This window comes from Micromonospora sp. NPDC018662 (assembly GCF_044391475.1).
Taxonomy (GTDB): Bacteria; Actinomycetota; Actinomycetes; order Mycobacteriales; family Micromonosporaceae; genus Micromonospora.
Window position 1 is genome coordinate 288,121 of record NZ_JBISAC010000006.1, and the last position, 55,833, is coordinate 343,953.

Here is a 55,833-nt window from a genome sequence, read left to right on the forward strand (position 1 = left end):
CGACCCCCTCGGCCAGGTCGGCGCGGATCCGCTCCACCTGCGCCGAGTGGGAGGCGTAGTCGATCGGGATCCGGCGCAGCCGTACCCGGTCGGCCTCCAACTCGGCGGCGAACGCGTCGACCGCGTCCGGCTCGCCGGAGACCACGACGTTCGCGGGGCCGTTGACCGCGCCCACTGCCAGCCGGTCGCCGTAGCGGGCGACCCGGGCGCGGACCGTGTCGACGGGCAGCGGCACGGCGGCCATCACCCCGGCACCGGCCAGCTTGCGCAACGCGCGGGCGCGCAACGCCACCAACCGGGCGGCGTCCGGCAGGGAGAGCACGCCGGCCACGCAGGCGGCGGCGATCTCGCCCTGCGAGTGGCCGACCACGGCGGCGGGCTGCACGCCGTACGAGCGCCACAGCTCGGCCAGCGACACCATCACCGCGAACAGCAGCGGCTGCACCACGTCGGCCCGTTCGACGTCGGGCGTGCCGGGCGCCTGGCGCAGCAGGTCCCGCAGCGGGTGGCCCAGCCAGGGCCGCAGCGCGGCGTCGCAGGCGGCCATCCGCTCGGCGAACACGGGTGACTCGTCGAGCAGGTCCAGCGCCATGCCGGCCCACTGGGAGCCCTGGCCGGGGAAGACGAACACCACCTTGCCGGCGGCGGTGACGTCGCCGCGTACCAGGTCGGTGGCGGGCTCGCCGGCGGCGAGCGCGTCCAGGCCGGCGGCGATCTCCGCCGGGCCGCCGACCAGCACGGCCCGGTGGTCGAAGGCGGCCCGGGTGGTGGCCAGCGACCAGGCCACGTCGAGCGGTCGCTGCCCGGGCCGGTCGGCGAGGTGGTCCCGCAGCCGGCGGGCCTGCCCGGCCAGTCCTTCCGGGGTACGCGCGGAGAGCAGCCACGGCAGCGCCGCCGGCCCGGCCGGCGGCTCGGCGTCGACGGGCGGCTCGGCCGGCACGGCCTCCACCACCACGTGGGCGTTGGTGCCGCTGATGCCGAACGAGGAGACGCCGGCGCGGGCCGGCCGGTCGGTACGCGGCCACGGCCGGGCCTCGGTGAGCAGGTCGACCGCGCCGGCCGTCCAGTCGACACGGCTGGTGCGGTGCTCGGCGTGCAGGGTGCGGGGCAGCCGGCCGTGCCGCATGGCGAGGATGACCTTGAGCATCCCGGCGACGCCGGCCGCGGCCTGGGTGTGGCCGAGGTTGGACTTCACGGAGCCGAGCAGCAGCGGCGGGACGCCGTCGGGCCGGCGGCCGTAGGTGGCGAGGATCGCCTCGGCCTCGATCGGGTCGCCGAGCGGCGTGCCGGTGCCGTGCGCCTCGACCGCGTCCACCTCGGCCGGGTCGAGCCCGGCGGCGGCCAGCGCGGCCCGGATCACGCGTTCCTGGGACGGCCCGTTGGGCGCGGTCAGCCCGTTGGACGCGCCGTCGGAGTTGACCGCCGAGCCACGGACCACGGCCAGCACCGGGTGACCGCGCCGGCGGGCGTCGGAGAGCCGTTCCACCACCAGCACACCGACGCCCTCGGACATGCCGAACCCGTCGGCGTCCTCGGCGAACGCCTTGCACCGACCGTCCGGGGCGAGGCCGCGCTGGCGGCTGAACCCGGTCAGCCCGGCCGGGCTGGACAGCACCGACACGCCGCCGGCGAGCGCCAGGTCGCAGTCGCCCTGCCGCAGCGCCTGGCCGGCCAGGTGCAGCGCCACCAGGGACGCGGAGCAGGCGGTGTCCACGGTGACCGCCGGCCCTTCCAGCCCGAGCGCGTACGCGACCCGCCCGGAGAGCACGCTGGCGGCGGTGCCGGTGAGCAGGTGCCCCTCGTCGGCGACGGTCTCGCCGTCGTCGGCGGTGGCGCCGGGGGCGATCCGGTCGGCGTAGTCCTGGCCGTGGGTGCCGGCGAACACGCCGGTACGGCTGCCGCGCAGCGTGTCCGGGTCGATGCCGGCCCGTTCCAGGGCCTCCCACGACGTCTCCAGCAGCAGCCGGTGCTGCGGGTCCATGGCGAGCGCCTCGCGCGGGCTGATGCCGAAGAACGCGGCGTCGAAGTCGGCGAGGCCGGTGAGGAAGCCGCCGGCGCGGGTGTAGGTGCGGCCGGGGGTGCCGGGCTCCGGGTCGTACAGGTCGGCCAGCGGCCAGCCCCGGTCGGTGGGCAGGTCGCCGATCACCTCGCCGCCGGCGTCGAGCAGCCGCCACAGCTCCTCCGGCGAGCCGATGCCGCCGGGGAACCGGCAGGCCATCGCGACCACCGCGACCGGCTCGTCCAGCGCCACGGTGGCGGCGTCGGCGACCTCGGTGGCGGCGGTGCCGAGCAGCCGCGCGTGCAGGTGCGCGGCGAGCAGCTCCGGGGTGGGGTGGTTGAAGACGGCGTGCGGGGCGAGCCGGACGCCGGTGGCGGCGGAGAGCCGGTTGCTCAGCTCGACCGCCATCAGCGAGTCGAAGCCGAGTTCCTTGAACGGCCGGCGCGGTTCGATCTGCTCCGGCCCGGCGTGGCCGACGACCGTGGCGCAGCGGGCGCGGACCAGGTCGAGCAGGAGCGCGGCCCGTTCCGGCTCGCCGAGGCCGGCCAGGCGGTCGGCGAGACCGGTGCCGGCGCCGGCGCCGGGGTCGGCGGCGACGGCCCGGCGCGGGGCCGGCGGCAGCAGCGCCCGCAGCAGCGCCGGCACCTCACCGGCGGCGCGGACGGCGGCCAGGTCCAGCCCGATCGGCACCAGCGTCGCCGGCTCGGCGCGCAGCGCGTCGTCGAACAGCGCCAGCCCGGCGGCGGCGTCCAACGGCCGGGTGCCGGCGCGGGCGAGGCGGGCCAGGTCGGCGGCGGCGAGCCGGCCGGCCATCCCGTCGGTCTCGGCCCACAGGCCCCAGGCGAGCGCCGTGCCGGGCAGCCCGACGGCCCGGCGGTGCGCGGCGAGCGCGTCGAGGAACGCGTTGCCGGCGGCGTAGTTGCCCTGGCCGGGGCTGCCGAACGTGGCCGAGGCGGAGGAGAACAGCACGAACGCGGCCAGGTCGAGGCCGGCGGTCAGCTCGTGCAGGTGCCAGGCCCCGTGCACCTTGGCCCGCAGCGCGCCGGCCCAGCGGTCCGCGTCGAGGTCGGTGAGCAGCGCGTCGTCGGTGGCGCCGGCGGCGTGCACGACGGCCACCAGCCGGTCGGCGAGCGGGGTCAGCACGGCGGCGAGCGCGTCCCGGTCGGCCACGTCGGCGGCGACCACCCAGACGGTGACGCCGGTCGCCGCCAGCTCGTCGGTCCACGGGGCGGGCCGGCCGGTGCGGCTGAGCAGCACCAGCTCCCGCACGCCGTACTCCTGCGCGAGGTGGACCGCGACGTGCCGGCCGATGCCGCCGGTGCCGCCGGTGAGCAGCACCGCGCCGCCGGCCAGCGCGGGTCGCGCGGCGGTGTTGGGCGCGGCGGCCGGGCAGAGCCGGGGCAGCAGCGCGCGGCCGTCGCGGACCGCGACCTCGGGTTCGTCGTCGGCGGCGGCCAGCGCGGCGCGGACCGTGGCGTCGTCGACGGCGTCCAGGTGCAGCAGCAGGAACCGGTCGGGGTGCTCGGCACGGGCCACCCGCAGCAGGCCGGCGGCCGGGGCGTGCGCCGGGTCGCCGTCGCGGACGGCCACCGCGAGCCGGGTGTCGGTGGCGCGCGGGTCGTCGAGCCAGCGGTGGAGCACGCCGAGCAGGTCCAGGCCGATCGCGTCGGCGCGCTGCGCGACGGTGGCGGCCGGGTCGCCGTCGGGCAGGCGCAGCACCAGCACCGGCGGCAGCGGTCCGGCCGGGGGCACCGCGTCGGCGAGCGTCCAGGTGGGCACCGGACCGGTCGGGGCGGGCCGCCAGTCCACCGTGTACAGGCCGGCCGGGCCGCTCTCCGGCGCCGGGGCGGCGGCGGACGGCAGCGTCACGGCCCGCAGCGCGATCCGGTCGACGTCGAGCACCGGCCGGCCGGCGTCGTCGACGGCGTTCAGCGTCACCGCGTCCGCGCCGGCCGGGGCGAGGCTGACCCGCAACGCGTACGCGCCGGTGGCGTGCCGGCGCACGCCGGTCCACCCGGTGGGCACGATCCGCTCCCCCGGGCCGGCCGGCGGGGCGAACCCGGCCAGCGGGAGCAGGCGCAGCGCGGCGTCGAGCACGTCCGGGTGCACGCCGTACCGCTCGGCGTCCGGGTCGGCGGCGTCGTCGGGCAGGCGTACGTCGAGGTGCAGCCGGTCCCCGGCGGTCCAGGCGGCCCGCAGCAGCGGATGCGTTGCCTCGACCGGGCGGGCGCCGGCCGGCGGCCAGGCCGGGGCCGGTACGCCGGGCGCGGCGAGCGGGTCGGCCGGGGCGAGCACCGCGTCGGCGACCGCCCGCCACGGCTCGTGCTCGCCGGCGCGGACGTGGCAGCGGGCGGCGCGACGGCCGACGGCGTCCGGGCCGGCGACGTCGATCTGGAGGTCGACCGCGAGACCGGCGGGCAGCGGCGCCGGTTCCGGCATCCGCAGGTCGACCAGGACCGGCGTGTCGAGACGCTCGCCGAGGTGGCCGAGCGCGTCGAGCAGCGCGGTGGCGGGCAGCAGCGGCGTGGTGCCGTCCGGGGTGGCCGGGCGGGACGCGGTGAACCGTCCGGTGGCGAGCACCTGGCCGCTGCCGGCGACCGGCAGCACGGCGGCGAGCAACGGGTGCCCGGCGTCGCCGGCCGGTGCGCCGGGTGTGGCGGGCAGCCAGTAGTGCCGGTGCCGGAACGCGTAGGTGGGCAGCGCGACGGGCGCGTGCGGGCCGGGCCCGGCCAGCGCGGCCCGGTCCACCGGCACGCCGCGCACGTGCAGTCGGGCGGCGGCGGTGAGCAGCGCCGCCGGTTCGGGCGTGCCGGCGCGCAGCGTGGGCACGAACGCGAGGTCGTCGCCGGCGTCGGCGAGGCACTCGGCGGCGAGCGCGGTGAGCACGCCGCCGGGACCGACCTCCAGGAACGTGGTGGCGCCCTCGGCGTGCAGGGCCCGGACGCCGTCGGCGAAGCGCACCGTGTCGCGGACGTGCGCCACCCAGTGCTCGGGCGAGGTGAGCCGGGCCGCGTCGACAGGTGCGCCGGTCAGCGTGGACACCACCGGCAGTTGCGGCGCGCGGTAGGTCAGCCCGGCGGCGACCTCCCGGAACGCGTCGAGCATCGGCGTCATCCGGGGCGAGTGGAACGCGTGCGACACGCGGAGCCGGCTGGTGCGGCGGCCGGCGGCGCGCAGCGTCGCGGCGACCGCCTCGACCGCGTCGGCGTCACCGGAGAGGACCACGGCGGTCGGCCCGTTCACGGCGGCCAGCCCGACCCGATCGGTCAGGTGCGGCAGCACCTCGGCCTCGTCCGCCTCCACCGCGACCATCGCGCCGCCGGCCGGCAACGCCTGCATGAGCCGGCCCCGCGCGGCGACCAGCGCGGCGGCGTCGGCGAGCGTGAGCACGCCGGCCACGTGCGCGGCGGCGATCTCGCCGATCGAGTGGCCGAGCAGCAGGTCCGGGCGGACGCCCCAGGATTCGAGCAGCCGGTGCAGCGCCACCTCGACGGCGAACAGCGCCGGCTGGGTGTAGCGGGTCTCGTCGAGCAGCGCGGCCCGGGCGTCGCCGTCCGGGGCGAGGACCACGTCGGCGACCGGGTGCCCGGTGAGGTGCCGGTCCAGTTCGGCGGCGGCGGCGGCGAACGCCTCCGCGTAGACCGGGTACGTCGCGTGCAGCTCCCGGCCCATGCCGGCGCGTTGCCCGCCCTGCCCGCCGAAGAGCACGGCGAGCCGGCCGTCGGAGACGCGGCCGGTGAGCACGCCCGCCGGGTCGGTGTCGCCCCGGCTCAGCGCCGTCAGCCCGGCGTGGGCGTCGGCCGGGTCGCCGACCAGCAGCGCCGCCCGGTGGTCCAGCGCCGCCCGCGTGGTGGCCAGCGCGTACGCCACGTCGGTCGGGTCGGCGTCGAGCCGGTCGAGCCGGCTCAGCAGCCGGGCCGCCTGGTCCCGCAGGCCCTCCCGGCTCGCCGCGGACAGCAGCCACGGCACGACGCCGGCCGGGGCCTCGCGGGTGACCGGCGGTGGGGTCGGCGCGGCGGGGGCCGCCTCGACGACGACGTGGGCGTTGGTGCCGCTGATGCCGAACGAGGAGATCCCGGCGCGGCGGGGCCGGTCCACGTCGGGCCACGGGCGGGCGTCGGTGAGCAGCTCGACCGCGCCGGTCGACCAGTCGACCTCGCCGGTCGGCGCGTCCACGTGCAGCGTGCGCGGCAGCGTGCCGTGGCGCAGCGCGAGCACCATCTTCATCACGCCGGCCGCGCCGGCCGCCGCCTGGGTGTGCCCGAGGTTCGACTTGAGCGAGCCGAGCAGCAGCGGACGGTCCGCCGGCCGCCCCTGCCCGTACGTGGCGAGCAGCGCCTGCGCCTCGATCGGGTCGCCGAGCCGGGTGCCGGTGCCGTGCGCCTCGACCGCGTCCACGTCGCCCGGCGCGAGGCCGGCGGTGGCCAGCGCGCGCCGAATGACCCGTTCCTGGGCCGGCCCGTTGGGGGCGGTGAGCCCGTTGGACGCCCCGTCGGAGTTGACCGCGCTGGCGCGCAGCAGCGCCAGCACCGGGTGGCCGTTTCGGCGGGCGTCACTGAGCCGTTCCAGCAGCAGCACGGCCACGCCCTCGGACCAGCCGGTGCCGTCGGCGGCCTCGGCGAACGCCTTGCACCGGCCGTCCGGCGCGAGTCCGCGCTGGCGGCTGAACTCGACGAACGCCTGCGGGGTGCCCATCACCGCGACGCCGCCGGCCACCGCGAGCGTGCAGTCCCCGGCGCGCAGCGCCTGCGCGGCCAGGTGCAACGCGACGAGCGACGACGAGCAGGCGGTGTCCACGGTCACCGCCGGCCCCTCCAGGCCCAGCGCGTACGCGACCCGCCCGGAGACCACGCTGCCGGCGGTGCCGACGCCGAGGTAGCCCTCGGTGCCGGGCGGCGCCTGACCGACGTTGGCCGCGTAGTCGTGGTGCATCACGCCGGTGAACACGCCGGTGGCGCTGCCGCGCAGCCCGGTCGGGTCGATCCCGGCCCGCTCGAACAGCTCCCAGGACGTCTCCAGCAGGAGCCGCTGCTGCGGGTCCATGGCGAGCGCCTCGCGCGGGCTGATCGCGAACAGGGTGGCGTCGAAGTCCCCGGCGCCGGCCAGGAACCCGCCCACCCGCACGTACGAGGTGCCGGCCCGGTCGGGATCGTCGGCGAACAGGTGCGCCAGGTCCCAGCCCCGGTCGGTGGGGAAGCCGGTGAGCCCCTCGCCGCCGGATTCGAGCAGCTCCCACAGCTCGTCCGGGCCGGTGACGCCGCCCGGTAGCCGGCACGCCATGGCGACGATCGCCACCGGATCGTCGGCGGCGACCCCCGGGCCGGGGCGGGCGGCGGCGTCGCTCGGACCGGCGCCGCGCAGCAGCGTGGCCAGGTGCCGGGTGAGGGCGGCGGGCGTCGGATGGTCGAACGCGGCGGTGGCGGAGAGCCGGACGCCGGTGGCCCGGTTCAGCCGGTCGCGCAGCGCGACCGCGCGGACCGAGGTGAACCCGAGTTCGGTGAACGCCCGGCCGGGCCGGACCGCGCCCGGGCCGGGCAGCCCGGCCACCTCGGCGGTGGCGGCGCGGACCAGGTCGGCCAGGAGACGGTCGCCGTCGGCGGTGGTGAGCGCCGCGATTCGGCGGCGCAACGCGTCCGCGTCGTCGTCGGGCCGGGCCGGGCCGCGCCAGGCCGGGTGCTCGGCCACCCGCTCGGCCGGGCCGGCCACCAGCACCAGGTCGTCGCCGTCGTGCGCGGCGTCGAACGCGGCGGTCTCCGCCCCCGCCGCTCCGGTGACGCCGATCAGCCGGGCCGGCAGCCCGGCCGCGTGCCGCCGGGCGACCAGCGCGTGCAGCGCGGCGACCGCGCCCGCCGCCGGTTCCCGTCCGGCGGCGCCGAGCAGCAGGTCGGCGGGGACCAGCACGGTGTACGCGGTGGCGCCGGCGTGCCGGGTGTCCCGATCCAGCCGGCCGGCGAGGTCGAGCAGCCGGGCGGCGCGGTCCGGGTCGGCCAGGTCGGTGTCGGACACCCGCAGCACGGCCGCCCCGACCGGCTCCCCGTCCCGGGTCGAGACGTCGGTGGCGGGGCCGTCGATCGGCAGCAGCCGCAGCGACCGGGCGCCGTACGCGCCGGTCAGGTGTCGGGCCAGCGCCGCGCGCCCGGGGGTGTCCGTGCCGGCGAGCACCGCCGGCGCGGTCGGGTCGAGCACCGTGGCGGCGTGTTCCCGGGCCGGCGCGGCGGCCGGCGCGGGCACCGCGTACCGGGCGGTTCCGGCACGCAACGCGACCTGGGCGGCGCCGGCGTCCACCACGGACGGCAGCAGCGCGGCCGAGCCGGGGTCGGCGTCGGTGTCGACGAGCACGATCCGGCCCGGCCGGGCGGCCTGCCGGCAGCGGGCCCGGGCCCAGGCGACGGTGGCGGCCGGGACCAGGTCGGGGTCGTCGGCCGTGTCGGCGGTGGACGCGTCCACCGCGCCGGTGGTCAGCACCACCACCCGGGCGTTGGCGTACCGGGCGTCGTCGAGCCAGCCGGGCAGCGCCGCCGGGTCGACGCCGGCCAGCGCCAGCACGTCCGCGCCGGTCTCGGTGGAGTGGGCGCCGGTGTGGACGTCCTCGCCCTCGGCGGTCAGCGCGTCGGCGACCGCCCCGGCGTGCGGCCCGACGACCGCCCAGCGCCGGCCGGGCGCACGGTCGACCGGTTCCAGCGGACGCCAGGTGAGCCGGGTCAGCGACTCGTGGTGCGCGCCGTTGACCGCGCGCAGCCGGGCCGGCAGCTCCCCCAGCAGCCGCCGGGTGACCTTCCCGGAGGCGGTACGCGGCACCGCGTCGATCTCGTACAGCTCCTGCGGCACCTTGTGGTAGGCGAGTCGCTCCCGGCAGGCGGCGTACGCGGCGGCCGGCACGAAGCCCTCCGGCGCGGGCACCACGTACGCGACCGGCACCTCGCCGAGCACCTCGTGCGGGCGGCCGGTGACCGCGACGTCGGCCACGCCGGGCACCGCGCGCAGCACGTCCTCCACCTCGACCGGGTGCACCTTCTCGCCGCCGCGGATGATGAGTTCCCGGTGCCGGCCGGTGACGAAGAGGTTCCCGTCGGCGTCCCGGCGGGCCAGGTCGCCGGTGCGGTACCAGCCGTCGCGCAACGCCGCCGCGGTGGCCTCGGGCAGTCCGTGGTAGCCGAGCATGACGCTCGGGCCGCGTACCCACACCTCGCCCTCGTCGCCGGTCGGCACGTCCCGGCCGGTGTCCGGGCTGACCAGGCGCACCTGCACGCCGTCCACGGCCCGGCCGCAGGAGCCCTCGACCCGGGGCTCGTCCGGGCGGGTCACCGCGATGGAGCCGCACGTCTCGGTGCTGCCGTACGCGTCGAGCAGCGGCGCGTCGAAGACGTCCTCGAACGCGCGGCGCAGCTCCCCGGTGGTGATCGCGCCACCGACCAGGCAGGCCCGCAGCGCGGGCGCGCGGAACCCGTCGGCGCGGGCGGCATCGACCAGGTGGTGGTACATGGCGGGGACGCCGGCCAGCACTGTCGCCTCGTCCTCGGTGACCGCGCGCAGCACGTCGGCGGCGGCGAACCCGTCGACCAGGCGGGCGCTCGCGCCGACCGCTGTCACGCTCAGCACGCAGCCGATGTGGGAGAGGCTGTGGAACAGCGGCAGCGGCCAGACCACCCGGTCGGCGGAGGTCAGGCCGGGCACCGGCACGTAGCAGGCGGCCACCGACCAGAGGCAGGTGCGCTGGGTGGAGAGCACGCCCTTGGGCCGGCCGGTGGTGCCGGAGGTGTAGAGCATCCAGGCGACCTCGTCCAGGCCGAGGTCGTCGCGGGCGTCGGCGGCCGGCGCGACGTCGACGAGCGCCGGCCAGGCCGTCACCGGGTCCGGGTACGGTCCGTCGCCGGTCACCCAGATCCGCAGGTCGGGCCGGTCCGCGCGCAGCCGCGACACCTGGTCGAGGTGCTGCGGGTCGGTGACCACCAGCACCGCGCCGGAGTCGTCGAGCAGGTGGGCCAGCTCGGCGTCCGCGCTGCGCGGGTTCAGCGGTACGCCGACCGCCGCGGCCCGGGTCACGGCCAGCCAGGTCTCCACCGTCTCCACCCGGTTGCCCAGGCAGAACGCGACCCGCTCGCCCCGGCCGACGCCCGCGTCGACCAGGTGCCCGGCCAGCCGGCGGGTGACCGCCTCCAGCGCGGCCCAGGACACCGCCCGGTCCGCGTCGCGGAACGCCACCTGGTTCGGCAGCCGGCTCGCGTGGGCCCGGAGCAGTGCGGGCAACGGCTGGACCAGGTCACTCCGAAGCATGTCAGCACATCCGTCCTTCGCCGTAACGGCCCAAGTCTGGCCAGCGGCCCGGCGGCGACCTACCCCTGTCGCCCCCTAACCGGACCCCGGTTCCCGACCGCGCGCGGGCCGTCCGGCGGGCCCGCGCGGTGATGATGGGCACGCCCCGAGGACGCCGCGTACCCACCGCCGACAGTCGAGGTGCCATGGAACGCTCCTGGTTGTTCGCCGACCTCGCCGTGCCCGGCGGGGGATGCGGCGAGGCGCGGGCGGCCGAACTGGTCGGCACGGTGCTGGCGGGGTTGGTGTCCGAGCTGCGCGCCGCCGACCCGGGCGGCTGCTGGTTCTTCGACCGGCTCGGCTCCCCCGGCCCGCCCCGGCTGCGGCTGGGTCTGCACGCCGGGCCCGCCGCGCTCGACCTGGCGCGCGACCGGCTCGGCCCGACGGCCCGGCCGGCGCCCCCGGCGTACGCGGTCCGCGACCCAGCTCGCGGCGGACCGCTCGCGCACGCCGGCAGCGAGGTGGCGCTGGGCCTGCTCGGCGGTGACCCGCCGTGGCTGGCCGGGTTGGAACTGCCGCTCGCGGTGGCGCACCTGCGGCACCTGTGCGGGCTGCTGCCGGCCGGTGACCGGGCGGCCTTCCTGTTCCTGCACTGGCAGGACCGCAGCCGCGCGCTGACCGGGGCACAGCGCCGGGAGCTCGCCGCGCAGGCGCAGGCCGGCGCCGACAAGATCGTGCTGGCCGCCGCCGACCTGCCGCTCGCCGACGATCCGGTGTCGGTGGCCTGGCGCCGCTATCTGGACCGGGTCACCGAGGTGGTCGCCGAGGACCACCCGGCCGCGCCGCGCGGATTCCTGGTCGCCGAGCACGCCCAGCTCAGCCACCGCCGCTGGGGCATCGACCCGGCCGTCGACTCGCTGGCCGCGCTGGCGTTGCGGCTGGCCGGGCACGCCGTCGCCGCACCAGGTGGGAGAGCCGGATGACTGTGGAACGGGTCGACGTGGAACTGGGCGATCGGGCGTACCCGGTGCTGGTGGGCCCCGGCGTGCGGCACCGGCTGGCCGCGGAGGTGGCGCGGATCGGCGCCCGCCGGGTCGTGGTGGTCTCGGCCCGGCCGCCGGAGTGGACGCCCGACCCGGGCGTGCCGCACCGGGTGGTGCCGGCCCGCGACGGCGAGCACGACAAGACGCTGGCCACCGTGGAGGCGCTGTGCCGGGCGTTCGCCGGGTTCGGGTTGACCCGCGCCGACGCGGTGGTCTCCTGCGGCGGCGGCACCACCACCGACGTGGTCGGCCTGGCCGCCGGCCTCTACCACCGCGGGATCGCGGTGCTCCACCTGCCGACGTCGCTGCTGGCCCAGGTGGACGCCAGCGTGGGCGGCAAGACCGCGGTGAACCTGCCGGAGGGCAAGAACCTGGTCGGCGTCTACTGGCAGCCGCGCGCGGTGCTCTGCGACACCGACTACCTGGACACGCTGCCGGAGGTGGAGCGGCGCAACGGCTACGGCGAGATCGCCCGCGCGCACTTCATCGGCGCGGGTGACCTGCGCGACCGGACGGTCACCGAGCAGATCACCGCGTGCGTGGCGCTCAAGGCCCGGGTGGTGGCCGCCGACGAACGCGACGCCGGGCTGCGGCACATCCTCAACTACGGTCATACGCTCGGTCACGCGTTGGAACGGGCCACCGACTTCCGGCTGCGCCACGGCGAGGCGGTCGGCGTGGGCACGGTGTTCGTCGGGCGGCTGGCCGGTCGGCTCGGTCGCATCGACGCCGACCGGGTGGCCGAGCACCACGAGGTGGTGGCCGGCTACGGCCTGGACACCGCGCTGCCGCCCGGGGTGACGCACGACGAGCTGATCGCGTTCATGCGCCGCGACAAGAAGTCCACCGCCGGCCTGACCTTCGTACTGGACGGGGCGAGCGGCCCGGAGCTGGTCGCGGACGTGCCGGAGACCGAGGTCCGCGCCGCCTTGGCCGACATGTAGACGGCAGGGAACTCAGGGGCGATCCGCGACGTAGGTACCGCGCTGCGGGATGGTGACGACCAGGCCCCGTGCCCTCAGTAGGCGCACGGCCTGCCGGACCGTTCCCCGAGCCACGCCGTACTCCTGCTGAAGGTGCGACTCGGACGGGATCGGCCGGCGCGGCTGCAGCTCCCCGTCCTCGATGCGCTTCGCCACAAGATCCGCCACTTGGACGTAGAGAGGCGTCAGCGACATCGGGTCGATCATGCGCCAAACGATATGGCCTTTGGTACGCATGAGGAGACCGAACGTAGGAGAGCGGGTGCAGGCTGCCAGCTATGACGACTACGTACTGTCAGCAGCCCTGACGCTCGCCCACCGGCACCGACCCATCTGGTCCTGGCGGCGATGGCGCCGCGTGTGTCGCTGCGGCGCGGACCTCCCGTGTCGCCGCCAGCACCGCCTCCCGATCAATCGAGGGCACTGGCCGTCATGACCGGACTCAGTCCCGGAGACGTGCTGCTGCTCGGAGTCGCCTGCTCGCCGCAGTTCGGCGGAGATCGAGCGCTACGGGTCCGCCTCATCTCCGCCGACGACGTCGACCCGTACAACGGCTGGATGTGGTTGACGGGATACGTCCTCGACAGGCGAGGCGACGCCACCGCCAAGCGGGAGCTGTACGTGAAGCGGGAGGGCGTACGGGTCGAGGCCCCTTCCGCTCCCCCAGCTTCACGCCTCGTCGCTCGGCAAGCTCCCGCCCAACGCCCAACCAGGAGGGCACCCGCAGCCGCCCGCTAGACCGCGGAGGTTCAACCAGAAGCTTCACGTGAGTGCCAGCGACAGACCTTCAGGACGGAACCTGGGCAAGCCTGAGCACATATTCGAAGCCGCGTTTCTTCGCGGGCGAATCCACCATTGGCAGGATTAGCGCTGGTATGCCGGCGGAAACCGATCCACCGTCGCCGGCGGGATGATCACCGACCATCACCGTCTGGCCCGGTGCGGCATGGAGGGCTTCGAGGGCGGCACCCCAGATCCGAGGGTCCGGTTTGACGAAACCGACCTCGTAGGACAGTACGAACGCATCGACATAGCCGTCGAGTCCGTGCCGCGCGAAGCATGTGCGGATGTCCCAGCCGGCGTTGCTGACGACGCCGATGCGAACACCGCCATCACGCAATGCGGACAGGGTGGCGACGGTGTCGGCGTACGGCTCGATCGCTTCGGCGTGCGTCTCGTGCAAGACCGATGCCAGCGCCCGGTCCACCCCAGGAATCTGTTCCAACACGGCGAGGATCGCCCGATCCCAGACTCGCGGATCCAGATCTCGGGCGATGTGGGCCGGATCCGTGGCCGTCGCCCGCAACAGTTCCGCGAAGTCGCCAGCAATACGGTGCGCCTCGCCGGCAGCCAATGTCCGGTCGATCGATGCCGCCGCGTTGCCCACCCAGCGCTCCGAGTCCCTGGCGAACAGAGTCCAGGCGAAGTCGAACAGTACTGTCGTCACGGGCTCGGCGGTCATCGCATCACCCTAGATCAACACGACGAGTTCTGTGGGCCGCGACGCAGTGAGCTATTCCGAGCAAACGCCTCGGTGACGGTTCTGATCATGTGGTTCGTCCCGTATTCGATAGCGGCCCGGAGCTGGTCGCCGACGTGCCGGAGGCCGAGGTCCGCACCTCCCTCGCTGAGATGTAGGCGGCGCCCCCGAGCCGCGGCACCTGGCCCTCATCCGATGCGTCACGGTGCGTGACGGGTCGTCGGAATCATGCGAGTGAACGCGATATACCAGCGGGTCATAATTATGACCTGCTGGTATATCGCTCGCGCTGGCAATGTGCTGCCGGCGCCGACACCCCCGGGCGCACCCGGCCGAACTCAGAGCACCGCCGGGCAGTGGGTGAGCAGTTCCTCGGGCTTGTGCGCGACCAGGTCCGGGCCGGCGGCCAGCAACGCGGTCACGTCGCCGCCGTGCCAGGTGGTGGCCACCGTGGTCACCCCGGCGTCCCGGCCGCTGGTCAGGTCCGTGATCGCGTCACCGACCATCATGGCCACGCCCGGCGGCATGTCGAGCAGTTCCAGCGCGCGCAGCACGATGTCCGGCGCCGGCTTGGGGCGGGGCACCTCGTCCGAGCCGATCACGTGGTCGAAGAGCGCGAGCACGCCGAGCAGGTCCAGCAGGGACCGGGCGCGGGGGCCGCTCTTGCCGGTGGCGACCGCCATCCGTACGCCGCGCTCGTGCAGCGCCTCCAGCGTCTCCCGGACGCCGGGGAACAGCGGCACCCGGTGCGCCAGCCGGTAGCTCTCCCGGACGAACGGCGCCTCCATCTCCAGCGGCAACCCCATCAGCCGCATGATGTCCGGGAAGTACCGTCCCATGTGCTGGTTGTACTCCTCGAACGGCGCCGGGCCACCGCCCACCACCTCGGCGTACGCGATGCTGAACGCCTCGCGCATCACCGCCGAGCTGTCCACCACGACCCCGTCGAGGTCGAACACGACAGCGCGGATCGGGCCCGGACGCGGGGCGAGGACGGCGGCGCCGGCGGTCGACGGCGGCTGGCTCATGGCTGCTCCCGAAGGGTGAGGTCGCCCGGTGGTTCTCACCGGTCGCGCGCTCCCGCCAGCGCGGGCATCGGCGGGGTGGGCCGGGCGCAGCGGTAGACACGTTCGATGGCGTCGATGGTGCGGCGGGCGTCGGCGGCGGCCACGCCCCGGCTGGCCGGGTCGGCGAGCAGGCCGGGCAGCGCGTCGAGCTGCCGGTCGTACTCGGCGCCGATGGTCTCGGCGGGCAGCGGCAGGACCACGGTCTCGCCGTCGCGGGTACGGGTCAGTTCCGGCGCGCCGAGCCGGTTCGGGCTGAACCCGAACGTGCAGCGCAGCGTCGCCGAGCCGTGGGTGCCGTGCACGGAGACGGTGGTGCGGTCCGTCGCCTCGTGCGACGCCCAGCAGGCGTGCAGCGCGGCGGACGCGCCGTCGGCGGTGAGCAGGAAGGCGCGGGCGGTGTCCTCGACGTCGCCCCGTCCGCCGGGCCCGGCGGTGCCGCGCCAGGCGGCCTGCGCGGCGCCGTCGTTGACGAAGTCGTCCGAGACGCTGCCCACCACGTGCGCGATCGGCGCCGGTCCGAGCAGGGGCAGCACCGTGTCGAGCAGGTGCCAGCCCAGGTCGACCAGCGCGCCGCCGCCGGAGAGGTCCCGCCGGGTGAACCAGCCGCCGGCGTCGGGCACGCCCCGGGCGCGTACCCAGGCGACGTCGACGTGCCGGACCGGCCCGAGGTCCACCACGGCCCGGAGCAGGGCCCGCACGTCGGCGCGGTAGCGGGCGGCGCTGCCGGCCAGCAGCACCGCGCCGCCGGCACGCTCGGCGTCGGCCAGGTCGTCCGCCTCGGCGGAGGTGAGGCAGACCGGCTTCTCCAGGAACACCGGTACGCCCCGGCGCAGCAGCCGGGCCGCGACGGCGGCGTGCAGGTGGTTGGGGACCGCCACCACCACCAGGTCGGCGGCGTCGGTGGGCAGGTCGGCCACGTCGGCGTACGCCTCGGGCACGCCGTGCGCGGCGCGGGCCCGGTCCCGGGCGGCGGCGTCCGGGTCGATCACGGCGGTCACCGTGAACCGCTGGTGCGCGGCGAGGCGGGGCAGCCAGATCTGCCGCCCGGCCCAGCCGAGACCGGCCACCGCGACCCGGACGGTACGCCCCGGCGCGGCGGCCGGCTGCGACCCGGTCATCCGGCCAGCACGTCGGCGAGCACGGCGGCGATCTGGTGCATCTGCTCCTCGGTGCCGAGCAGCGTGCGGTGGTGCAGCCAGACGCAGTCGGCGTGGATCTGCTCGACGTTCGGGCACCGCTCGGCGATCTGCTCGACGGTCTCGTCCGGCGCGCCGGCCAGCCAGAAGCCGTCGCAGCGGTAGATGGCGCGGAACGCCACGAACGCCGGGATGCCCCGGGCGATCAGCTCGTCGACCACGGCCCGGCGGCGCTCCAGCGTGATCCCGGGAATCCGGAACATGGCCATGTAGTGCGGGTTGCGGTCACCGCGCGGGTCGCGTCCCTGCGGCACCACGCCGGGGATCTCGGCGAGCAGGCTCGCCAGCAGCGGCCAGCGCTGCTCGCGCACCGCGATCTGACCGTCCAGCCGGGACAGTTGGGCGCGCAGCACGGCGGCGCTGAACTCGTTCATCCGGTAGTTCGAGCCGGTGGTGCGGTGCAGGTAGTCCCGGTCGGTGCGGGGTCGGCCGCAGCTGTGCACCAGGAACGCCTTCTCGTAGCTCTCCTCGTCGGGGAAGAGCACCGCGCCGCCCTCCCCGGCGGTCATCAGCTTGCCGTTCTGGAAGCTGAACGCGGCGACCGAGCCGAGTTCACCGACCCGCTTGCCCTGCCACTGCGCGCCGTGCGCGTGCGCGGCGTCCTGGAGCAGCGCGACGCCGGCGTCCGCGGTGATCTTGTCGAGCGCGTCCATGTCGGCGAACTGCCCGGCCATGTGCACGGGCATCACCACCCGGGTCCGGTCGGTGATCGCGGCGGCCACCGCCTCCGGGTCGACGCAGTAGGTGTCGAGGTCCACGTCGACCGGCACGGCCACCGCACCGAGGCGCTGCGCGGCCAGCGACGACGAGATGAACGTGAACGCCGGGACGATCACCTCGGTGCCCGGTCCGACGCCCAGCACCTCCAGCGCCACCTCCAGCGCGTGCGTGCCGTTGGTGACGGCCAGCGCGTGCGACGACCCGTGGTACGCGGCGAACTCGGCCTCGAACGTGTCGACCTCGTTGCCTCCGACGCGCCACCACTGGCCCTGCTCCAGGGCCCGGATGAGGCCGGTCCGTTCCTCGTCGCCGAACTGCGGCCACTCGGGGAACTCCGGTGCCGACAGATCACTCATGATGTCCCACTCCCTGATCCAGATAGGAACGGCCCGGCTGGACGCTAACCGAGGCGGCACGACGCTGACCTCCCCTAACGGCCCCTAGCCGCCCCTAACCGCCCCCTGCCGACGGGGGTCCGCGCCGGAGCCGGGGCCGATACTCCGATGACCTGTCGTCGTCCGTCCCCGGTGAGGTGCAACGTGCCCGAGGTGCTCCTGCTCAACGGCCCGAACCTGGGCATCCTCGGCAGACGGGAACCGGAGATCTACGGCACCGACACGCTGGCGGACATCGAGCGGGCGGTCGGCGAGGAGGTCGCCGGGCGGGGGTGGCGGGTCGTCGCGAGGCAGCACGACTGCGAGGGCGAGATGATCCGTACCATCCAGGACAGTTATGAGACGGTGGGCGCGATCGTGAACCCGGGCGCGTTGATGATCGCGGGTTGGAGCCTGCGCGACGCGCTGGCCAACTATCCCCACCCGTGGCTGGAGGTCCACCTGTCAAACGTGTGGGCCCGGGAGAGCTTCCGGCACGATTCGGTGCTCGCCCCGCTGGCCGCGGGGGTGATCGTGGGCCTCGGCGCGCTCGGCTACCGGCTGGCGGCCCGCGCGCTCGTCGCGACCGTGTCCTGACCGTCCGTCCCGCCGCACCCACCCCGGTCGTCCGCCGCGACGACCCGACCCTCGAGGAACCCCGTGACCGTCGCGATCATCGTTCTCACCATCCTGCTGGCCATCATCCTCGTTCCGTTGGCCGTGCAGAAGCTCACCGGCAACGCGCAGATGCGCCAGCGGATGTCGCACCTCGGCGTCTCCGCCGGGCTGACCCGCGTCATCGGCCTGCTGGAGCTGGCCGGCGTCGCCGGGCTGCTGCTGGGCCTGAAGTTCTGGCAGCTCGGCGTGGTCGCCGCGGTGGCGGTCACCGTACTGCTGATCGCCGCCGTGGCCTACCACCTGCGCGCCAAGGACGACGGCAAGGTGATCATGGTGCCGCTGTTCTTCGCGTTCGCCTCGGCCGCGCTGGCGTTCCTCCACCTGCTGGCGCACTGAGGCCGGCGTGACGGGCGGGCCGGGCGCCGCGCTGCTGGGCGTCGACGTCGGGGGCACGAAGGTCGCGCTGCGCGCCGAGGCGGCCGGCCGGCCCGCGTACGAACGGATCGTCACCTGGCCGGCCGGCGCGGACCCGGCCGCCGACGTGGCCGTGCTGGCCGCCGAGGTGGCCGCGCTGCGCGCCGGCTTCGGACCGGTCGACGCGGTCGGCGTCGCCATGCCGGCGACCGTCGACCGGGCCGGCGCGGTCGTGGCCTGGCCCGGCCGACCGAGCTGGGTCGGCCTGGACCTGGCCGGCGCGCTGCGTCGCCTGTTCCCCGACACCCCGACCGGGTACGCCGACGACGGCGACCTGGCGGCGCTGGCCGAGGCCCGCCACGCGGGCCGCGACGACGTGCTCTATCTCGGCGTCGGCACCGGCGTCGGCGGCGGGCTCGTACTCGGGGGGCGCAACGCCCCGGCCGGTGCGTCCGCCGAGGTCGGACACATGGTGGTCGACCTCGGTGGGGACCGGTGCGACTGCGGACGGGCCGGTTGCCTCCAGGCGGTCGCGTCCGGGCCGGCCACGTTGCGCCGCGCGGCCCGGCTGCGCGGCGGGCCGGTCGACCACCACCGGCTGCGCGACGGGCTGGACGACGGCCGGCCGTGGGCGGTGGAGGCGATCGCACCGAGCTGCGCCGCGCTGGCCGCCGCGGTGGTGAGCCTCGGCGAACTGCTCGCCGCCGACCTGGCGATCGTCGGCGGCGGGTTCGCCGCCGGCCTGCCCGCTTTCGTGCCGCTGGTCGGGCGCCTCGCCACCGGCCGTCCGGGACGGCCCGCGCCGCGCGTCGTCGCCGCCGCGCTCGGCGGGCTCTCCTCGCTGCACGGCGCGCTCCACCTCGCCCGCGACCTCGCGGGCGCCCCGGTCCCGGTCGGGGCCGGGCACTCGACCAGGGAGAACAGCCAATGATCAGGATCGGGGTCGTCGCCGGCAGCACCCGCCCGGGCCGCAAGGCCGACGCGGTGGCGCGCTGGGTGTGTGACATCGCCGCCGCACGGACGGACGTCACCGCGGAACTCGTCGACCTGGCGGACCATCCGCTGCCGCACTTCGCCGAGCCGCTGCCCCCGTCGATGGCGCCGTCGAGCCGGCCGGCGATCCGCCGGTGGGGCGCGGTCGTCGGCGCGCTGGATGCGTTCGTCTTCGTCACCCCGGAGTACAACCACTCGATCCCCGGCGTGCTCAAGGACGCCATCGACGTGCTCTTCCAGGAATGGCACCACAAGCCGGCCGGGCTGGTCGGCTACGGGGTGCACGGCGGCACCCGGGCCGCCGAGCACCTGCGGCTGGTGCTCGGGCAGGTGTCGGTGCCGGTGGTGCGTTCCCAGGTCGCGCTCTCGCTGCACACCGACTTCGTGGCGTTCCGCGACTTCCGCCCCGGCCCGCACCAGCGGGAGTCGGTCGGCACCATGCTCGACGAGGTGGTGGCGTGGGCGGGCGCGCTGCGGACGCTGCGCCGCCCGCAGCCGGTGCGATGACCGCGATCGGCGGCGGCACCCGCCTCTACGCGCTGCTCGGCGACCCGATCGCCCAGGTACGCGCGCCCGGCCTGCTCAACCCGGTGCTGGCCCGGCGCGGCGCGGACGCGGTGCTGGTGCCGGTGCACGTGCCCGCCGCCGCGCTGCCGGACGTGGTGGCCGGGCTGCGCCAGGTCACCAACCTGCACGGCATGCTGGTGACCGTGCCGCACAAGGCGGCCCTGCTGCACCTCGCCGACCGGGTCACCGACCGGGCCGTCCGGGCCGGCAGCGTCAACGCGCTGCGCCGCGAGCCGGACGGCACCTGGTCGGCGGACACGTTCGACGGCGACGGGTTCGTCCGCGGCCTGGTCGCGGCCGGGCACGACCCGCGCGGCCGGCGGGTCTGCGTGGTGGGCGCCGGCGGCGCGGGCAGCGCCATCGCGGTGGCGCTGCTGGACGCCGGGGTGGCCGCCCTGCACCTGGCCGACACCGACCCGGCCCGACTGGCCACGCTCGGCGGGCGGCTGTCGGCCGCGTACCCGGGCCGGGTCCACGCGGCGTCCCGGCCGCGACTGGCCGACGCCGACCTCGCGGTCAACGCGACGCCGGTGGGGCTGCGCCCGACCGACCCGCCGCCGTTCCCGGTGTCGGAGCTGCCGGCGCGGGCGGTGGTCGCGGACATCATCATGTCCCCGGCGGAGACGACGCTGCTGCGCGCCGCCCGCGACCGGGGGTTGGCCGCGCACCCCGGTGAGCCCATGCTGGCCCACCAGATCGACGGCTACCTGGACTTCTTCGGCCTCTGACCTAGAGCGGCGCGAGGCGCGCCCGGAGCAGGCAGAACTCGTTGCCCTCCGGGTCGGCGAGGACGTGCCACTGCTCCTGCCCGGTCTGGCCGATGTCGGCCCGGCGCGCCCCGAGCATGAGCAGGCGTTCCAGCTCGGCGTCCTGATCGCGGTCGGTGGCGTTGACGTCGAGGTGCAGCCGGGGCTTCGCCCGCTCCGGCTCGGCCGTGGGGCTGAGGATGATCGTCGGCTGCGGACCGCCGAACCCTTCGCGCGGCCCGATCTCGATGCTGCCGTCGCCCTCGCGGCCGAGCACCACGAAGTCGAGGACCTCACACCAGAAACGCGCCAACGCCTCGGGATCGCGGCAGTCGAGCACGAGTTCACTGATCCGACATGCCATGCGCGCCACTCTTCCGGACGGTCGCCCGGGACGCCACCGGGTTATCCGGCGGCCGCCGCGATGAGGTGTTTCGTGATGCGGATCAGCACCTGGTCCGATGGCCCGGGGACGAAGGCGACCGTGTCGGCGAGCGCGGCGATCAGGGGCAGCCCGCGACCGCCGACGGTGAGCGGGTCGGGAAGCCCGGCGGTGAGTACGCCACCGTCGGGGGTGCTGCCGCGATTGCCGACCTCCAGCAGGCAGACCTCGTCGTCGATGCGGATGGAGATGTCGACGGCGTCGTGGGCGGCACCGTGCACCACCGCGTTGGCCGTCGCCTCGGTGATCAGCAGGGCGAGATGGCCGCGGGCGTCCTCGGTGGCGTCGGTGAGGCCCAGCAGGGTCACCAGCACCTGGCGGGCACGGGTCACGGAGGACGGCTCACGCGGGAGCGACAGCGTCACGCGGATTCGCATCGTCCGGCTCCTTCCCCGACCGGCCGTGACCCCGAACTGCTGGCGTCACGCGGGCGGGATGCTCCGGCGGAGATCGACACTACCTCAGCTCGCCGGGGTGGGAGCGCTCCGGGTGCCGGCTGGGCGTACGCCGCCCGGAGGCGGATCACCGGCCGGCGGAATAGGGTGAACGGGACCATCGGCGTACGGAGGGTTTCGTGGGGTTGCTGTTGTCGGTCCGGTCCGGCCGGGGTTGCACCGTGCTCGAGGTGCGCGGCGAGCTGGACATGGCGACGTCCCCGCGGCTGCACGAGGCGCTGCAACGGCTCATCGACGCCGGCGACCGCCAGGTGGTGGTGGACCTGGCCGGGGTGGGGTTCATGGACTCCAGCGGGCTGGGCGCGCTGGTGGTGATGTTCAAGGCGTTGCGGGAGGCCGGTGGCCGGTTGGTCCTCGCCGCGGTGCGGCCCCCCGTGCGGAGCGTCCTGGCGGTCACGTCGGTCGATCGGGCGATCCGGGTGCACGACGACGTGGCGGAGGCCGAGGCCGCGCTGCCGACCACTGACGACCCGACCGGCCGGTAGCTCAGGCGGGCAACCCGCTGCTGGCGCGGGCCTGGTCGGCGCCGGCGCTGGTCTGCCGGCCCTCGTCGTGCCCGCCGTGCCAGTCGATGATGAACAGCGTGGCGTCGTCGGCCAGCGCCCCTCCGCTGACCTCGAGCACGGCGTCGGCCAACGCACGGACGGCCTCGCGCGGGTGCAGGCCGGCGATCGACCGCAGGATCGTCGGCAGGTCCAGGCCGGCCGCGTTGCGCTCCCGCATGCCGTCGGTGACCACCACCACGCGGTCGCCCGGTTCCAACCGGACCTCACCGGCGCGGTAGTCGGCCTCGGGGAACATGCCCAGGGGGAAGTTGGCCGGCGACGACAGGGTCCGGGTGTCCCCGTCGCGAACCAGCATCGGCGGCACGTGCCCGGCGTTGAGCAGCGCGCACACCCCGGTACGCAGGTCCAGCCGGCCGAGGACCGCGGTGAGGTAACTGCCGCGCACGGTGGCATGGTCGGCCACCTCGATGTTCGCGGCGACCGCCTGCTCCACCAGGCCGGCCCCCCGGCGGCGGCTGTTGCGCAGGCTGCCCACGCCCAGGGTGGCCGTCAGCGCGCTGGTCACCCCGTGGCCCATCGCGTCGGTGACGCTGAAGTGCAGCACGTCACGGGCCACGCTGTAGTCGAAGGTGTCCCCGCCGATGCTCGCGGCGGGCTCCAGCCAGCCGGACAGGGTGAACCCGCTGGCCTCGCAGGTGAACGAGCCGGGCAGCAGACGACGTTGGATCTCCCCGGACAGCGTGAACGGGGTCGTGCGTTGTCCCCACTCGAACAGGTCGGTGTACCGCCGGTTGGCGATCACCACGAACGCCAGCACGTGCGCGGTGCGGGCGATCTCCGCCAACGCACGCGGGGCCGGCTCGTCCGGCAGGACCATCTCGAGCAGACCGATCGCCTCACCGCGATCGGTCACCGGCGCCAACACCGACCACCCGTCGGACCGCGCGACGACCTGCACCGTCTGCGTGCGTAACGCCTGCTCGGCGGGGCCGCCGTCGAACGGCGTCACGATGGCGACCTCCTGGCCGTCCCGGCGTCCCTCACCGCCGCCGGCCAGCGGCACGTGAGCCAGCCGGACCAGCGCCCGGCCGCTGAGGTCCGCGATCAGGAACGTGACGCTCCGTGCCCCCAGGGCCGCGCCGAGTTCCCGGGTGACCGCCTCGACCGCCTCGACCGGTGAGGCGTTCTCCGCCGCCTCCAGCATGTGCGCCACGATCGGCTCTCGACTGCTGTCCACGAATCCGAGCCTACGAGACCCGGGCGGCCGAGGCCGAGCACGGTGTTGCCTAGCGGCGGCCGGAACGCACCATGACGAACCACACCAGGGCGCCGACGAGCGCGGCGGACGTGAGGAGACAGCACAGCGTGGCGATGTGCCACGGCTTGATCGCACCCATGCCCCCGGACCGTACCGGCACCGTCGGCGCTGTGCTGTCCCCTAACCGTCACGCGGCACGGCGCGTCGACGGCCGTGCCTCCGGTCTCAGCCCTCGTGGCGGACGCCGCGATCGGGCGCTCCCATGTCGCCCGTCCCCGGCGTGCCGTCGGCGAGCCCGTAGCGCAGGTAGACGGTGCCCTTCCGGTTGGCGACCGGCGGTTCGAGGAGCGTGACGTTGGTGGGCACCGCGCCGCCGTCGAACACCTTCTTGCCGACGCCCAACACGATCGGGTGCACCCAGAGGTCCACCCGGTCGAACAGCTTCTCGCGCAGCAGCGTCTGCACCAGGTTCAGGCTGCCGACCACCTTCACGTGCTCGTGCCGGTCCCGCAGCTCGCGCACCGCCGTCGCCAGGTCCGGGCCGAGCACCGTGGACCCCTGCCACGACAGGTCGGGCCGGCCGCGCGAGGCCACATACTTGGGGACGCGGTTGAACAGCGTGGCGATCTCGTTGTCCGCGCCACCCTCCTGGTGCGGCCAGTAGGCGGCGAAGATGTCGTACGTCCGCCGGCCGAGCAGCAACGCGTCAGTGCCCTGGTACGCGGCCATGACCTGCGCGCCGGTGGTCTCGTCCAGCAGCGGCGCCTGCCAGCCACCGAACGGGAACCCCACCGGGTCCTCCTCGGGACCGCCCGGCGACTGCCCGACGAGGTCGAGGGTGGTGAACAGCTCGATGTGGATCAGTCCCATTGCCGCGCTCCGGTCATCTGGTCGTCTCGGTCGGGAGGTAGACCGGTGCCCACGACCGAACTCATCGCCGTTCCTCCGGCCGGCGGACTACCGCCGTTCGGGCAGCCGGGCGACGAACGAACGCCACGTCGCCGGGCCGAAGAGAAGCGCCGGGCCCGACGGGTCCTTCGAGTCGCGCACCCCGACCACGCCGGCAAGGTTGTCGGCCACCTCGACGCAGTTGCCGCCGCTCGCACCGCTACGGGTCGACTTCCGCCACCGGGCGTCATTGAGGTCCATGCTGGTTCGCCGTCCTTTCCGCTACTGCCTGCCGGCCGAGACGAGGTGCGCGACGTTTGACGAGGAAAGGCGCACTCCTCCGTGAACGGTCGGCTACCGCCGTTCGGGCAGCCGGGCGACGAACGAACGCCACGTCGCCGGGCTGAAGAGGAGCGCCGGACCCGACGGGTCCTTCGAGTCGCGCACCCCGACCACGCCGGAAATGCTGTCGGCCACCTCGACGCAGTTGCCGCCGCTGGTGCCGCTCCGAGTGGACTTCCGCCACTTCGCGCCAGTCAGGTCCATTGAGTCGCCACTTCCTTGATCAAGTTCATGGACTGCCGTCGCGGCAGCGCTTCGGTGCGGACGCCTTCCCACCGCTCGAACAGGGTATCGAGGTCGGCCGGCCGATCGACAACGTCGCCGCCGAGTTGGCTCTCAAGATGACCCAACCAACTGCCGTCGGGCAGGTGGGCCAGGGATAGCGGGCCGGACAGTCCGGCGTGCAGGCCGACGTCGGCCGGAACTACGTGCACGTTGATGGTGGGTCGTTCCGCGCAGTCCAAGAGATGCCGCAGTTGCTCACCCATCATCTTCTCAGCCCCCGCCCCCGCACGCCGGATCGCGCTCTCGTCGGTGACCACGACGACCCGTGGTGGTGCCTCCCGGGCCAGGATCTCCTGTCGTTCCATCCGGGCGGCCACCCGACGCTCCACCTCGCCGTCGGTGAGACAGGGATCGAGTCGCAGTACGGCGCGGGCGTAAGCCTCGGTCTGGAACAGGCCGGGGATCAGGGTGGGCTCGAAGTAGCGGAGTTGGGTGGCGCCGCGCTCCGCATCGAGCCACGGCCGGAACCACGACGGCGTGCCCAACTCGGCCACCAGCCGCTCGAAGAGCCCGCCGTTGCGCAGGGCGCGGTCGGCGCCCCGGATGAAGTCGACGGTCAACGCCCGGGTTCGGCCTTCGACGGCGCTGACGTGCGATGCGCTGAAGCCGGCGTGCTTGCCGAACGCCTCCTGCGTCATGCCCGCCGCACCACGGGCGCGCCGGATCTCGGTAACGATGAAGCCCGCGAGAGGCCCCGGCACCTCAGCCATTCACCGCGCTCCAAACCAGAGATCGACTGCGCACGGCTGCGCATGAACCGCGCCGATCGCCCAGTCCACGACGGACCGGGCAAGGCCCTTCCGACCGTAGCGCCTCCACCGCAGAGTGTCACCATCCGGATCGGGCACGGACGCCCGGCCCGGTCCCCGACCAGCGACCTGAGGAGTCCGGCATGCCCGAGGAGAAGTCGAGGCGGAATCGTGGACCGACGGCCCGGCCGATCGGGCCGCCCGTGTCGCCGTACCGCTGCCCGGGCCGGTCCCCGACGGGCAGCGCGCGACCGGCGCCGCTGTCCGCCCATCGGGCCTGCGGTCCCGCCTGGGTGTGCGACCAGTGCGGGCGGGACTGGTCCTGCCCGACGTTGCGGTCCGCGCCGACCGACGCCGCGCGGCGGGCGACACTGATCCCCGAGTTCTCCCGGATCACCCGCCACGCGATCCGCGACCTGCGGGGGCGGGTCGGCGGCCCGGACCCGGTCGCGATCGTGCGTCGCTTCCTGTGGTTCCTGCCGCTGACCGACGAGGAGGCCCGCGCCGTGGCGCTGAGGTTGCGGTGAGCGACGCCGGGCAGCCGCACCACCCCGTACGCCCGAGGTGGGTCTGCCGCGCCGACGGGCAGCCCTGGCCGTGCCCGCAGGCCCGGGCCGCGCTGCTGCGCGACTACGACGGTGACCTGGTCGGGTTGGCCGTCCACCTGGCGACGATGCTGCACGACGCGGTCCGCGACCTGTACGCGCTCGACCCCGACGACGCGCCCGAGCCGGCCGCGTTGTGGGACCGCTTCCTGGCGTGGCTGGACCGCTCCCGCCGCCGCGCCGCCCGGTAGGTCGGCAGGGCGGCGGGGCTACTCGGGACCGAGCTGCCGCGTCAGCCGGTCGAGGCCGTCCCGGATCAGCTTTCCGTAGTCGTCGTCGCCGAGCGCGCCGATCCCCGCCTCCGCGAGCCGCAGATGCTCCCGGGCCCGGTCGAGGTCGCCGAGCCTGTGGTGGCAGTCGGCCAGGTTGAGATGCAGCGACGGGTACAGGCCGGCCACCGACAGCGGCACCCCGGCCGCCGCCACCCGCGCGTCGGTGAGCTGGTCGGCTGCCGTCAGCGCCCGCTGGTCCCACAGCAGTTCCTGGCGGGTGTCGTCCTGCACGTCGGCCATCGCGTGGGCGAGGACGCAGACGTGCAGGGGGTCGCCCCGCTCCTCGCCGATCTCATGCCAGACCTGCGCGAACAGGTCGCGGGCGGCCTCCCGCCGGCCGTGCTGATGGTGCAACTGCACGCCCTCGTTGATGCGGGTGAGCGTGGCATCGAAGGTCACCGGCTCATGGTAGGGCGGAAGCCCGACGGGATGGGTGCCGGTGACGATGGCCGGCCTCCCGGGCCCGGCACACCGACGGGTGGTCGCCGCGCGATCGGCACCCCGCCGGGAACCAGGCGGGCGGTCCGGACGACTATCCCTACATGGCGTGTGAGCAGTGGCGGGAGATCCTGTCGGCCCAGCTGGACGGTGAGGCGTCCCGGTCGGAGAGCGAGGCGGCCGAGGCGCACCTGAGCGGCTGCGCCGGCTGCCGGGGCTGGTTCGACGCCGCGGCGGCGGTCACCCGCCGGGCCCGTACGCACCTCGCCCCGCAGGTGCCCGACCTGGTGGCGTCCGTGCTGGCCGCCGCGCCCCCGCCCCGGCCGAGCCGGCGTCGCCGGGTGGCGCTCGGGCTGCGCGCGGCGCTCGGCCTGCTCGGCGCGGTGCAGTTGGTGCTGGGGCTGGCGCAGATCGGCCGGGAGGCGGTGGTCGCGCACGCGCACGCCTCCGGCCAGCACCTGTGGCACGAGTCGGCGGCGTGGAACGTGGCGGTGGGCGCCGGTTTCCTCTACGTCGCGCTGCGCCGGTCCGCCCCGTCCGGCCTGCTGCCGATGCTCAGCGCGTTCGTCGCCACGCTGGTGCTGCTGTCGGTGAACGACCTGATCACCGGGCAGGTGGCGATGACCCGGCTGGTCAGCCACGGCTTCCTGCTGGTCGGCTGGGCGGTGATGCTGGTGCTGTCCCGGCCCGGGTGGCGTCCCGGCGACACGCCGCCCGGGCGGGGCCGGTCGACCGGCTCGCGCTGGGCGCTGCGGATCGACGAGCCGCCCGCGCCCGCACCGCTGCGGCTGGTGCCGCCCGGCCCGTACCCCGCCCAGGCCCGCGACCGCCGCGCCGCCTGACGTTCAGCGGCCGCCCGCGCGCTGCCGGGCCGCACGAGGGTCAGCACCCCAGGCCGCGACCAACTCCTCGCGGGCGCGGGCGACCCGCGACCGGATGGTGCCGACCGGGCAGCCGCACACCTCGGCCGCCTCGGCGTAGGACAGGCCGAGCACCTGGGTGGCGACGAACGCCTCCCGGCGGTCCGGGGCGAGACCGGCGATGAGTCCGCGCAGCGCCACGCCGTCGTCCCCGCCGGCGGTCACCGCCCCGGCCGCCTCGGCGGCGGTCTGCCAGTCGGGCAGCGCGGCCACCCGAGGGCGGACGGTCGCGGCCCGGACGTGGTCCACGGCGACGCGGCGGGCGATGCTGAAGACCCAGGTCCGGGCCGAGGACCGGCCGGCGAACCCGGGCAGGCTGCGTAGCGCGCGCAGGAACGTCTCCTGGGCGAGGTCGTCGGCCTCGGCGGGCCCGGCCAGGTGGGCGAGGAACCGCCACACCGGTCCCTGGAGGGCGCGGACGAACGCGGCGGCGGCCTGCTGGTCGCCCCGGCCGGCCCGGTGCGCCCACCGGGTCACCTGGTCGTCGTCGGCGTCCGGGCTCATCCGCGGCCCACCCGCCGGCCCGGCACGCTCATGCCGGACGGTACGGATGCGGCGCTCGCTCGGTTCATCCCTGGCGTCCTCTCCGTCACCCGGCCACCGACCGCGACGATCGGTGGCCCCGAGGTTGGTCGGCCGGAGGGCGGGAAAAGTTCCCGGCCCGCGTCAGTCGCCGACGGCGACCGTGACCGGGCCGACCCGCAGGACGCCGTCGGTGAGCGGGGCGCAGCGGACGCCGCCCCGGCGGCGCAGCGCCTTCCAGGTGCCGGGTGCGACCATCACGTCCAGCCAGGCGCACGGCGGCGCGGCCCGGTGCACCCGCAGGCTGACCGGGCCGTCGCCGGAGTCCAGGGTGAGCACCCGACCGACCAGCTCGTCCACTGCGATGCCGCTGGTCAGCACGTTGCGCCGGAGCTGGGTGAGGTCGGCGCCGGCCGGCAGCGACTCCTGCGCGATCAGCGTGACGCTGGCGGCGCGGTGCGCCGGCCGACCGAAGTAGCGGTCCCCGACGATGCCCAGCCCGGCCCGGAGCCGCACCCGGTCGACCAGCTCACCGGCGGGCGCCGGGGCGGGCCCGTCCGCCGGCCGGCCCACGTAGCGGTGCACCGGCGAGGCCAGCAGCTGGACGATGTGCGGCACGGCGACGACCGCGCTCAGGAGGGCTGCGGGGTGAGCAGGTAGTCGCCGTCGTCCGGGCTCCACCGCAGCTCCACCACGCCGTCGGTCGCCGCCGCCTTGCAGAACTGGAGGAAGCTGCGGTAGCCGAGCTTCTTCTCGCTGAAGTCCGGCCGGGCGCGCCGGAGCTGGTCCTTCAGGCCGGAGAGCGCCACCGCGCCGCCCTCGCCGGCGAGGTCCGCCACCACGGCGCGGAGCAGCCCGAACGTGACCTCCCGGTCACCCCGCTCGGGCAGTGACACCTCCGGGTCGCCCTTGGCCGGGCCGGCGGCCAACTCCACCACGTTCGACCCGGCCAGGTGCCGCAGCAGCTCCCCGAACGTGCGGAAGCCGTAGTCGGACTCGCTGAACGTCGGATCCTTGCGGAGCAGCGCGCGTTTCAGGCCGGACGCGGTCACCTCGCCGCCGCCGCTGCCCTGCATTCCGGCCACGGTCTGCACGAGCAGGACGGCGAGCGTGTCGACGTCCCGCGGCGACTCCTCCTCGGTCGGCGCCGTCTCCACCGCCGGTTCGGGCGGCGGCTCCGCCACCGACGGCCCGGCCGACCGGGCCGGGCGCGTCCGGCGGGCGACGGGCGGCGGCACGTCCACCCCTTCGAGGCGGTCGTAGTAGAGGAACTCGTCGCAGGCCGGCGGCAGCAACGCGGAGGTCGACTTCTCCACCCCGACGCCGATCACCCGCTTGTTGAGTTCGCGCAGCTTGTGCACGAGCGGCGTGAAGTCGCTGTCGCCGGTGCAGATCACGAACGTCGAGATGTAGCCCCGTTCGAAGGCCAGCTCGACCGCGTCCACGGCCATCTTGATGTCGGCCGCGTTCTTGCGGGAGAAGCCCATCCGCTGCGGGATCTCGATCAGCTCGACGTGCGACCGGGTGAGCATCCGCCGGTCCTCGTCGAAGTACGACCAGTCGGCGTACGCGCGGCGCACCACCACCCGGCCGCGTTCGGCGAGGGCGTCGGCGATCGGACGGAGGTCGAACGACCGACCGCCGTGATGGTCCCGTACGCCCAGCGCCAGGTTCTCGTAGTCGAGGAACAGCGCGATCCGGTCTTCCTGATCCACGCCGGCCAGCCTAGCCGGACCGGACCGTCGCGCCGGTCAGCGCCGCCGGTCTTCGCGGTAGACGGTCTCCCGGCGGGCCACGCGCTGGATGGCGTAGCTGGCCAGCAGGAGCGCCAGCGCGAGCACCACCTCGACGCCGGCGACCGTGCCGTTGGCGACGGTGAGGCCGAGCAGCAGCAGGATCAACCCGACCACGGCCAGCAGGCCCGCCAGCAGCAGCCGCGTGCGCCGCCGCGCCGACCGGTCCCCGCCGCCTGCGCTCACCCAGCCCGCCTCTCCCCGGCCTCCCGGTTCGAGCCTAGGCGCTGCCCGGCCCGCCGGGGACGGATCCGGGATCGGTCGCCGGACGCGCCGTGGGGCCGGACGCCGTCGGCGTCCGGCCCCACGGGACAGGGCGGGTCAGTGGATCGGCACCGGCGTCGGCCGCTGCTCCTCGCCCGACTCGCCGTCGAGCAGGTGCGACGGCTCCCGCCGACGCGGCAGGAAGGCGGCCGGGATGAAGGTGAGCAGCACCAGCCCGAAGGCGACCCAGAACGTGGTGGCGAACGAGTTGGCCGCGAAGTCGAGCCCCCGCTCGATCAGCGACGGCGGCACCGGGAACTGCTGGGCCAGCTCGGGCTGCTGCTGCACGGCGATGGCGAGCTGCGCCTCGGTGACCGGCGCGCCGGTGCCCGGGTCGGTCACGCCGGGAATCGCCCGCGAGCCGTTCAGCTCGCTGGTGAGGATCACCGACATCACCGCCGCGCCGACCGACCCGCCGATCTGCTGGAGGATGTTGACAAGCGTCGAGCCGCGGGCCACCTCCGCCGCGCTCAGGGTCTTCAGCGCGGACGTCATGATCGGCATCATGGTGCCGCCCATGCCGAGGCCCATCACTAACAGCGAGCCGCAGAGCAGCAGGTAGGACGTGTCGGTGTCGAGCTGGGTGAAGGTGAAGAACCCGGCCGCGATGAGCACCAGCGCGAACGGCACGGTGCGGCCGATCGGCACCCGGTCGGCGAGCATGCCGCCGATCGGCATGGTGAGCATCGCGCCGATGCCCTGCGGTGCCATCAGCAGGCCGGCGGTGAGCGTGGTCTCGCCCCGGATCTGCAGGAAGTAGCTCGGGAACAGCAGGCCCGCGCCCATGAACGCGATGATGAAGACGAAGAGCGTCAGCGCGGCGATGGTCAGGTTGCGGTTGCGGAACAGCCGCAGGTCGAGCAGCGGGTGCCGGGGCCGGAACGAGTAGCGGACGAACGCCACCACGAGCGCGGCGCCGACCACCATGGGCAGCCAGACCTCGGTGTCGGTGACCGTGCCGGCCTCCGGCAGCGAGGAGACGCCGTAGAGGAACAGGGCCAGGCCCGGCGAGAGCATCAGCATGCCGAGGAAGTCGAACGACTCCGACGGCTCGGGGGCGTCCTTCGGCAGGGCGAGCTGGGCGTAGACGAGCGCGACCGCACCGATCGGCAGGTTGATCAGGAAGATCCAGTGCCAGCTCGCGGTGTCGATCAGCCAGCCGCCGAGGATCGGGCCGCCGATCGGCCCGAGCAGCATCGGGATGCCGAGCACGGCCATCAGCCGGCCGATCCGGTGCGGGCCGGCGGCCCGCGTCATGATCGTCATGCCGAGCGGCATGAGCATGCCGCCGCCGAGCCCCTGGACCACCCGCCAGGCGATCAGCTCACCGATGGAGTCGGCGGTGGCGCAGAGCCCGGAACCGATGGTGAACAACGCCAGCGCCACCATGTAGAGCCGTTTGGTGCCGAACCGGTCCGCGGCCCAGCCGCTGAGCGGGATCACCGTGGCCAGCGCGAGGGTGTAGCCGGTCATGGTCCAGGCGACGCGCGCGTAGGAGGCATCGAACTCGCGCTGGAACGTCGGGATGGCCACGCTGACGACTGTCACGTCGAGGATCGACATGATCGCGCCGAGCACGACGACGCCGGCCACCTTGAGCACCGCGGCGTCGAGTTTGTTCGATGTCGCGACGGATTGCTGGGTCACAGACAGTCTCCTGGTTACGGGTCGGTCCGAGGGGCGGTGGCGGCGCCGCGCGTCGTGGGGCGCGCGGAACGGACGTGCGACCGGTCGACGTCCGCGCGAAAGCCTAGTCACGGCCTGGGACATCGCGCGGCCGGTTTTGCCCAGAGGCGAACGCCCACGCCCCCGACGACGCACCCCGTCGGCCTCGCCGCGGCCCCGAACGGCCCGCACGGCCCCCCAATCCCGGGGCGATAACCACCGGTACGGCCCGATTCTCCGCCCCCGCCGACGCTCCGCCCCCGCACCCCTCCCGAGCCGCCGTGACGAACGTCATGCCCATCACACGCCCCCACACTTCGGCGATCGTGCACTCGGTGCCCCGACGAAAAGGGCGATCCACCCGTTCGGAGGGCGGCAAGTGCACGATCGCCGAAGGTGGGTCAGGCGTGTGGGCGGGACAGGTCCGCCATCAGGGCGACCTCGGCGGTGCGCGAACGGTCGATGCGGGTGGCGAGGTCGCGTACCCGTTCGCTGGTGCCGGCGGTGACCTGGGCCCGGGCCAGGGCGGCGGCGGTGCGCTGGTGCCCGGTGAGCACGTCGAGCAGCACCCGGTCGACGTCGGCGGCCGGGGCGGCCCGCAGCCGGGCCAGGCCGGCGGCGGCGTCGCTGTGCCCGGAGTGGTCGTGCCGCGCGACGGCGGCCGCGGCCGACGGGCCGGCCTCGCGCAGCCAGCCCCGCATGGTGGCCAGCTCGTCGGTCTCGGTGGCCCGGATCGCGGCGACCAGCGTCCGCACCCGGGGGTCGGTGACCCGGTCGAGGCCGACGCCGGCGATCTCCAGGGTCTGCTCGGTGTGCGCCACCATCATGGCCAGGAAGAGCGCGTCGACGCCGGTGACCTCGTCGACCGCGGGCGCCGCCCGACCCCCCGACGCCCCCGCCCCTCCCGTGCACCCGCCAAGAGCAAGCAGCACCCCCACGAGCGCGACAACCCCCCAACCCCTCACCCCCCGGGCCGCAGATTCACGGAAAGAGTGGCCATGACGCGCGGAACAGCCACTCTTTCCGTGAAAGCGCGAGCGGGGTGGGGGTGGTGGGGTCAGAGCTGCTGCCACAGGGCCGGGACGGCGGGAGGCTCCCAGCCGGGGATCGCGGTGTGCGCCTGGCGGCAGCGGTAGCTGAGGCCGCCGTAGGTGACCGTGTCGCCGACCTGGTACGACCGGCCGGCGGTCCAGGTGCCGCCGGGCACCGGCGAGCCGGTCGGCGACGGCGTGGGCGACGGGCTCGCGGTCCGGGTGGGCGACGGGGTCGGCGTCGGGGTGGGGGTCGGGTTGCCGCCTCCGCCGCCCACCTGGAGGTCGACGCAGGAGTAGAACGCGTTGGCGGTGTCGGCGATGTTCCAGATCGCGAGCAGCTTCTGCCGGCCGGTGAAGCCGCCCAGGTTGACGGTGTGCGACACGGTGGCGTCGGGCTGGCGGCCACCGCCGTCGACGACCGCGACCCGGGTGTTGCCGATCCAGTACTCCCAGTTGGCGGTGGCGTGCCGGGCGGTGTTGATCCAGGTGAACGTGACGGTGCTGCCGACCGAGGTGGCCGGCCAGTTACGGCTGTCGTCGTTGAGCACCGCGAACTGGGCGATGCCGGCGTGGCAGCTCTTCAGGCCCTTGGGCCCCTCGACGCTCTGCGGCTCGTACCGGATCTGGCCGCAGTCGGGCACCCGGTTCTGCGCGCAGAGCGCCTGCCGGCTGGGCGGCGAGGAGACGTAGCCGTGGGCCTGGGCGGGCGCGGCGAGCGCCAGGCCCGCGGCGACGGCACCGGTGGTGAGCAGCGGAAGCGTGATTCTTCGGCGCATGGTGGCAACTCCTTCGGGGGGACGGGAGATGTCACGAACATAAATTAAACCTTGTTAACAGTAAAGACTCCTATCTATAAATTAAGCCTTGAGCCGAGCGCGTCACGCGTGGAATTCTGATCAGCGCGCGGAGCCGAGCGTCGTCCCTGGGCACCCGGACGCCGGCAGGCATCCGGGAGGACGGCGGCACCGATCCTGGAGAACCCCGCCTCTCGAAGGACACCCGCATGAGGAGATCCCTGCCCAGCCTGCGCCGGTGGACCGCGTACGCGGCGAGCCTGCTGCTCGTCACCACCGCGCTCGCCACCGTCGAACCGACAGCCGCCGGCGCCGCCGCCGACCCGGTCACGGTGACCGTGAACGCCCGCGCCGGGCTGGCCACCGTGCCGGACACCGCGCTCGGCGTCAACCACGCCATCTGGGACGCGAAGCTCGGCAGCACCGAGACGTCCGACCTGCTCAAGGCCGCCGGCGTGAAGATGCTGCGCTACCCCGGCGGCTCGTACGCCGACATCTACCACTGGAAGACGCACACCGCGCCCGGCGGCTACGTCGCGCCGGACACCGACTTCGACACGTTCATGGCCGGCGCCCGCCGGGTCGGCGCGCAACCGATGATCATCGCCAACTACGGCACCGGCACGCCGGCCGAGGCGGCCGACTGGGTGCGGTACGCCAACGTCACCAAGGGCTACGGCGCGAAGTGGTGGACCGTCGGCAACGAGAACTACGGCAACGGCCTCTACGGTTCGGCCTGGGAGGCCGACGACCACGCCGACAAGAGCGCCACCCAGTACGCCAAGCTGGTGATCGAGTACGCCGACGCGATGAAGGCGGTCGACCCGAGCATCAAGGTCGGCGCGGTGCTGACCATGCCCGGCAACTGGCCGGACGGGATCACCGCGGGCGGCGACCCGGGGCCGTGGAACCGGACCGTGCTCTCCCTGGCCGGCCCGAAGATCGACTTCGTGGACGTGCACTGGTACCCGGGCGGCACCGCCGCCGAGTCGCTGACCCGGACCAACCAGATCTCCGACGCCACCTGGCTGCTGCGCCAGCAGATCGACAGGTACGCCGGCCCGGGCGCGGACCGGATCGGGATCAGCCTCACCGAGCTGAACGTGGACGCCGGCCGCACCACCCAGCCCGGCGCGTTGTTCCTCGCCGACGCCTACAGCGGCCTGCTGGAACAGGGCGTCTTCACGGTGCAGTGGTGGAACGTGCACAACGGCATCGGCACCGTCTCCGAGGTGGCCGGGCAGACCGACTACGGCGACTTCGGGCTGCTCTCCAGCGGCGGCTGCGCCAGCGACGGCGAGGTCTGCGAGCCGGCGTTCAACACGCCGTTCGCGCCCTACCACGCGCTGTCCATGATGAACACGTTCGCCCGCCCGGGTGACCAGTTCGTCCGCGCCGGCACGGACCAACCGCTGGTCAGCGCGCACGCGGTGCGCCGGCCGGACGGCAGCCTCGCGGTGCTGCTGCTCAACAAGGACCCGGAGACCGCGTACCCGGTGGCGGTCGACTACGCCGGCTTCACCCCGGCGGACGAGGCGCCGACCGTGCACACGCTGACCAACGGCGCGAGCGGTGTGACCACCGGCCGCTCCGGCAACGCCACCACCCGGACGCTGCCGCCGTACTCCCTGACCACGCTCGTGCTCCGACCGGCCGGCAGCTCCCCCGGGCGGCCGACCGCGCCGGGCCGGCCGACCGCGAGCGCGGTGACCGACCGCGCCGCGACCATCTCCTGGCCGGCCGCCACCGCGGGCGCCGCGCCGATCGCGAAGTACGAGGTGTACCGGCAGTACGGCGCGGTGAGCGAGCAGCTCGGCGAGACCGCCGGCACCTCGTTCCCGGTGGGCAACCTCCAACCGGGGGCCCGCTACACGGTCAACGTGCTGGCCCGGGACACGGCGGGCCGGGTGTCCTGGTCGTCCCCGCCGCTGACGTTCGCCACCGGCAGCCCGGCCGACAGCGGCTGCGCGGTCCGCTTCCACACCGACACCGACTGGGGCAACGGCTACGTGGCGACCGTCGACGTGGTCAACACCGGTCCGGACGCGGTCGACGGGTGGACGCTGACCTGGACCTGGCCCACCGGCTGGCAGCAGGTGAGCAGCGGCTGGAACGCCACCTGGACCCAGACCGGCACGGAGGTCCGGGTGACCCCGACCGCCGACAACCGCCGGTTGGCCGCCGACGGCGGGAGCACCAGCGTCGGGTTCGTCGGCGCGTACAGCGGGCCGAACGTGCCGCCCGGCGTGTTCCGGCTCAACGGCACGGTCTGCACCGTCCGGCCCTGAGCCGGGCCGACCCCTGAGCCGGGGGTCAGACCCGGCCGGGTGGCCGGAGCCGGACGTCGGCCGCCGTCGGGACCTTCGTGGTCCGGCGGCGGCCGGCGCGGCGCGGCGGTGGCACCACGTGCGGTCGCGGCGATTCCGCCGTCGGCGGCACCGGATGCCGGTCCGGCGCGGCGGGTCGGGGCAGCGCGGCCAGGATCAGTCCGAGCAGGACCACCGCGACGAACCCGTCGAGCCAGTAGTGGTTGCCGGTGCCGACGACCACGATCATGGTGACCAGCGGGTGCGCCAGCCAGAGCCAGCGCCATCGCCCGGCGGTGACCGCCACCAGCGCCACCGCCACCGCCAGCGCCCAGCCCACGTGCAGCGAGGGCATGGCAGCGTACTGGTTGCTGAGCTGGTCGGCGTCGGGCGGCCCGTAGACGGTGGGGCCGTACCGGCTGCCGGTGTCCACCAGGTGGGTGAGCGCGGTCAGCCGCGGCGGTGCGAGCGGGACGCAGACGTGCAGCACCATCGCCGCGCCGGTCAGCGCCGCGAGCGCCCGCCGGAGCCAGCGGTAGTGGGCCGGCCGGCGCAGGTAGAGCCAGACCAGGCAGAGCACGGTGGCCGGGAAGTGCACGTACGCGTAGTAGCTGTTGGCCAGCCGCACCGGCAGCTCGTGCGCCAGCAGCGGCACCTGCACGAGCGCCTCGTCCGGCAGGTGCAGCACCCGTTCCAGCCACCAGATCCGCTCCCCGTTGGCCAGCGCGGTGCCGTCCCGCCCGGCGACCAGTTGCCGGCCCGCCTTGTAGGCGAGGAAGAGCACCGCGACCAGGGCCAGTTCCCGGGCCGCCCGGCGTAGCGCGCCACCGGACGTGGACCCGCCCCCCATGGTGTCCAACGCTCCTCCTTCGCCTGGGTCCGCCCGCCGACCGGCACGGACCAGGGCCGCCGCCGGGGTCGGCGACGGCCCTGGGGTACGGGCTCAGCGTCGGGCGTGTTCCTCCCGGCCGGCCGGGTCGGCGCCCACCCCGTCGAACGCGGGCGCTCCGTCGACCGCGTCGGCACCCACCGCCACCGATCGACCGGGGTCCGGAAGATCGAGGCTGGAGCGAAGGGTAACCGGGCGCAGCAAGAGCGCCGCCACCACGCCGACGACCGCGATCGCCGCCGAGATGAGGAAGATGTGCCCGGTGGCGTCCCCGTACGCGGCCCGGACGATCTGCCGTACCGGCTCGGGCAGCGCATCGAGGTTCAGCGTGCTGCCGCCACCGCCGGTGGTGGGGATGCCGGCCGCGGCCAGGTCGTGGGTGATCCGGTCGGTGACCCGCCGGGCCAGCACCGCGCCGAGCACCGAGACACCGATGGTGCCGCCGAGCGACCGGAAGAAGGCCACGCTGGCGCTGGCCGCGCCGATGTCCTTCAGCGCGACGGTGTTCTGCACCGCGAGCACCAGGTTCTGCATGGTCATGCCGACGCCGACGCCGACGACGAACATGGCCACGCCGACGATGACCAGCGAGGTCTCGTGGTCGATGGTGCCGAGCAGCGCGAATCCGGCGACCAGCACGATCGACCCGAACACGATGTACGGCTTGATCTTCCCGCTGTTCGTGATCATCCGGCCGGCCACGATCGAGGAGATCAGCACGCCGGCCATCATCGGAATGGTGAGCAGGCCGGCCTCGGTGGGGCTGTAGCCGCGGCCGATCTGGAAGTACTGGCCGAGGAAGACCGCGCCGCCGAACATGGCCATGCCGACCGCGAGGCTGCCCAGGATGGCCAGCGCGGTGGTGCGCTCGCGGACGATGTGCAGCGGCACCACCGGCTCGGCGGCCCGCGACTCGACCAGGACGGCGAGCGCCAGCAGCAGCACCGAGCCGCCGACCATGGCGCCGGTCTGCCAGGAGAGCCAGGCGAACGAGTCGTCGACGAAGGAGATCCAGATCAGCAGCACGCTGACCCCGGCGGCGATCAGCGTGGCGCCCAGGTAGTCGATCTTGACGTTCTGCCGGCGCACGGTGGGCAGGTTCAGCGTGATCTGGAGCAGGAACAGCGCGATGATCGCGACCGGTACGCCGACGAAGAAGCACCAGCGCCAGCCGAGCCACGAGGTGTCCACGATGAGGCCGCCGAGCAGCGGGCCGCCGACCGTGGCGAGCGCCATGACGCCGCCCAGGTAGCCGTTGTAGCGACCGCGCTCGCGCGGCGGGATCATCGCCGCGATGGCCACCTGGACCAGCGCCTGGAGACCGCCGACGCCGATGCCCTGGAAGGCCCGGGCGGCGATGAGCTGACCGGCGCTCTGCGCGAAGCCGGCCGCGACGGAGCCGACCAGGAAGACCACGATGGCGGCCTGGATCAGCAGCTTCTTGCTGAACAGGTCGGCGAGCTTGCCCCAGATCGGGGTGGTGGCCGTGGCGGTGAGCAGGGTGGCGGTGACCACCCAGGTGTACTGCGTCTGCGAGCCGTTGAGCGCGCCGATGATCTTCGGCAGCGCCGTCGAGACGACGGTGCTGCTCAGCATGGCCACGAAGAGCACCAGCAGCAGACCGCTGAGTGCCTCCAGCGTCTGCCGCCGGCTCATGGGCGCGGCCTCGGCCGGCGCGGTGGGTGCGCTCATCGCGCGTCCTCCAGGGGTGTCGGATGGGGGTGGCCGCTTGGTTGCCTCAAGCAATCATCAACAAACGTTGCCCAACAGGCAACTTTGCCCGTTGAGAAAAGGATCACGTACGCTGGCCGCCATGGACGAGTGCACCGGGCTCCGGGAGCGCAAGAAGGCGGCCACCCGCCTGGCGCTGCACGAGGCGGCTCTGCGGCTGGCCGTCGAGCACGGCCCGGACCGGGTCACCGTCGAGGCCATCGCCGACGCCGCCAACGTCTCCCGGCGCACGTTCTCCAACTACTTCGCCGGCAAGGAGGAGGCGCTCTTCCACGGCGACACGATGCGGCTGCGCCGGATGCTGGAGCTGGTCGCGGAGCAGCCCGCCGGGCTGCCGCCCTGGGCCGCGCTGACCCGGGCCGCGCTGGCCCAGGCCGACGAGGGGTACGACGACCCGGCCGAGCCGTGGCTGAACCGGCGCCGCCGGCTGCACGGCCACCCGAGCCTGGCGGCCCACCAGGTCGGCGCGTACACGGCCATCGAGCGGGAGCTGTCCGCCGAGATCACCCGCCGGCTCACCGGCGCCGACGCTCCGCTGCGGGCGCGGGTGCTGGCCGCCACGTTCCTGGCCACGCTCCGTGTCGCCGCCCAGCAGTGGATCGAGCACCCGGACGCGCCGCTGCGCGACGTGCTGCGCGACGTGCTCGCCCACGCCACCCCGGCCGCCCCCGCCCACGCCGGCTGACCCGCCCACCCTCGCCGCGCCGACACCGCCGGCTACGGCCACGCCCGTACCGCCGGCCACACTCGCGGCGCCGGCTATGCCGGCTGCGCGCGGGCCAGCCGGGCGTAGACGATGACGTTGTCGCGGTAGCTGTCCCGCTCGCGGTCGAACTCGCCGCCGCAGGTGATCAGGCGCAGCGCCGCGTGATCGGTCGGACCGTAGACGTCGTCGCTGGGGAACCTGTCCTTCGGGTGCTGCTCGACCCGGGTGACGACGAACGTGGCGGCGCTGCCGTCGCGCCGCGTCACGGTCAGCGGCGTGTCCGGACGCAGCCGGGCCAGGTCGAAGAAGGAGCCCTCCCGCCCCTTCCAGTTCACGTGCCCGGCGAGCACCGCCGGGCCGAGCGAGCCCGGCGTCGGCGCCCCCGTGAACCAGCCGACCTCGGTCGCGCTGTCCGGCACCTGCATCGCGCCGTCCGGGCCCAGTCCGAGCGGCACGATCGGCGCGTCCACCCGCAGGCCCGGGATGCGGATGCGCACCGGCGGGGACGACGCCATCAGCGGCCCGCTGGTCAACTCGCCGGCGCGTCCCACCGGGCGCGGCGTCGGCGGCTGGCTCGTCGCCGCGGGGAGCGCCACCTCGGGCGGGTGGTCGTCCGCCCGGGTCACGGCCAGGCCGACGGTGGCCGCGGCGGCCAGGGTGAGCAGGCCCACCCCCGCCGCGAGCGCGACCCGCCCGCGGCGGGGGCCGGTGGCCGTACGGTCCTGCGGGCTGTCCACGGCCGGCTCAGCCCTGCCGGCCGGCGCGACGCCGCGCGACCACCAGGCCGGCCGCACCGAGCAACGCCAGCCCGCCCGCGACGTACCCGCCCGTCGGCGTCGCCCCGGTGCTGCCGTCTCCGGTGGCCACTCCGCCGGCCGGTACGGAACCCGCGGCCGCGCCGCTGACCATGCCACAGGTGGCCGGGTCGGTGGCCTCTTCCGGGATGCCGTTGACGCCGACCGACTTGGCGAACGTGGACTCGCCGAGCGCCGCCATGTCGTACTTGCCGTTGCGGTTGGCGTCGATGCCGTGCTGCACCAGGTGCAGGTCCTTGAGGTGGGCGATGGTGCCGGCCGGCAGTTCGGCGGCCGGGATGACCCGGTCGTAGGTCAGCCGGCCCTGCGCGTCCGCCTTGGGCATCCGGTCCACCGCCAGCCCGCTGGCCCGGGTGGTGTCACCGGCGGTGGTCAGCGAGATGAAGATGTCGCCGTACATCTTCAGGCCCTCCTCGGTGCTGACGTAGCCGTCGCCGTCGGTGTCGGCGGACTTGTCCGGGCAGTGGAAGTCCATGCCGTTGACCGCGCCGTGGATGTGCTGCGCGTGCGGGGAGTTCGGCGTCATCCCGGTGGAGGTGATCCGCACCCGCAGGTCACCACCGTCGGTCGCGGTCAGCGTGGCGGTGCCGCGGGCCCCGGTCTCGTTGAGGTCCAGCAGCGCCACCCGGACGCTCTCGTCGGCGTGCGCCACACCGGGGAAGCTGAGTACGAGCGCCGCCGCCGGCAGCGCCAGCAGGGTTCGGGACAGTCTCACGGCTTTCTCCTCGTCACCGGTCCCGGCCTCGGCGCCGGGACGTGTCAGGCATTCGGAGCGACCCGACGGCCGGATGGGTCGCCGCTCACCCGGGGCGGCGGAAGCTCGCCAGCACCACCCGGTAGGCCTCCTGCTCCGCCGACCACCGTTCGTCGGCGGTCACCCAGACCAGGCGGTGCCGGCTGCCGGACCCGGTGCCGTTGGCGACCAGGCGGCGGGCGTGCAGCCGGCCGCCGGGACCGTCCCAGCGGTACTCCCACTCGGCCGCGCCACCGGGCCGGATCACCGGGCCGATGCTGATCCGCTCGTATCCGGGCAGGCCGCCGGCCGCGCGTAGCCGTTCCGCCTCGCGCCGCCACGACCCGCTCGGGTCCGCCGCCGGGGCACCCCCGACCTGCACCGCCAGCACCCGCGTCCCGGCCGGGTCCCGCAGGCAGACGACCGCGCCGTCGACGTCGCGGGTCCAGCCCGCCGGCAGGGCGACGGCGAAGCCGGCCCGGTCCCGGTGCCACACCCAGCCGGTCGGCAACCGGCTGCCACCGGCCGGCGCCCCGCCGGCGGCCACCGGCACCGAACCGGCCGGCCGGGTGAGGCAGGGCGCGCCCGGCTCGGCGACCGCTCCGACCGGCGGCGGGCTCGCCCCGGCGCGCGTCGGGCCGGGCGGAGCCGAACCGGCCGAGGTCGGGCCCGGCTCGGCCGTCGTCGAGGCCGGGCCGCCGGTGCCGTCCCGCCATTCCCCGAGCACGGTCCGTACGCCGCCGACCGCCACCCCGCCGGCCGCCGCCAGCGCCACCAGCACCGTGGCCAGGGTGGCCGCGGAACGCCATCCGGTACGCCGGTCCGGCCCGCCCAGCGATGGGACGTCGTGCTCCGGTACGGCGTCCGCCCCACGGGAACCACGACCACCGTCCGACAGCACCTGGGTGACGTCTCCCGCCGGCAGGGCCTGGGTGACCTCACCCGACGGAAGAACCTGGGTGACCTCACCCGAGGGCAGCAGCTGCGTGACGTCCGCAGCCGGCACGACCTCGCCCGACGGCAGGGCCCGCGTGACGTCCGCCGCCGGCGTGGGCCGCGTCCGATCCGCTCCGGCGGCGGGTGACGGCGGCGGCGCATCGGCCGGCCGACGGTCCACCCCCTCGGCGGACCGAGGCGGCGGGCGGAGCCGGCCGAGGCCACGGCGACCGTCGAGTCCGGCGGTCCGACGCAGCATCCGGGCCGCCTCCCCGGCGGTCAGCCGCTGCCGCTCGTCCCGGGCGAGCAGGCCGGCGACGACCGGAGCGAGCGGGCCGGCGCGACGCATCCGGTCCGGCGGCTCGGTCGCCATGGCCAGCAATGTCGCCATGGTGCCGTCGCGTCGGTAGGGTGGTCGCCCCTCGACCGCGGTGTAGAGCGTGGCGCCCAGCGCCCAGAGGTCGGTGCCGGGCGAGGAGAGGCCCTGGCGGACCCGCTCCGGTGCCACGTACTGCGGGGTGGCGGTGATCCCCCACGACCGGCTCAGCGCCGCCGCGCCCTCCACCGCGGCCACCCCGAAGTCGCCGAGCAACGCCCGGCCGTCGGCGGTGACCAGCACGTTGCGCGGGGTCACGTCGCGGTGCAGCACCCCGACCCGGTGCGCCGCGCGTAGCGCCTCCACCAGCTCGACGCCGATGCGGGCCACCACCCGGGGCGGCAGCGGGCCGTCGTCGGTGACGATCCGGTGCAGCGAGCGGGACGGGACGTACTGCATGACGATCCAGGGCCGGCCGTCGGCGGTGATGACGTCGTGTACACGTACCACGTTGGGGTGGTCCAGGCGGGCGGCGGCGCGCGCCTCGCGCAGGGTGCTGTCGTGCAGCTCCGCGGTCTCCTGCGGCGACGAGCCGGCCCGGGGCAGCACCTCCTTGACCGCGACATCGCGGTCGAGCAGCTCGTCCCGGGCCAGCCACACCCGCCCCATGCCGCCCTGGCCGACGCAGCGCACCAGCCGGTAGCGCCCCACACGCTCAAGATGGTCCCTCACACCGGTGGTTCGGTGCCGCGACGGCTGCGGATGGGTGGCCGGGCCACCGTGGTCTTCGCGGACGGCCGGGTGGCGCTGCCGGGCGGTACGCGAGGAGCGGGCCAGCGCCGAGGAGAGCGCGGCCGCCTGGCGGGCCCGGTGGCACGACGGCGAGTCGGAGTGACCCGACCGCGCGGGTTCGCCGGCCGACCCGGGCCGTAGAGTCTCCGGGTGATCGAGATCGCCACCGAGGTCGACCTGTTCCATCAACCCGCCCGGATCTGGCCGGCGTTGACCGAGCGGGCGCTGCTGGCCAAGTGGTTCGCCGACAGCACCCCGCGGGACGACCACTGGACCCTGGCGACCGCGGCGCTGCCCGGCTACGACGCCGACACCGAGGTGGAACTGGTCGAGGCACGCGCGCCCCGACGGCTGGTGGTGCGGTGCCGGGAGGGAAACCGGGCCACCCGGCTCGCCTGCGACCTGACGCCCAGCGCGCACGGCACCCGGCTCTCCGTTCGCGAGGTGCTGGAGGAGGGCGACTGGGACGCCGACGCCCGCGCCGAGCAGCACGAACGGGCGCTGACCGGGCGGCTGCCGGCGATCCTCGACTGGCTCGCGTTCCAGGAGGTGGACCTGCGCCGCGCCGAGGGCGGGTTGACCGCGGAACTGCCGGTGGTCCGGCTGCTCGACGACGAGCGGGGCCGTCCCCGGCGGCGGGTCCTGCTGGCCGCCGGCGCGGTGACGCTGCTCGCGGGCGCCGCCGGGGCGGCACTGTGGACGACCCGGGACGCCCCGCCGTCGCCGGCCGCCCCGCCGTCGTCGCCGCCGGCGCTGGTCCGGCCCACCACCACGCCCGCCGCGTCGCCGCGGCCCACGACCGCCCGGCCCACGCCGAGCGCCAGCCGCCGCAGCGCCTCCCCCTCGCCGTCGCCGTCCCGCTCCCCCAGCCGTACGCCGAGCCCGACGCCGTCGGCCGCCGCCGTCGGGCTGACCGCGACGTACCAGACCGTCACCGACCGGGTCTTCGGCTACCGGGGCGAGGTGGTGCTGCGCAATCCCGGCCCGGCGAGCCGACCGGAGTGGACGGTGACCGTGACGCTCGGCGACGGCGCCACAGTGGGTTCGGTAAACGGCGCCGAGGCCACACAGGACGGCACCGTGGTCACGTTCACCGGCACCGAGCTGCCGCCCAACGGCTCGGCCACCATCCGTTTCGACGTCCGGGACCCGGACCCCCTGCACGACGCCCCGGAGTCCTGCACCGCCGACGGCACCCCCTGCACCAGCACCCCCTGACCTTCTCCCCCGGGGCTGCATGATCACCGGGCCTGCTGGGACATCGAAGAATTTCTCTCGTTGAGGTGATGGGAGCGCTCCCGTAACATACCTGACGCGGCTGTTAACGCTCACAACACAATCGCCCCCGCGAATGCGCAAGCCGCCACCACCACAGGAGGAAGCGTTATGTCCAGATCCAGAGCGGCCAATGTCGGCCTGGTGTCGGCCGGTGTCGCGTTGCTGGCCTCGGCCGGCGTCGTCGCGGCACTGCCGGCCGGCGCGGCAGCCGCCGGTTGTTCGGTGAAGTACACCGTGTCGTCCCAGTGGGGCGGCGGCTTCGGTGCCGAGGTCGCCATCACCAACCTCGGCGACCCGCTGTCGAGCTGGACGCTCACCTGGTCCTACGGCGCCGGCCAGACCGTCACCCAGGCGTGGAACGCCACCGTCACCCAGAGCGGCGCGAACGTCACCGCCAAGAACGTCAGCTACAACGGCTCCGTCCCCACCAACGGCACCACGTCGTTCGGCTTCAACGGCGCCTGGACCAGCAGCAACCCCGCGCCCACCAGCTTCGCGCTGAACGGCGTCACCTGCACCGGCGGGACCACCACCCCCACCACCTCACCCACCTCGTCGCCCACCACCTCACCGACCAGCTCGCCCACGCCGCCGCCCACCACGCCGCCGCCGGGCGGCACGTGCACCCTGCCGTCGTCGTACCGGTGGTCCTCGACCGGTGCGCTGGCGCAGCCGAAGTCGGGTTGGGCGTCGTTGAAGGACTTCACCGTCGTGCCCTATCAGGGCAAGCACCTGGTGTACGCGACCACGCACGACTTCGGCTCGTCGTGGGGCTCGATGAACTTCAGCCCGTTCACCAACTGGTCCGACATGGCCTCGGCCAGCCAGAACGGCATGAACCAGGGCACCGTCGCGCCGACGCTGTTCTACTTCGCCCCGCGCAACATCTGGGTGCTCGCCTACCAGTGGGGCGGCACGGCGTTCTCCTACAAGACCTCGTCCGACCCGACCAACCCCAACGGCTGGTCGGCGGCGCAGCCGCTGTTCACCGGCAGCATCTCCGGCTCCGGCACCGGCCCGATCGACCAGACGCTCATCGCCGACGACCAGAACATGTACCTGTTCTTCGCCGGTGACAACGGCAAGATCTACCGCGCCAGCATGCCGATCGGGAACTTCCCCGGCAACTTCGGCTCCACCTACACCACCATCATGAGCGACACCACGAACAACCTGTTCGAGGCCGTCCAGGTCTACAAGCTCCAGGGCCAGACCCGCTACCTCATGATCGTCGAGGCCATCGGCGCGCAGGGCCGCTACTTCCGCTCCTTCACCGCCACCAGCCTGAACGGCACGTGGACGCCGAACGCGGCCACCGAGAGCAACCCCTTCGCCGGCAAGGCCAACAGCGGCGCCACCTGGACCAACGACATCAGCCACGGCGAACTGGTCCGCACCACCGCCGACCAGACCTTCACCGTCGACCCGTGCAACCTGCAACTGCTCTACCAGGGCCGAGCCACCAACTCCGGCGGCGACTACGGCCTCCTGCCGTACCGCCCCGGCCTGCTGACCCTGCAACGCTAGTCGGACGAGGAGAGATTCGATGAGAAGACTCAGACTGCCTCGTACCGCGCTGGTGACGGCCGGCACGGTGCTGCTGGCCTCGGCGGCGGCCGCCGTGGCGATGCCGGCCGGGGCCGCGGCCGCCGGTTGTGCGGTGAACTACGCGGTGGCGTCGCAGTGGCAGGGCGGCTTCGGCGCCAATGTCACCATCACCAACCTCGGCGACCCGGTGTCGGGCTGGACACTGACCTGGTCCTACGGCGCCGGTCAGACCGTCACCCAGGCGTGGAGCGCCACGGTCACCCAGAGCGGCGCGAACGTCACCGCCCGCAACGTCGACTACAACGCCGCCATCCCCACCAACGGCACCGCGTCGTTCGGCTTCAACGGCGCGTGGACCAGCAGCAACCCGACCCCCACCAGCTTCGCGCTCAACGGGGTCACCTGCACCGGCGGCACCACCACCCCCACCACGTCGCCGACCAGCTCGCCCACGCCCACGCCGACCCCGACGTCGTCGCCGTCCACCCCGCCCCCGAACGGGCCGGCGGACATCACGGTGAACACCGCCACGAAGTACCAGACCGTGGACGGGTTCGGCGCGGCGGTGTCGATCTGGGGTGGCGCGTGGTCGACGGCGGAGACGCAGACGCTGGTCGGGCTGGGCCCGAACCAGCTCGGCCTGTCCATCGTGCGCACCGGCCTCTCGCCGGTGTCGAGCGAGTGGGGAACGCAGGTCAGCGCGCTGAAGACGGCGAAGTCGTACGGGTCGAACGTGAAGATCATGGCGTCGCCCTGGACGGCGCCGGCGGCCTGGAAGACGAACAACAGCCGCACCAACGGCGGCAAGCTGAAGACCGACTACTACGACGACTACGCCAACCACCTGAACAGCTACGTCCAGTACATGCGCAACCAGGGCGTGACCATCGACGTCACCTCGGTGCAGAACGAGCCGGACTGGCACCCGGACTACGACTCGATGGACTGGAGCGGCACCGAGTTGCAGACCTTCGTGCGCGAGCAGGGCGCGAAGGTGCAGAACACCAAGCTGATGGTCGCCGAGGCGGTGAACCTGAACTACAGCTACACCGACCCGACGCTGAACGACGCGGCCGCCCGCAACAACATCGGCTACATCGGCGGGCACCTCTACGGCACCGAGGGGGCCGGCCGGCTGAAGCCGTACCCGCTGGCGCAGCAGTACAACAAGCCGGTGTGGATGACCGAGTGGAACCTGCACGAGGCCGACGGCAGCGGCTCCAACATCTGGGGCAACCCCAGCAACGCGACGGTGTGGAACGAGACGCTGGACGACATCATGCGCACCGTGCACAAGTCGATGGAGTCCAACTGGAGCGCCTACGTCTGGTGGTACGGCAAGCGCTACTACTCGTTCATCGGTGACGGCGAGGCCGCGTACGGCACCACGGCGGGCGCGCCGCTGAAGCGCGGCTACGCGTTCTCCCAGTACGCCAAGTACGTCCGCCCCGGCTACCAACGGGTCGGCCTGACCAAGAGCAGCAAGGCGTCTCCGCTGGAGGTGACCGCCTACCAGGGCGACGGCAAGGTCACGTTGGTCATCCTCAACCGGTCGACCAGCGCGGTGAACAACGCCGTCATCCAGGCGCCGCAGAACGTCGCCAAGGCCGAGTACGTCGCCACCTCGCAGAACGCGAGCGCGGCGAGCCAGACGGTCGGCGTGAACGGGAGCCAGGTCTCCGTGAACGTCGGCGCACGCAGCATCTCCACCGTGGTGCTCACCCTGTGACCCGAGCCGGGCGTGCGGATGGGAACGCGCATCCGCACGCCCGGCCCGTCCGGGCTGCTCTCGACAGCGCCGTCAGTTCGGCCGGTGTCCGGTGAACAGGGCGGCGAGGCGGGTCACGGCGTCGGGACCGAACATCAGCTCCAACGAGGCGGCGGACTCGGCGGCGGCGGACTCGCTGCGCGGGAACAACGCCTCCTCGTAGGCGGTCAGGGCGGCTTCCACGTCGTCGGGGTGGTCGGCGACGGCCTCGCCGAGTCGGGCGCCGTCGAGCATGGCGAGATTGGCGCCTTCGCCGGCGAACGGTGACATCACGTGTGCGGCGTCGCCCAGCAGGGTCACGCCCGGCACCCGGGGCCAGCGGTGGCCGACGGGGAGGGCGTGGATGCGGCGCGGCACCAGCGGGCCGTCGGCGGCGGCGATCAGGTCCCGGAAGGCGGGGGCCCAGTCGGTGAACCGGGCCAGCAGCGCGGACCTGCCGGCGGGGTCGGTGACGTCGATGTCGTCCAGCCAGCCCTCGCCGGTTCGCAGCGCGACGTAGACGTGCAGGCTGCCGTCGGTCTCGCGGTGCGCCAGGAAGCCGCGCCGGCCGTCCAGCGCGATGAAGAAGCCACCGCCGACCAGTTCGGAGGCGCCGGGGTGGCGGGTGTCCGCATCCCGCAGGTCCAGCTCGACGAAGGAGACGCCGGTGTAGGCCGGGATCGCCGGGGAGACCAGCGGCCGGACGCGGGACCAGGCGCCGTCGGCGCCGACCAGCAGGTCGGTGGTGATGACGGCGCCGTCGGCGAACGTCACCTCGTGGCGACCACGGCCCAGCGCACGCGCGGCGGTGGCCTTGGCGCCCCACCGGACGGTGCCCGTGGGCAGCGAGGTCAGCAGGAGGTCGCGCAACTGCCCGCGGTCGACCTCGGGGCGGTCGCCGCTGCCGTCGTCCTCCTGGTGCAGGGCGACAGTGCCGTCGCGGTGCAGCAGCCGCAGGGCCTGCCCACCCGGGTGGATGATCTTTTCGAAACCGCCGTAGAGGTCGGCGGCGTGCAGTGCCGCCTGCCCGGAGTCCTGGTGGATGTCGAGCATGCCGCCCTGCGTTCGGGCCTGCGGTCCGGCTTCCAGGTCGAACAGGGTCGCGCGGATGCCTCGGGTCTGCAGGACGCGCGCCAGGGTCAGGCCGCCGAGGCCGGCCCCGATGATCGCGATGGGGTGGTGGGGGGTCATGGCGGTCCTCTCCAAGACGAACAAGAGCACTTTTGATGTCGCTGCAAAACTATAACAGCTTCACTTTAAGGTCTGTTCTGCCGACTGGGTACCATGGCGTCCATGACCGACGTCACCGTGGGCCGCCGCGAGCGGAAGAAGGCCCGGACGCGCCAGGCGATCGCCGACGCGGCCCGACGGCTGTTCCTGGAACGCGGTTTCGACGACGTGACGGTCCGGGAGGTCGCCGACTCGGCCGACGTGTCCATGAGCGGCCTGTTCACGCACTTCCCCACCAAGGAGTCCCTGGTCTTCGACGAGGACGACGACGTACGCGAGGGCCTGGTCGCCGCCGTCCGCGACCGCCCCGACGGCACGCCCGCGCCGGAGGCGCTGCGGCGGTGGCTGCGCGACCACACCCTCCGCCGGGCCGGCGATCCCGACGCCGGCGCCGTCGTCGACCTCATCGCCGGGACGCCGGCGCTGAACGACCACTGGCGCCGGATCCGGCGGCAGCACGAGGAGGCGCTGGCCGAGGCGATCCGCGAGGCGGGCCCCGACGCTCCCGGCGCCGACACCGCGGCGCGCGCGCTGGCTCGCTTCGTCCTCGAGCGGACCCGGCCCCGCCGGGACGATCCGCACGGCGAACTCGACGCCGCCCTCGACCTGATGAGCCGCGGCTGGCCCGCCCCCGAACGGGACCGACCGCGGCGCCCCACCTCGCCCGCCGGCGGGCCGCCGACCCCCACCCGTCCAGCCGGCCTGCGCGAGCGCAAGAAACAGCAGACCCGTCAGGCCATCACCCGGGCCGCGCTGGCGCTGTTCACCGAGCGCGGCTACGACCACGTCGGCGTCCGGGAGATCGCCGACGCCGCCGACGTCTCACCGGGCACCGTGTTCGCCCACTTCCCGGACGGGAAGGCGAGCCTCCTGTTCCCCGGCAACCGGGCCGATCGCCACGCCGCCGTCGTCGACGCGGTCCGGCACCGCCCCGCCGGCCAGACCATCCCCCGCGCCCTGCACGACCACCTGGCCCGTCGCGGCCCGTTCGCGCCGGATCTCTCCGCCGACGAGCAGCGCATCCTGGACCTCATCCGGGCCACCCCCGAACTGAGCGACTACGCGTTGCGCGGCTGGACGTCGGCTCAACCCGCTCTCGTCGCCGCCATCGTCGACGAGACCGGGCTGCCCGCCGACGACCCCACGGCCCACCTGCTGGCCCACTACATCCTGCAGATCCCGGACCTGGCCCACGCCTCGACCGACGCCCGCCAGGTCCTCGACGTCGTCACCGACCTGCTCGAACACGGCTGGCCCGCCTGCCTGACCAGCGGCGCCGCCCGCTGAGCGGTCCGCGCCACCCTCGCGACCCGGGCACGGGCGAGGGCGGGAGCGGCCATATCCGCCGCCCCCGCCCCGCGCCGGCCCTCAGCTGGCGTACGTCTCGAACTCGCCGACCCTCGGCGTACCGTTCGAGCTGTTGATCTTGAAGTTGATCTTCTGTAGCGACGTGGCGGCGAAGCTGATCGAGCCCGCCCCGCTCCCCGAGGCGAGGACCGCGCCGGTGTCGTTGTTGACGAGCTGCCAGGACCCGATCGAGCCCTGGGTGCCGGACGGTTCCCGGATGACCACCCGAGACACCCGGGTGGCGGAGCCCCACTTGATCGAGATGGTGCCGGTCGAGCCGGACGGTGACCACCAGGTGCCGAGGTTCGCGTCGCGCACGTTGCCGTAGCTGGTGCCGTCGGCCTTGCTGGAGCCGTCCGCGCCGGCGCCCGAGGCGAGGCTCAGGTTGGTCCCGCCGGACGGCGGCGGCGTGGTCGTCGGCGGCGGGGTGGTCGGCGCGGGCGTGGTCGGCGTCGGCGTGGTCGGCGGCGGGGACTGCGGCGTGCAGTTGCCGTCCGACACCCGCAGGCCGGTGTTGGCGCCCGCCGTCTGCCGGACGATGTCCGGCACGCAGCTCGCCCCGTCGAGACGGTACGAGTAGGGAATGGCGACGGTGGTGGTGGACGTCGGGTTCGGGCCCGCCGGGTAGTTCTCGTTGCCCGGGGCGGACCACGTCACGTTGTCGAAGATGTTGCCGCTGACCTGCCAGGTGCCGCGCTCGTTGGTGTAGAACGTACCGAGCACGTCCTTGGAGTTGCGGAAGTAGTTGTTCTCCACCTTGGCCCGGGCCCCGGCGCGGGAGTTGATGCCGGACTCGTGCAGCCCCGTGTAGTGGTTGTTGTACATGTGGGCGACGCCCCCGCGCAGCAGCGGCGTACGGGAGTCGATGTTCTCGTAGAGGTTGTGGTCGAACGTGATGAAGCTGTTCGACCGGTCGCTCTCGCTGGAGCCGATGAGCCCGCCGCGGCCGGAGTTGCGCAGGATGCTGTAGGACAGCGTCACGTACTGGGTGTCGTCCTTCATGTCGAAGAGGCCGTCGAAGCCCTCCGCCTCCCCGCCGGACGCCTCCAGCGTGACGTGGTCGACCCAGATGTTGCGGACCGTGCTCTCCATGCCGATGGCGTCGCCGCCGTTGGAGGTGGGCGAGCCCGACTTCTTGACGTTCCGCACCGTGACGTTCTGGATGATGATGTTGCGGGAGTCGCGGATGTGGATGCCGAGCTGGTCGAAGACCGCGCCGCCGCCCACCCCGATGATGGTGACGTTGCTGATCTGCTTCAGCTCGATCACGCCGGCCGCGGTGTTGCAGCTCGAACCCGAGACCTTGGTGGTGTTGCCGTGGTTGATGGTCCCGGAGACCTCGATGGTGATCGGGGTGCTGCTGCTGGCCCGGTTGCAGAGCGCGGCGTGGATCGCGGTCCCGGTGGTGGCCCGCACCGTCTGCCCGCCCGCGCCGCCGGTGGTCCCGCCGTTCTGGGTCGCGAAGCCGGTGGCGGTCCCGGCCGCCGCCGACGCCTGCGGGGTGGGCAGCAGGAAACCTGCCCCGACGCCCACCACCGCCGTCGCCAACGTCGCCTGAAGTCGCAGTGCGACAGGTCTTCTCATGAACGCCTCACTTCGTGTTCGAGCATGCCGAATTCACCGCCGTGCAGCGGTTGTCAGCCGAACCGGAAAGGTGAATGGCGGCAACGCGATCAGGCGCGTCGCCAGCGCTTCTCCTTCATTTGCGAGGCCCGGCTCGCAAATGAAACATCGATGTAACGCAATCGTAGGAAAGCGCTTTCGCTCAAGGCAAGACCTGGCGTTTGCAGGTTTTTTGCACTGGACTCGGGCCGGCCCCCGCCGTCAGCAGCAGCGCGCCGACGCCACCGGGCCCGTGGGGGCCTCCTCGGCGGCCGGGGGGCAGCATTCGCTCTCGGCGGGCTTCTCCAGCCGCGACGAGTCGGCCTTCACGGTGTAGACCTCCCAGCGCTCGTCGCCGGGGCCGCGCACCCACACCTTGTCCTGCAACGCATAGCAGCACTCGGTGTCGTTCTCCGCCAGCGTGATCAGGCCGGATTCGGTGAGGCGCCGGGTGGCGGCGTCGACCTCGTCGGTGCTGGACACCTCCACCCCCAGGTGGTCCAGGACGGTGGGCTGGTCGGCCGCACCCTCCAGGAGCACGAGCTTCAGGGGCGGGTTCTCGATCGCGAAGTTGGCGTAGCCGGGCCGACGCTTGGCCGGCTCGACGCCGAACAGCTTGGCGTAGAACGCGACGGAGCCTTCGAGGTCGGACACCCGCAGCGCGAGCTGGACTCGGGACATGGTGGTTCCTCCTGGTGACGGTTCTTGTCTAGACGACTGTCGAAGCAGCGCCTACGTTGCCCCCTGTTTCGAAATCTGTCAAGCTAGACGCATGTCGAAACAAGCGCTGCCCGACGGGGTCGCCCGCTGCTCCCCGATCGCGGCCCGCCCCCTGGCGCCCGAGCAGGCCGCAGAGGTCGCGCCCCTGTTCAAGGCGCTGGGTGACCCGATCCGCCTGCGACTGATGTCGATGATCGCCTCGGTGCCGGAGATCTGCGTCTGCGATCTCACCCCGGCCTTCGACCTGTCCGGGCCGACCATCTCGCACCACCTCAAGGTCCTTCGCGAGGCCGGCCTGGTCGACTCGGAGCGACGCGGGACCTGGGTCTGGTACCGGGTCCGGCCCGACGTGTTCCGGCAGCTCGGCGCGCTGCTGGAGATCTCGGCCGCCCCCGGCGACGGGCGCGCGGCGTGAGCCTCGCCCTGGCCCGGCGGGCATCGGCGGAGTTCGTCGGCACCGCCCTGCTCGTCACCGCCGTCGTCGGCTCGGGCATCGCCGCCGCCCGGCTGTCCCCCACCGACACGGGACTGCAACTGCTGGAGAACGCGATCGCCACCGCCCTCGCCCTGGGCGCGCTCATCCTGACGTTCGGCCCGGTCTCCGGCGCGCACCTCAACCCGGTCGTCTCCGCCGTCGACTGGTGGCTCGGCCGCCGCGCCGGCACCGGCCTGACCGGGCGCGACCTGGTGGCCTACGCAGCCGCCCAGACCGGCGGCGCGATCACCGGCGCCGTCCTCGCGCACCTGATGTTCGACCTCCCGGCGGTGGCCTGGTCCCGCACCGACCGGTCCGGCGGGCACCTGTGGCTGGCCGAGGTGGTCGCCACCGCCGGTCTGGTCCTCCTGATCTTCGCCCTGGCCCGCTCCGGCCGCACCTCCGCCGCGCCGGCCGCCGTGGGCGCGTACATCGGCGCGGCCTACTGGTTCACCTCGTCGACCTCGTTCGCCAATCCGGCCGTCACGATCGGCCGGGCCTTCTCGGACACGTTCGCCGGCATCGCCCCGGCCTCGGTGCCCGGCTTCGTGGTCGCCCAGCTCGTCGGCGGCCTGGTCGCCGTCGCCGCGCTCGCCATCTGGTATCCCCACGCCGGCGACGCCGCCGACGCCGTGGTCGTGCCCCACCTCACCCCGGAGACCGAAACACGATGAGCCGCAAACCCACCGTCCTGTTCGTCTGCGTCCACAACGCCGGCCGCTCCCAGATGGCCGCCGGCTGGCTGCGCCACCTCGCCGGGGACGCCGTCGAGGTGCGCTCCGCCGGCAGCGAACCCGCCGACCGGATCAACCCCGTCGCCGTCGAGGCCATGCGCGAGGTCGGCATCGACATCACCGACCGGACGCCGGCCCGGCTCACCTGGGACGCGGCCGAGGCCAGCGACGTCATCGTCACCATGGGCTGCGGCGACGCCTGCCCGGTCTTCCCCGGAAAGCGCTACGAGGACTGGCAGCTCACCGATCCGGCCGGCCGGTCGCTGGACGTCGTCCGTCAGGTCCGCGACGAGATCCGGCAGCGGGTGGCGCACCTGATCCGCACGCTCGACGGTCCGGCGTAGCCGACCCCGCCGGCCGGGGCCGGAACGCGGCGGAGCACAGCAACGGCACGCACACCAGCGCCAGCGCGACGACGACGCAGATCATGTTCCGCACCGCCCCCAGCTCGCCGAGGAGCTGCTCGACGAGCAGACCCGCCACCATGTTGTTGCCGGCGTGCGCCAGGCTGGTGACCCACACCGAACCGCTCCGGGCGTAGAGCCAGCACAACATCACCTGGAACAGCACGAACGTCAGCGTCCAGAGCGCCATGCTCACGGTGTGGTCGGGAAACTCGGCATAACCGAGGTAGGCGAGCGGATAGTGCCACACCGCCCAGATCAGCCCGGTCGCGAGCACCGACGCACGGGGACGGTCCGGCAGCAGGCGGGGCCAGAGGAAGCTGGTCCAGCCGAACTCCTCCCCCCAGTAGACCGGTGTCGTCACCAGTTGCAGGATCAGCAGCAGCGCGACGGCGCCCGGCCCACCCACCGGGGACAGGTCCGGCCGCCACCACCCCGACGCGGCGGCGCAGCCGAAGGCGAGGAACGTGACGGCCAACGGCGCGAACCAGGCGATCAGCCACCATCGCCACGCACCCCGTAGCCGCAACCGCAGCCCCGCGTCGGCGAACCCCTCCCGGGTGACCCACCGTCGCACCACCACGGCCCCGATCGCCGGCATCGCCGCCACCGGCAGTTGGACCAGCGGGTTCACCAGCGACCAGCCCAGCACCGACCGGGCAAGGAAGAGGTACGGCCACGTGCCGCCGAACGCGATGACCAGAAAGACGACGATTCCCCGTACGCGAAGAGACATGCCCTGAGCTGATCATCGCGACGGCAGCGCGATCACTACCGCTGGACGGCCTGTTCGGGGTGGGGCCGGGCGTACCCACGCGGGCGCGCGGCGCCCCGGGTGCGTTGGATGAGCACCACGCAGGCCAGCACCGCCCCCGCCACGACGACGGCGGCCGGGGTGATCGCCTCGCCGAGCAGCAGCGCCGACCAGATCAGCGTGAGCACCGGCTGGACGAGCTGGATCTGGCCCACCTTGGCGATGCCGCCGGCGGCCAGACCGGCGTACCAGGCGAAGAAGCCGAGGAACATCGAGACCAGCGTGAGGTAGCCGAACCCGGTCCAGGCGGCGGCGCCGGCCTGCGGGCGGTGGGCGAGGGCCGCCACCACCGTGATCGGGACGGTGACCGGCAGCGAGAGCAGCAACGCCCAGCAGATCGTCCGGGCGCCGCCGAGGTGGCGGGCCAGGCGGCCGCCCTCGGCGTACCCGAGACCGCACAGCACGACGGCGGCGAGCAGGAACAGGTCCGCCGGGGAGAGCGTGCCGCGCATCGCGTCGCCGGTGGCCAGGAACCCGAGCACCAGCGCCAGCCCGGCGGCACTGGCGAGCCAGAACAGCGGCGGCGGTCGCTCGCCGGCCCGGAGCACCGCGAACACCGCGGTCATGGCAGGCAGCACGGTGACGACGACCGCGCCGTGCGCGGACGTCTGCGTGGTGAGCGCGAGCGACGTGAACAGCGGAAAACCGACGACCACGCCGAGCGCGACGACGGCCAGTCGCCGCCACTGCTCCCGGGTGGGGCGCGGCGCCCGGGTCGACAGCAGGTACGCCGCCGCGAGCAGCGCCGCGCCGACGGCCCGTCCGAACGCGACGAACCACGGGTCGAGCGTATGCACGGCGACGCGGGTGGCCGGGAGCGACATGCTGAACGCCAGCACGCCCAGCGCGCCGAGCGCGATGCCGGCGCCCGGCCGGGCCGTTACCGTCGTGGGGTCAGTAGCGCTACTCTGTTCCGTCATGAACGATGGTAGCGCTACCGATCGCGTTGTCCACCACCTGCGCGTGCTGGTGGCGGCCGCCGCGCCCGGCACGCGGCTGCCGTCGGTGCGGGAGCTGACCGCCCA

53 protein-coding genes (2 of these 53 cut by a window edge) are annotated in these 55,833 nt (G+C 74.3%); 22 read left to right on the forward strand and 31 right to left on the reverse strand.

Features of this window, described 5'->3' with window-relative positions:
- Nucleotides 1–10,273: the 5' portion of an SDR family NAD(P)-dependent oxidoreductase gene (locus tag ACH495_RS19455; protein ID WP_396859133.1), read on the reverse strand. It extends 4,361 nt beyond the left edge of the window; only the first 10,273 of its 14,634 coding nucleotides appear in the window; it begins with the start codon at nucleotides 10,271–10,273; its stop codon lies off the left edge, out of view.
- A 185-nt stretch (nucleotides 10,274–10,458) separates the two neighbouring features.
- Between ACH495_RS19455 and ACH495_RS19460 the strand changes: the two genes are divergently transcribed.
- Entirely contained in the window at nucleotides 10,459–11,235 is a 777-nt protein-coding gene (locus ACH495_RS19460; protein ID WP_396859134.1) for a hypothetical protein, read from the forward strand.
- Nucleotides 11,232–12,239, forward strand: coding sequence for a 3-dehydroquinate synthase family protein (locus ACH495_RS19465; protein ID WP_396859135.1), 1,008 nt, complete (start codon nucleotides 11,232–11,234; stop codon nucleotides 12,237–12,239). Before ACH495_RS19460 ends, ACH495_RS19465 begins: the two co-directional genes overlap by 4 nt.
- A 12-nt stretch (nucleotides 12,240–12,251) precedes the next feature.
- Here ACH495_RS19465 and ACH495_RS19470 read toward each other — a convergent pair whose 3' ends face one another.
- From ACH495_RS19470 to ACH495_RS19490, 5 genes are all read right to left on the reverse strand, one after another.
- Nucleotides 12,252–12,485 carry a GntR family transcriptional regulator gene (locus ACH495_RS19470; RefSeq protein WP_396859136.1) on the reverse strand — a complete coding sequence of 78 codons (234 nt, stop codon included), beginning with the start codon at nucleotides 12,483–12,485 and terminating at the stop codon, nucleotides 12,252–12,254.
- Nucleotides 12,486–13,065: 580 nt separating this feature from the next.
- Complete coding sequence (locus ACH495_RS19475; RefSeq protein WP_396859137.1) at nucleotides 13,066–13,740, reverse strand: HAD family hydrolase; 675 nt, start codon at nucleotides 13,738–13,740, stop codon at nucleotides 13,066–13,068.
- A gap of 356 nt (nucleotides 13,741–14,096) precedes the next feature.
- Nucleotides 14,097–14,786, reverse strand: a complete 690-nt coding sequence (locus ACH495_RS19480; protein ID WP_396859138.1) for an HAD-IA family hydrolase — start codon at nucleotides 14,784–14,786, stop codon at nucleotides 14,097–14,099.
- Nucleotides 14,787–14,821: 35 nt separating this feature from the next.
- On the reverse strand, nucleotides 14,822–15,943 hold the full coding sequence (locus ACH495_RS19485; protein ID WP_396859139.1) for a Gfo/Idh/MocA family protein: 1,122 nt from the start codon (nucleotides 15,941–15,943) through the stop codon (nucleotides 14,822–14,824).
- A complete protein-coding gene (locus ACH495_RS19490; protein ID WP_396859140.1) occupies nucleotides 15,940–17,097 on the reverse strand; it encodes a DegT/DnrJ/EryC1/StrS family aminotransferase in 1,158 nt (385 codons plus the stop codon). Before ACH495_RS19490 ends, ACH495_RS19485 begins: the two co-directional genes overlap by 4 nt.
- A 183-nt stretch (nucleotides 17,098–17,280) precedes the next feature.
- Between ACH495_RS19490 and ACH495_RS19495 the strand changes: the two genes are divergently transcribed.
- The 5 genes from ACH495_RS19495 (at nucleotide 17,281) to ACH495_RS19515 (ending at nucleotide 20,435) form a co-directional block, all read left to right on the forward strand.
- Complete coding sequence (locus ACH495_RS19495) at nucleotides 17,281–17,712, forward strand: type II 3-dehydroquinate dehydratase (RefSeq protein WP_396859141.1); 432 nt, start codon at nucleotides 17,281–17,283, stop codon at nucleotides 17,710–17,712.
- Between the two features lie 63 nt (nucleotides 17,713–17,775).
- A complete protein-coding gene (locus tag ACH495_RS19500; protein ID WP_396859142.1) occupies nucleotides 17,776–18,129 on the forward strand; it encodes a DoxX family protein in 354 nt (117 codons plus the stop codon).
- 7 nt (nucleotides 18,130–18,136) lie between these two features.
- On the forward strand, nucleotides 18,137–19,078 hold the full coding sequence (locus ACH495_RS19505) for an ROK family protein (protein ID WP_396859143.1): 942 nt from the start codon (nucleotides 18,137–18,139) through the stop codon (nucleotides 19,076–19,078).
- The gene (locus ACH495_RS19510) at nucleotides 19,075–19,647 is read left to right on the forward strand and encodes an NADPH-dependent FMN reductase (protein ID WP_396859144.1); all 573 of its coding nucleotides are present in this window, start codon (nucleotides 19,075–19,077) and stop codon (nucleotides 19,645–19,647) included. Before ACH495_RS19505 ends, ACH495_RS19510 begins: the two co-directional genes overlap by 4 nt.
- Nucleotides 19,644–20,435, forward strand: a complete 792-nt coding sequence (locus ACH495_RS19515; RefSeq protein WP_396859145.1) for a shikimate dehydrogenase family protein — start codon at nucleotides 19,644–19,646, stop codon at nucleotides 20,433–20,435. The genes ACH495_RS19510 and ACH495_RS19515 overlap by 4 nt, the downstream gene beginning before the upstream one ends.
- 1 nt (nucleotide 20,436) lies before the next feature.
- On the opposite strand, the gene ACH495_RS19520 is transcribed toward ACH495_RS19515, so the two are convergent.
- Both ACH495_RS19520 and ACH495_RS19525 read right to left on the reverse strand, forming a co-directional pair.
- Nucleotides 20,437–20,817: a VOC family protein gene (locus ACH495_RS19520; protein WP_396859146.1), complete on the reverse strand. Its 381-nt coding sequence runs from the start codon at nucleotides 20,815–20,817 to the stop codon at nucleotides 20,437–20,439.
- A gap of 41 nt (nucleotides 20,818–20,858) precedes the next feature.
- Nucleotides 20,859–21,272: an ATP-binding protein gene (locus ACH495_RS19525; RefSeq protein WP_396859147.1), complete on the reverse strand. Its 414-nt coding sequence runs from the start codon at nucleotides 21,270–21,272 to the stop codon at nucleotides 20,859–20,861.
- A 197-nt stretch (nucleotides 21,273–21,469) separates the two neighbouring features.
- Here ACH495_RS19525 and ACH495_RS19530 point away from each other — a divergent pair, with 197 nt between their 5' ends.
- Complete coding sequence (locus ACH495_RS19530; RefSeq protein WP_396859148.1) at nucleotides 21,470–21,835, forward strand: STAS domain-containing protein; 366 nt, start codon at nucleotides 21,470–21,472, stop codon at nucleotides 21,833–21,835.
- A gap of 1 nt (nucleotide 21,836) precedes the next feature.
- Here ACH495_RS19530 and ACH495_RS19535 read toward each other — a convergent pair whose 3' ends face one another.
- From ACH495_RS19535 to ACH495_RS19555, 5 genes are all read right to left on the reverse strand, one after another.
- Nucleotides 21,837–23,093, reverse strand: coding sequence for a PP2C family protein-serine/threonine phosphatase (locus ACH495_RS19535; RefSeq protein ID WP_396859149.1), 1,257 nt, complete (start codon nucleotides 23,091–23,093; stop codon nucleotides 21,837–21,839).
- Between the two features lie 246 nt (nucleotides 23,094–23,339).
- The gene (locus ACH495_RS19540; RefSeq protein ID WP_396859150.1) at nucleotides 23,340–23,984 is read right to left on the reverse strand and encodes a dihydrofolate reductase family protein; all 645 of its coding nucleotides are present in this window, start codon (nucleotides 23,982–23,984) and stop codon (nucleotides 23,340–23,342) included.
- 87 nt (nucleotides 23,985–24,071) lie between these two features.
- Complete coding sequence (locus ACH495_RS19545; RefSeq protein ID WP_396859151.1) at nucleotides 24,072–24,263, reverse strand: DUF397 domain-containing protein; 192 nt, start codon at nucleotides 24,261–24,263, stop codon at nucleotides 24,072–24,074.
- A 93-nt stretch (nucleotides 24,264–24,356) separates the two neighbouring features.
- Entirely contained in the window at nucleotides 24,357–24,548 is a 192-nt protein-coding gene (locus tag ACH495_RS19550) for a DUF397 domain-containing protein (RefSeq protein ID WP_396859152.1), read from the reverse strand.
- The gene (locus ACH495_RS19555; RefSeq protein ID WP_396859153.1) at nucleotides 24,539–25,339 is read right to left on the reverse strand and encodes a helix-turn-helix transcriptional regulator; all 801 of its coding nucleotides are present in this window, start codon (nucleotides 25,337–25,339) and stop codon (nucleotides 24,539–24,541) included. Before ACH495_RS19555 ends, ACH495_RS19550 begins: the two co-directional genes overlap by 10 nt.
- Nucleotides 25,340–25,521: 182 nt before the next feature.
- On the opposite strand from ACH495_RS19555, the gene ACH495_RS19560 reads away from it, so the two are divergent.
- Entirely contained in the window at nucleotides 25,522–25,905 is a 384-nt protein-coding gene (locus ACH495_RS19560; RefSeq protein ID WP_396859154.1) for a hypothetical protein, read from the forward strand.
- On the forward strand, nucleotides 25,902–26,174 hold the full coding sequence (locus tag ACH495_RS19565) for a hypothetical protein (protein WP_396859155.1): 273 nt from the start codon (nucleotides 25,902–25,904) through the stop codon (nucleotides 26,172–26,174). The genes ACH495_RS19560 and ACH495_RS19565 overlap by 4 nt, the downstream gene beginning before the upstream one ends.
- An 18-nt stretch (nucleotides 26,175–26,192) precedes the next feature.
- Here ACH495_RS19565 and ACH495_RS19570 read toward each other — a convergent pair whose 3' ends face one another.
- Entirely contained in the window at nucleotides 26,193–26,654 is a 462-nt protein-coding gene (locus tag ACH495_RS19570; RefSeq protein ID WP_396859156.1) for a hypothetical protein, read from the reverse strand.
- Between the two features lie 143 nt (nucleotides 26,655–26,797).
- Here ACH495_RS19570 and ACH495_RS19575 point away from each other — a divergent pair, with 143 nt between their 5' ends.
- A complete protein-coding gene (locus ACH495_RS19575; RefSeq protein ID WP_396859157.1) occupies nucleotides 26,798–27,535 on the forward strand; it encodes a zf-HC2 domain-containing protein in 738 nt (245 codons plus the stop codon).
- 3 nt (nucleotides 27,536–27,538) lie between these two features.
- Here ACH495_RS19575 and ACH495_RS19580 read toward each other — a convergent pair whose 3' ends face one another.
- The 7 genes from ACH495_RS19580 to ACH495_RS19610 all read right to left on the reverse strand — a co-directional run bounded on the left by ACH495_RS19580 (nucleotide 27,539) and on the right by ACH495_RS19610 (nucleotide 33,667).
- The gene (locus tag ACH495_RS19580) at nucleotides 27,539–28,117 is read right to left on the reverse strand and encodes a sigma-70 family RNA polymerase sigma factor (RefSeq protein WP_396859158.1); all 579 of its coding nucleotides are present in this window, start codon (nucleotides 28,115–28,117) and stop codon (nucleotides 27,539–27,541) included.
- 162 nt (nucleotides 28,118–28,279) lie between these two features.
- The gene (locus ACH495_RS19585; protein ID WP_396859159.1) at nucleotides 28,280–28,753 is read right to left on the reverse strand and encodes a molybdenum cofactor biosysynthesis protein; all 474 of its coding nucleotides are present in this window, start codon (nucleotides 28,751–28,753) and stop codon (nucleotides 28,280–28,282) included.
- A 14-nt stretch (nucleotides 28,754–28,767) separates the two neighbouring features.
- Entirely contained in the window at nucleotides 28,768–29,850 is a 1,083-nt protein-coding gene (locus ACH495_RS19590; protein ID WP_396859160.1) for an NYN domain-containing protein, read from the reverse strand.
- Nucleotides 29,851–29,886: 36 nt separating this feature from the next.
- Nucleotides 29,887–30,114: a hypothetical protein gene (locus ACH495_RS19595; protein WP_396859161.1), complete on the reverse strand. Its 228-nt coding sequence runs from the start codon at nucleotides 30,112–30,114 to the stop codon at nucleotides 29,887–29,889.
- Nucleotides 30,115–30,249: 135 nt separating this feature from the next.
- Entirely contained in the window at nucleotides 30,250–31,839 is a 1,590-nt protein-coding gene (locus ACH495_RS19600) for a DHA2 family efflux MFS transporter permease subunit (protein WP_396859162.1), read from the reverse strand.
- 419 nt (nucleotides 31,840–32,258) lie between these two features.
- Nucleotides 32,259–32,789, reverse strand: coding sequence for a DUF305 domain-containing protein (locus ACH495_RS19605; RefSeq protein ID WP_396859163.1), 531 nt, complete (start codon nucleotides 32,787–32,789; stop codon nucleotides 32,259–32,261).
- A gap of 125 nt (nucleotides 32,790–32,914) precedes the next feature.
- The gene (locus tag ACH495_RS19610) at nucleotides 32,915–33,667 is read right to left on the reverse strand and encodes a lytic polysaccharide monooxygenase (RefSeq protein WP_396859164.1); all 753 of its coding nucleotides are present in this window, start codon (nucleotides 33,665–33,667) and stop codon (nucleotides 32,915–32,917) included.
- Nucleotides 33,668–33,894: 227 nt separating this feature from the next.
- On the opposite strand from ACH495_RS19610, the gene ACH495_RS19615 reads away from it, so the two are divergent.
- Nucleotides 33,895–35,973: a cellulose binding domain-containing protein gene (locus ACH495_RS19615; RefSeq protein WP_396859165.1), complete on the forward strand. Its 2,079-nt coding sequence runs from the start codon at nucleotides 33,895–33,897 to the stop codon at nucleotides 35,971–35,973.
- A 25-nt stretch (nucleotides 35,974–35,998) separates the two neighbouring features.
- Here the strand turns inward: ACH495_RS19615 and ACH495_RS19620 are convergent, their stop codons facing one another.
- Both ACH495_RS19620 and ACH495_RS19625 read right to left on the reverse strand, forming a co-directional pair.
- Nucleotides 35,999–36,841 carry a phosphatase PAP2 family protein gene (locus tag ACH495_RS19620; RefSeq protein WP_396859242.1) on the reverse strand — a complete coding sequence of 281 codons (843 nt, stop codon included), beginning with the start codon at nucleotides 36,839–36,841 and terminating at the stop codon, nucleotides 35,999–36,001.
- A gap of 93 nt (nucleotides 36,842–36,934) precedes the next feature.
- The gene (locus ACH495_RS19625) at nucleotides 36,935–38,572 is read right to left on the reverse strand and encodes an MDR family MFS transporter (RefSeq protein ID WP_396859166.1); all 1,638 of its coding nucleotides are present in this window, start codon (nucleotides 38,570–38,572) and stop codon (nucleotides 36,935–36,937) included.
- Nucleotides 38,573–38,693: 121 nt separating this feature from the next.
- Here ACH495_RS19625 and ACH495_RS19630 point away from each other — a divergent pair, with 121 nt between their 5' ends.
- Complete coding sequence (locus ACH495_RS19630; RefSeq protein WP_396859167.1) at nucleotides 38,694–39,296, forward strand: TetR/AcrR family transcriptional regulator; 603 nt, start codon at nucleotides 38,694–38,696, stop codon at nucleotides 39,294–39,296.
- Nucleotides 39,297–39,370: 74 nt separating this feature from the next.
- Here the strand turns inward: ACH495_RS19630 and ACH495_RS19635 are convergent, their stop codons facing one another.
- The 3 genes from ACH495_RS19635 to ACH495_RS19645 all read right to left on the reverse strand — a co-directional run bounded on the left by ACH495_RS19635 (nucleotide 39,371) and on the right by ACH495_RS19645 (nucleotide 42,828).
- Nucleotides 39,371–40,054, reverse strand: coding sequence for a class F sortase (locus ACH495_RS19635; protein ID WP_396859168.1), 684 nt, complete (start codon nucleotides 40,052–40,054; stop codon nucleotides 39,371–39,373).
- Nucleotides 40,055–40,061: 7 nt separating this feature from the next.
- The gene (locus tag ACH495_RS19640; RefSeq protein ID WP_396859169.1) at nucleotides 40,062–40,847 is read right to left on the reverse strand and encodes an LPXTG cell wall anchor domain-containing protein; all 786 of its coding nucleotides are present in this window, start codon (nucleotides 40,845–40,847) and stop codon (nucleotides 40,062–40,064) included.
- Nucleotides 40,848–40,932: 85 nt separating this feature from the next.
- Nucleotides 40,933–42,828 (reverse strand): protein kinase, encoded by a 1,896-nt coding sequence (locus ACH495_RS19645; RefSeq protein WP_396859170.1) that lies wholly within the window; start codon nucleotides 42,826–42,828, stop codon nucleotides 40,933–40,935.
- A gap of 55 nt (nucleotides 42,829–42,883) precedes the next feature.
- Between ACH495_RS19645 and ACH495_RS19650 the strand changes: the two genes are divergently transcribed.
- The 4 genes from ACH495_RS19650 to ACH495_RS19665 all read left to right on the forward strand — a co-directional run bounded on the left by ACH495_RS19650 (nucleotide 42,884) and on the right by ACH495_RS19665 (nucleotide 47,464).
- Nucleotides 42,884–43,012: a hypothetical protein gene (locus tag ACH495_RS19650; RefSeq protein ID WP_396859171.1), complete on the forward strand. Its 129-nt coding sequence runs from the start codon at nucleotides 42,884–42,886 to the stop codon at nucleotides 43,010–43,012.
- Between the two features lie 47 nt (nucleotides 43,013–43,059).
- Entirely contained in the window at nucleotides 43,060–44,127 is a 1,068-nt protein-coding gene (locus tag ACH495_RS19655; protein WP_396859172.1) for an SRPBCC domain-containing protein, read from the forward strand.
- 168 nt (nucleotides 44,128–44,295) lie between these two features.
- A complete protein-coding gene (locus ACH495_RS19660) occupies nucleotides 44,296–45,714 on the forward strand; it encodes a non-reducing end alpha-L-arabinofuranosidase family hydrolase (RefSeq protein ID WP_396859173.1) in 1,419 nt (472 codons plus the stop codon).
- 19 nt (nucleotides 45,715–45,733) lie between these two features.
- Nucleotides 45,734–47,464: a cellulose binding domain-containing protein gene (locus ACH495_RS19665; RefSeq protein ID WP_396859174.1), complete on the forward strand. Its 1,731-nt coding sequence runs from the start codon at nucleotides 45,734–45,736 to the stop codon at nucleotides 47,462–47,464.
- 72 nt (nucleotides 47,465–47,536) lie between these two features.
- Here ACH495_RS19665 and ACH495_RS19670 read toward each other — a convergent pair whose 3' ends face one another.
- Nucleotides 47,537–48,673 carry an FAD-dependent oxidoreductase gene (locus tag ACH495_RS19670; protein WP_396859175.1) on the reverse strand — a complete coding sequence of 379 codons (1,137 nt, stop codon included), beginning with the start codon at nucleotides 48,671–48,673 and terminating at the stop codon, nucleotides 47,537–47,539.
- Nucleotides 48,674–48,775: 102 nt separating this feature from the next.
- Here ACH495_RS19670 and ACH495_RS19675 point away from each other — a divergent pair, with 102 nt between their 5' ends.
- Nucleotides 48,776–49,999 (forward strand): TetR/AcrR family transcriptional regulator, encoded by a 1,224-nt coding sequence (locus tag ACH495_RS19675; protein ID WP_396859176.1) that lies wholly within the window; start codon nucleotides 48,776–48,778, stop codon nucleotides 49,997–49,999.
- Between the two features lie 81 nt (nucleotides 50,000–50,080).
- On the opposite strand, the gene ACH495_RS19680 is transcribed toward ACH495_RS19675, so the two are convergent.
- Entirely contained in the window at nucleotides 50,081–51,643 is a 1,563-nt protein-coding gene (locus ACH495_RS19680; protein ID WP_396859177.1) for a polysaccharide lyase family 1 protein, read from the reverse strand.
- Between the two features lie 240 nt (nucleotides 51,644–51,883).
- The gene (locus ACH495_RS19685; RefSeq protein WP_396859178.1) at nucleotides 51,884–52,342 is read right to left on the reverse strand and encodes an ArsI/CadI family heavy metal resistance metalloenzyme; all 459 of its coding nucleotides are present in this window, start codon (nucleotides 52,340–52,342) and stop codon (nucleotides 51,884–51,886) included.
- Between the two features lie 91 nt (nucleotides 52,343–52,433).
- Here ACH495_RS19685 and ACH495_RS19690 point away from each other — a divergent pair, with 91 nt between their 5' ends.
- From ACH495_RS19690 to ACH495_RS19700, 3 genes are read left to right on the forward strand one after another with little or no spacing between them, the layout of a single operon-like run.
- Complete coding sequence (locus ACH495_RS19690) at nucleotides 52,434–52,796, forward strand: ArsR/SmtB family transcription factor (protein WP_396859179.1); 363 nt, start codon at nucleotides 52,434–52,436, stop codon at nucleotides 52,794–52,796.
- Complete coding sequence (locus tag ACH495_RS19695; RefSeq protein WP_396859180.1) at nucleotides 52,793–53,530, forward strand: aquaporin; 738 nt, start codon at nucleotides 52,793–52,795, stop codon at nucleotides 53,528–53,530. The genes ACH495_RS19690 and ACH495_RS19695 overlap by 4 nt, the downstream gene beginning before the upstream one ends.
- A complete protein-coding gene (locus tag ACH495_RS19700; protein ID WP_396859181.1) occupies nucleotides 53,527–53,934 on the forward strand; it encodes an arsenate reductase ArsC in 408 nt (135 codons plus the stop codon). Before ACH495_RS19695 ends, ACH495_RS19700 begins: the two co-directional genes overlap by 4 nt.
- Here the strand turns inward: ACH495_RS19700 and ACH495_RS19705 are convergent.
- Nucleotides 53,831–54,730: a CPBP family intramembrane glutamic endopeptidase gene (locus tag ACH495_RS19705; RefSeq protein ID WP_396859182.1), complete on the reverse strand. Its 900-nt coding sequence runs from the start codon at nucleotides 54,728–54,730 to the stop codon at nucleotides 53,831–53,833. The two genes, ACH495_RS19700 and ACH495_RS19705, sit on opposite strands and share 104 nt — an antisense overlap.
- Nucleotides 54,731–54,765: 35 nt before the next feature.
- Entirely contained in the window at nucleotides 54,766–55,728 is a 963-nt protein-coding gene (locus ACH495_RS19710) for a DMT family transporter (protein ID WP_396859183.1), read from the reverse strand.
- Here ACH495_RS19710 and ACH495_RS19715 point away from each other — a divergent pair.
- Nucleotides 55,727–55,833, forward strand: partial view of a PLP-dependent aminotransferase family protein gene (locus ACH495_RS19715; protein ID WP_396859184.1) — the start only. It continues 1,285 nt past the right edge of the window; the window shows 107 of its 1,392 coding nt (coding positions 1–107); the start codon lies at nucleotides 55,727–55,729; the stop codon falls past the right edge of the window. The genes ACH495_RS19710 and ACH495_RS19715 overlap by 2 nt on opposite strands.

Bases quoted from the DNA above. Each gene is read 5' to 3' on its own strand.
- ACH495_RS19475 (WP_396859137.1), bottom strand. From the start codon at position 13,740: ATGACCGCCGAGCCCGTGACGACAGTACTGTTCGACTTCGCCTGGACT.
- ACH495_RS19460 (WP_396859134.1), top strand. From the start codon at position 10,459: ATGGAACGCTCCTGGTTGTTCGCCGACCTCGCCGTGCCCGGCGGGGGA.
- ACH495_RS19580 (WP_396859158.1), bottom strand. From the start codon at position 28,117: ATGAGCCCGGACGCCGACGACGACCAGGTGACCCGGTGGGCGCACCGG.
- ACH495_RS19620 (WP_396859242.1), bottom strand. From the start codon at position 36,841: ATGGGGGGCGGGTCCACGTCCGGTGGCGCGCTACGCCGGGCGGCCCGG.
- ACH495_RS19710 (WP_396859183.1), bottom strand. From the start codon at position 55,728: ATGACGGAACAGAGTAGCGCTACTGACCCCACGACGGTAACGGCCCGG.
- ACH495_RS19525 (WP_396859147.1), bottom strand. From the start codon at position 21,272: ATGCGAATCCGCGTGACGCTGTCGCTCCCGCGTGAGCCGTCCTCCGTG.
- ACH495_RS19510 (WP_396859144.1), top strand. From the start codon at position 19,075: ATGATCAGGATCGGGGTCGTCGCCGGCAGCACCCGCCCGGGCCGCAAG.
- ACH495_RS19705 (WP_396859182.1), bottom strand. From the start codon at position 54,730: ATGTCTCTTCGCGTACGGGGAATCGTCGTCTTTCTGGTCATCGCGTTC.
- ACH495_RS19610 (WP_396859164.1), bottom strand. From the start codon at position 33,667: ATGCGCCGAAGAATCACGCTTCCGCTGCTCACCACCGGTGCCGTCGCC.
- ACH495_RS19480 (WP_396859138.1), bottom strand. From the start codon at position 14,786: ATGAGCCAGCCGCCGTCGACCGCCGGCGCCGCCGTCCTCGCCCCGCGT.
- ACH495_RS19560 (WP_396859154.1), top strand. From the start codon at position 25,522: ATGCCCGAGGAGAAGTCGAGGCGGAATCGTGGACCGACGGCCCGGCCG.
- ACH495_RS19575 (WP_396859157.1), top strand. From the start codon at position 26,798: ATGGCGTGTGAGCAGTGGCGGGAGATCCTGTCGGCCCAGCTGGACGGT.
- ACH495_RS19470 (WP_396859136.1), bottom strand. From the start codon at position 12,485: ATGATCGACCCGATGTCGCTGACGCCTCTCTACGTCCAAGTGGCGGAT.
- ACH495_RS19660 (WP_396859173.1), top strand. From the start codon at position 44,296: ATGTCCAGATCCAGAGCGGCCAATGTCGGCCTGGTGTCGGCCGGTGTC.
- ACH495_RS19665 (WP_396859174.1), top strand. From the start codon at position 45,734: ATGAGAAGACTCAGACTGCCTCGTACCGCGCTGGTGACGGCCGGCACG.
- ACH495_RS19550 (WP_396859152.1), bottom strand. From the start codon at position 24,548: ATGGACCTGACTGGCGCGAAGTGGCGGAAGTCCACTCGGAGCGGCACC.
- ACH495_RS19615 (WP_396859165.1), top strand. From the start codon at position 33,895: ATGAGGAGATCCCTGCCCAGCCTGCGCCGGTGGACCGCGTACGCGGCG.
- ACH495_RS19520 (WP_396859146.1), bottom strand. From the start codon at position 20,817: ATGGCATGTCGGATCAGTGAACTCGTGCTCGACTGCCGCGATCCCGAG.
- ACH495_RS19670 (WP_396859175.1), bottom strand. From the start codon at position 48,673: ATGACCCCCCACCACCCCATCGCGATCATCGGGGCCGGCCTCGGCGGC.
- ACH495_RS19540 (WP_396859150.1), bottom strand. From the start codon at position 23,984: ATGGGACTGATCCACATCGAGCTGTTCACCACCCTCGACCTCGTCGGG.
- ACH495_RS19485 (WP_396859139.1), bottom strand. From the start codon at position 15,943: ATGACCGGGTCGCAGCCGGCCGCCGCGCCGGGGCGTACCGTCCGGGTC.
- ACH495_RS19630 (WP_396859167.1), top strand. From the start codon at position 38,694: ATGGACGAGTGCACCGGGCTCCGGGAGCGCAAGAAGGCGGCCACCCGC.
- ACH495_RS19555 (WP_396859153.1), bottom strand. From the start codon at position 25,339: ATGGCTGAGGTGCCGGGGCCTCTCGCGGGCTTCATCGTTACCGAGATC.
- ACH495_RS19690 (WP_396859179.1), top strand. From the start codon at position 52,434: ATGTCGAAACAAGCGCTGCCCGACGGGGTCGCCCGCTGCTCCCCGATC.
- ACH495_RS19490 (WP_396859140.1), bottom strand. From the start codon at position 17,097: ATGAGTGATCTGTCGGCACCGGAGTTCCCCGAGTGGCCGCAGTTCGGC.
- ACH495_RS19700 (WP_396859181.1), top strand. From the start codon at position 53,527: ATGAGCCGCAAACCCACCGTCCTGTTCGTCTGCGTCCACAACGCCGGC.
- ACH495_RS19625 (WP_396859166.1), bottom strand. From the start codon at position 38,572: ATGAGCGCACCCACCGCGCCGGCCGAGGCCGCGCCCATGAGCCGGCGG.
- ACH495_RS19685 (WP_396859178.1), bottom strand. From the start codon at position 52,342: ATGTCCCGAGTCCAGCTCGCGCTGCGGGTGTCCGACCTCGAAGGCTCC.
- ACH495_RS19675 (WP_396859176.1), top strand. From the start codon at position 48,776: ATGACCGACGTCACCGTGGGCCGCCGCGAGCGGAAGAAGGCCCGGACG.
- ACH495_RS19545 (WP_396859151.1), bottom strand. From the start codon at position 24,263: ATGGACCTCAATGACGCCCGGTGGCGGAAGTCGACCCGTAGCGGTGCG.
- ACH495_RS19465 (WP_396859135.1), top strand. From the start codon at position 11,232: ATGACTGTGGAACGGGTCGACGTGGAACTGGGCGATCGGGCGTACCCG.
- ACH495_RS19680 (WP_396859177.1), bottom strand. From the start codon at position 51,643: ATGAGAAGACCTGTCGCACTGCGACTTCAGGCGACGTTGGCGACGGCG.
- ACH495_RS19515 (WP_396859145.1), top strand. From the start codon at position 19,644: ATGACCGCGATCGGCGGCGGCACCCGCCTCTACGCGCTGCTCGGCGAC.